The organism is Candidatus Eremiobacterota bacterium (genome assembly GCA_031082125.1).
GTDB lineage: Bacteria > Vulcanimicrobiota > CADAWZ01 > CADAWZ01 > Ess09-12 > Ess09-12.
The window spans coordinates 1-57,671 of the sequence record JAVHLM010000035.1; the positions used below are offsets into that span (position 1 = coordinate 1).

Consider the following 57,671-nt stretch of genomic DNA (forward strand, 5'->3'; position numbering starts at 1 on the left):
AATCAGTGATCGGCTTGCCCTGGAATTGGCGATCGATTATCTCTGGAATACGCAGCTACCTGTTTTTATGGCCTGTTCTGATAGGATTTTCAGAGTGACTTCATTGCGGGATATTTCCTGAGCTTTGTTTCTGGCAGCTCCTTAATAGAATCCAATAATGGCGCTGTTTTGAAAAATATCGTCGGATATGGGGTGAATTTCACGTTTTATGACCTCGATGGAGCAATTATCGGGAATCAGTAAAAAATTGCAAATTTTGGCGATTTCAACGGGGAGCGTATTCGTTATGGTGATTCCAGGGATCGGCTCTTCAGCCCGCTTTTTCCCGGCGCTCTTTCCACTCGTTATAATTTCTCAGTGATTCCTCTCCCAGCTTTGTTCCGAAGGTTCCTATGCCCGATATCTCTACGTTGTACCATGGAGTAAATTCGCCGCTTTTGCTGATGGAAAGCTCATCGGGCTTTATTATGACTATTTTGAGAGGCGATTCAATAGCAAAGAAAACAAACTGGTCGTCCAGCATTCCTTTCCAGAACTTTGAGCCCCCCATCCGTGTCCTCACCGCAGTTTCAAAATGAATTGCATTCTCATCACTGCCGGGACGGAGGCTCTTTGTCTTTCTGACAAGCTCTCTCAGAAGTTCTACCCTGTCCCGGGGAAAGGCCGAAAGATTCCCTGAATCTGAAAAACAAGCTTTTGCCACCAGAAAAAGGCCTCCCAGTGCGGGTATTCCGGCAAGAACCATCAGAGCACCCTGTTTTGCGAGATCTAAACCAGGGTTGCTCAGAAAAAGGGCGGCAAAAGTGGCACATCCCATGCCAAGCAGTACAAGACCCAGAGTGCCCCCCTCATTTCTGCTGTTCATCACCTCGGTGATAGCTTTGAGATCCTCAATTGAAGTTTCCATACCGGAACTGTCCTCTCTTGCCGAACGAGGGCTTTTTTAAGCTATCACCCTGACATGCCAGATGGACAGGCAATGTCGTCAAACATGGAAAAAACTTACCCATATCGGAAAACCATGTTTCTTTCTTTTCTGCTTCACTGTCCATTTGAGCCATCCTGTCAGTGATGCCTGCTGCTTTGAATTCTCCCGTTACTTGTTCTGTTTCACCGGGGAAAGCCTGCGTCGCCTTACGAGGATAAATACCACAATAAAGGCAATGACGGCAAAAAACGCCGTGATAAGCGTATGCTCAAGAGTGAGCACAACCGCAGTGAGAGCCAGCCTCACCGGTACGCGGGCCCATGAGTGCTGGGCAAGGTAATTGGCGACAGGAGGGGAGGTGCGGTAATAGAAGCGTATGAATTGCCTCCCGGGAGCGAATTTCGCCAGTGTCCCGTCGCGGAACTTTCTCATGATGCCGACGTGGGGATCGAGGTATGAACCGTAGGCAGCGGTGGCGATAAAACAGCCCCCGCTGCCGGCGCCGCTGTCCCCGAAAGCTGTGTAGCCGGTGCTATATGACGAAGCCTCGAGAGCGGTAGCTGCCATCGCGGCGTCCATGTAGTGGTGGGTCCCCGGCAAGGAGTTCCCGTAGGTATTGCCGGCAAGCACGCGGTAAGACAGGGTGCCGCTCTTCCCTGCTGCCGTGTCGGTGTACTGGGTCTGGCCTGCATCGACGGTGGCGATGTCCACGTAATTGTTTGCGCTGTTCACGCTCTTCTGGATGACAGTCTTCGCGCTGCCATTGTTTGTATCGAGCCACGTGAGGGTCACCTGGCCTGCGGTGGCGCTCTTGAGCTTCAGGCTGCCGGGGGCAATGAGGGCCGTGCCCCCTCCGGCGGGAACATTCTTCACCTCGAAGGAGTCAAAAAGGATGCGCTGGAAGACGGGAGCGGGGCCTGTAGGGCCTGGAGGCGTATCGCCCGCCTCAAGGTCGGCATTTATGGCTGTTGTCGTATACTGTCCTGTCTGGTTGTTGAGAAGAAATTCCACCTGGTAGCTCCCCGAGCCTGAATACTGGGTGAAGTAGGTGCAATAGATGCCGTCGTTGGCTTTCACATCGCCGTGGTAGATCCTGTTGCCGTCATCATAGAGGGTGATGGTGACCTTGGTGCCGTTCGGATGGGTCACGACAGCCTGGACCTGGCACCCGGTGATGGTTTCGCCATCTCCTACCCGGACTCCAACGAGGGTGGCCTGGGGAAAAGTGGCAGTGACGGCTTCTATCTCTGACTCGCCCATACCGGCACCCTGGCCGCCAAGCTCGAGGATATAGGCATCCTTGTCCGTTCCATCGACGGTGGCAGTCCATGTCCCTGAGGCGGGCTTCTCTATGCGCACCTGCACCTGGTCGTCAGTCTGCTGCACAAGGCAGCCCGATGGAGGGCTGCTGAGGCTTATGACGTTCCCCGAGGGATCCTTGAGCCCCAAGGTGAGGGGCCCGCCGGCGCTGCTGAAATTAATGATGACCTCGCTGTTCAGCGTATCGACGGGAAGAGAGTGGCTTATGGGGCTTCCGGGGTTGAGGGTGCCCGAGAAACGGGTGATCAGGTACCCCCCCAGCGCGTCAAGGGCCATCGTGCCGCCTGATTCCTCGGTGTCGTCGTCGGCTCTTCCTAGAAGCCTTGTCAGCCAGCTTTTGGCAGCAGCGGTGCCCTTGTAGGTGTATTTGCCGCCTGTCTTCTCGCAGAGCTTCTCCATATTCTCCCTGTTGCTGTCTGAAAGGGCAATGACGTTGACTGCCACGTCGTTTACGCGGAGCTTGTTGATAAGGGTGTCGCTCACCGTGCCGGGGCCGTTGGTATAGAGCATGATGGCTTTCAGCGAGAAAGGATGGCCGCTCCCGACAATTGAGGTGATTTCCTGGTCCAGCGCCGATTCCAGGTTCGCCGCATCGGTGGTGGCAGTGATGCCCTCGATTTTTTCCACGGCGGCGTCCACTTCGGCCTGGGTCTTGAGGTCAACCCAGCCATAGAGATCGTGAACTGCGCTGTCGAAGGTCGAGACTCCCACTGAGTCGCCGTCACGGCCGGTGCTCTGGAGGCGGAGGTTTCTCACCGCATCGACGGCAAAGCTCTTGGCTTTTGTGAGATCCGCGGCGGAGAGGCTGTCCTGGATCATTAAGCTGACCCGCGCTTCGGGCTTCAGGTCCTCGAAGGTGAAGGACGGCGGGGTGCCGCTGCCGTCCTGGGTGGAATCGACGGGAAGGCCGAAGAATGTGAAGAACTCGTCAATCACCGCCGAGCAGGACTTCTGGTGATCGCTCTGCTGCGCCGTAATGGCCCATGCCTTTGTGGGCGTCACCGGCAGGTCAGCGAAGTCTGTGATGGTAATCTCTGTAAGGTGCTCTGCCGCGCAGAACATATAATAGATATCCGGGTACTCGTGGGTGTACATGATGCAGGAATGATGAGGATTCACGGTGCTTGTGGCGGGGTCGGCCTCCTGGACGCAGCAATAGGCCTCCTCCTCGTCCTCGTCATCGATGGATGTTTCGACGCCGTTCACAATCCCCCTGATCTCGCTCAGGTACTCGTCCGAGAGGGTGAAGAGATAATGGCCCAGCTCGTGGAGGGTCACCGAGGGGTCATTGCGGTCCCTGTAATAAACCATCATGGTATCGGGGGTGCCCAGGGAGGTGTTTTTGCGGGTGTCCGGCTGTGTCACATGGGCATGGCCGTCATTCCCTATTATGATGTCGGCGCGCTCCTTGATGGTCGACGCGGTGCCCATGCGGATCGTGCCGAAGCGCAGCCTGCCCTTGGTGGCCTGCCAGAGCTTGGCATGGGACTTGGTGAAATTATCCTTCCATGCTGCCTGGTCCGCCGCGGTATCCTCGAAGTAGACGGTGAGGTTCAGCACTGTGCTCTTGCCGCTGGAGTCGGCCGTGGCAATCCCGCTGCCAGCCCTGACGGGCGGCGCCAGGAAAGCCAGTGCCGCCAAAAGCACGATGGCGAGAAGAAGAGCATTCCTTGTTCTGTTCATGGGCATCGGTGTCCTTCCTTCCTTCCAGGTCTCTCTATAACCATTCCTTTTCATTGCTTCAATACTGCAGGGGACGGCGCAAAAATTCCAGGGAGAATCGTGGGGATAGCTCCGGTGAGCCTCCTCTCCCCTACTCCGCGCTTCCTTTTTCACCGTTTCGGGAGAAACTCAGAACTGCTCCTCTTCAGGCTCTTCCCCGGGAAGCGGCTCCAGCGGCTCTTTATGATCTATCACTGCTGGAGCCTCGTTCAGGAAGTCAATTTTTTCGTAGTACTCGATAGTGGGCTTTTTCTGAAGCAGGTGGAAGAACCGCTGGAACTTCTCGTCTCCAATCTTTTCGCGGTATTTCTCCAGAACGTCCTGGGCTACGAACTTGTATTGAAACTCCAGGATCTGAAAAAGTATGGATGGGTTGTTCAGTGATCTCAGGTAGCTGTACGAGACAAAGCCCGGCTGTTCCTTGATGTGGCTGACCCAAAGCTTCATCGCCTCCCGGAACTCATCAAGCCGGTAAGGCTTCACAAGGAATATGACGATCTCCACGATGGTCTGCATGGTACCCTCTCAGAGAACCTATGGTTTCTTAGTAATTTCTCCTCTTTTTGCATATTCCCTCCGGGGGCCCCCGATGAACCAATCAGGAGATTCACTGCGAGGAGATGTGCCTTGAAACCATCTCCTGGTCGTAGGCCCGCTCCAGGGCAAGCTCCGGTTTGATTTTCCCCGCCCTGGCAAGCTCTATCAGGGCATGGTCCATGGTCTGCATGCCTTCCCCCCTGCCTGTCTGGATAAAGGAGGTTATGTTGCTTGCCCTGCCCTCCCTGATAAGGTTGGGAAGGCCTGCGGCGGCGATGAGGATTTCCACGGCGGGGACCCTTCCTTTCCCATCGGCGGTCTTGAGAAGCATCTGGGCGATAACAGCCTTGAGCGACTGGGAGAGCATGGTGCGCACCTGGTCCTGCTCCCTGGGGGGAAAGGCGTCAATCATCCTGTCCACTGCCTTTGATGCATTGTTGGTGTGGAGGGTCCCCATCACAAGGACACCCATCTCGGCGGCCTTGATGGCAAGGGAGATTGTCTCGTAGTCGCGGAGCTCACCGACCAGTATGATGTCGGGGGACTCGCGGAGCGCCGCGCGGATTGCTGAGGCGAAGCTTGTGGCGTGGCGGCCGATCTCACGCTGGTCTATGAGGCAGAGCTCTGACCGGTATACGAACTCCACGGGGTCTTCAATGGTGATGATGTGGGCCCTGCGCCGCTCGTTCACATACTGTATCATTGCGGCAAGCGTTGTGGATTTCCCGCTCCCCGTGGCCCCCGTCATCAGGATGAAGCCCCTCCGGCAGAGGGCGATGTTCCTGATGATACCGGGGAGTCCGAGCTCTTCAAAAGAAGGAATGGCCTGGGGGATCACCCTGAAAACGGCACCAAGGCCATAGTGCTGCATAAGAAAATTTACCCTGTAGCACGCCGCTCCTTTGACAGAATAAGAAAAGTCTGCGTTGCCGGTCTCGGAGAGGAGACTGCTGAGCCTCTCATCCATGAGGGGCATAAGGTATGCCTCCGCCTGCTTCTGCGTGAGGACCGGCATATTCAGCCTTATCATGTCGCCGTTTATGCGTATCCTGGGAACAGAGCCCACTTCCAGGTGCACATCCGAGGCTTTGGAGGCGCAGGCGTGACGAAGAAGTGCCTGGAGCGGTCCCTGCTGATCACTCATATCACGGCCTCCCCTGCTGTTTCAATGCTCACGCCGGCCTTCCTGAGGCACTCAGTCAGGATTTTCCTGTCGAAAGCGTGGTCCATTGCCTCGTCAATGGTGACAATATTTCCCGCTACGAGCTCCGCCAGGTGAAAGTCCATCGTCTGCATTCCCAGGGAGCGCCCGGTCTGGAGCACCGAGATGATCTGGAACGACTTTCCCTCCCTGATAAGGTTTGCCAACGATGCCGTAGTGATGAGCAGCTCGACGGCGGGGACCATCCCATTGCCGTCGGCCCTGTGGATGAGCTGCTGGGAAATGATGCCCCTGAGTGAGTCGGAGACCAGTGACCTGATAAGGGGCTGCTTCTCGGGAGGAAAAGAATCTATGATGCGGTCAATGGTCTGGGAGGCGCTGTTTGTGTTGAGGGTACCCAGCACAAGATGCCCTGTCTCGCTTGCCGTGATGGCCTGCTGGATGGTCTCCTGGTCCCTGAGCTCTCCCACCATGATGACGTCAGGATCCTCTCTCAGGGCGGCCCGCAGCGCGTGGGGAAATGAGACCACATGGGTGCCCACCTGCCGCTGGGTCACAAGGGATTTCTTCTCGGGGTGGATGAACTCGATGGGGTCCTCAATGGTGACGATATGAAGGGGCTCGCTCTCATTTATCAGGTTCACAAGGGCGGCGAGCGTCGTGGTCTTGCCGCTTCCCGAAGGACCGGTGACAAGGACAAGACCCTGGTGGTGGCTCATGATGCGGGATACTGCCTCGGGGAGCCCCAGATCTGCCAGGTGAGGCACCGTGCCCGGGATGAACCTGAAGACTATATTGAGGCCAAGGCTCTGGAGATAGGCGTTGCAGCGGAACCTGAAAAAGCCGCGGTTATCTCGGATCTCGTAGGTAAAGTCCAGGCTCTGCTCCCTTGTGAGCCGGTCAAGGTCGTCCCGGGGGAGAAGCTCGTGGAGATAGCCCTCGACGGCGCTGTGGGCCAGGTCCGGCATCTCCAGGCGGAAGAGCTTGCCGTAAATCCTGTAAACCGGCGGTGATCCCGTGGCAATGAGCAGATCGGAGCCTTTTGATTCCACAAGGTGCAGGAGAAGAGCGTCAACGGATGCCATCGAACCACCTCGAGAGTCATTTCCCGCTTCCCTAAAGAAGTCCTTCCATGACCTTCAGCATGGGGCTCATCGTGGAGATGACCACGAAGCCTACCAGTATGCCCACGATAAGGAGCACTATGGGCTGCATGAGAGCGGCAAACATCTCAAGGGCCGATTCAAGCTTCGTGCGGAAGAGGGTGCCCGCGAACCTGAGCATATCGCTTATATGGCCCGATTCCTCGCCGGCAGCGAGCAGCACAAGGGCCATTCTGGGGAAGAAGCGCGAGCCTTTCAGGGCATCCTGGAGCTTGCAGCCGCTGAAAAGACGCTCGCGGGCCGCGGCTATGGTCTCCTGGAGGATGATGCTATTCGAGCTTTTTTCCGTGTATTCCATGGCTTTCAGGAGCGGTATCCCCGATTCATAAAGAAGAGAAAGTGTCAGGGCGAAGTTTTCCGCCTCTGCAGAGACTATGGCATCGCCCACCGCAGGGATTCTCATAAGAAAAGCCTGTATGGCCTTCCGGGCGTCCCTGGAGCTCCAGATCCGCTGTCCCATGATAACGGCTGCGAATATAAGGATCGCAATGACAATGAAGGTGACAGGTGACCGCAGCGCTTCTGAAGCAAGCATGAGAAACTGCGTGGAAACGGGAAGGCTCACATCGAGCTCCTTCAGGAAGTCAAAGAGGCCTTTCAGGGTGAAGGCAGGGCCGATTATGAGAAGAGCCAGGCAGAGGATCAGGACAAAGATGGGATAGGCCAGGGCCGAGCGTATGTTCATCTGCATCTTGTAGGATTTTTCCGCGTGCTCGGCAATACGGTTAAGCATCTCCTGGAGGCTCCCGGAGTTTTCCGCGGCATGGAGAAGCCTTCCATAGAGAGGCGGAAATACTCTGTTGTTCTGGGAAAATGCAAGGGAGAGGCTCCCGCCCTTCTCAATAATATCCCGGCAGCTTGTGAGCGCTTCATACACGAGCGGATGCTGGGCCTGGACGGCAAGAAGGTTCAGGCCGCGGGCGATGGTGATACCTGAGCCGTACATGGCGGCAAGCTCGCGGTAGCAGGCGACAAGCTCCATGGAAAAGGGCATGTGCCTTGCCAGGAAGCCTCCCTTCTGGGATCCCCGGGGGGCGGCTTTCTCCGGGGCTTCCTCCTTTTCAAGGTGAGCCCTGGTCATTTCTCTATGATGCAGATGGGCAACTTCCTCAAAGTGAGCGCCCCTTCTCTGGTGCTTCTCCGGCTCATAGCCGTGAGTGGCAGCCTTGCGGGGAGGCGTCAAGGGAGGTATGTCTTCCTGGTACGGGTGGGGCTCCTCCTGGTGGGGACGGGGCTCTTCCTTGAACTTGAAGGTCTCTGGTGCCGCCGGCCTCTCCTGGTGCATCCCGAGGGTATCGGCTTTCTTTACTTCATAATGCGCTGCCGGCGCGTCGCTCACGCGGAGCTTCAACGGCTGCGGGGTGTCTTCCTTGCGGGCTGCCGGCGCGTCGCTTACGCGGAGCTTCATCGGCTGCGGAGTGTCAGTCTTCTGGGCTGCCGGTGCGTCGCTTACGCGGAGCTTCATCGGCTGCGGAGTGTCAGTCTTCTGGGCTGCCGGTGCGTCGCTTACGCGGAGCTTCATCGGCTGCTGAGGGGCGCTCTGCGCTTTTGCAGGGTGATGCTCAATCTCGTGATGGTCCGCTCCTGAGACGGCGCTTTCTCTCGGCCCTTCGTGGTGCGGAGGGATTTTTGCCGTTTCCTGGGAGGGAGGACCCTCGACTTCGATAAGCTTCCTTATGGAAAACCCCTTCTCCTCGAGGGATATGCGGGCCTCCTCAAGATCATGGGCCTTGAGGGAGCCTCTCACTTCGCCCCCCTCTTCCTTCTTCGCCACGTAGGAGAAGGTCTTCATTGCGGTGCTCTCTTTCTTGTTTCAGTGCCTGCCTGTTGTGCGGAACATACTGCAGACGTCATCCTCTCCCTCACTTCTTTGATTGTCTTGAAGCGCTGCTCCGGATCTTTTGAGAGCATCTGCATGATGACTTCTTCAAGGGCCTCGGGTATGTCGCGGCGGATGGCTCTGAGGGGCGGAGGAGGCTCAGTGATGTGCTTGAAGATTATGTTGACGGTATTCTCATCATCAAAGGGCCTTTTGCCCGCAAGCATCTCCCAGGCGATGATTCCCATCGAGTACTGGTCGGACCGGGCGTCCTGCTCGCATCCCTTGATCTGCTCGGGAGCCATGTAGGCCGGCGTTCCCAGGGCATTGCCCGACACGGTGATGGTGGAGTACTGCTCGCCTCTTGCCAGGCCGAAGTCCATCACGACGATACGGCCTTTCTCCGTGATCATGATGTTGTCAGGCTTCAGGTCCCTGTGGATGATTCCCTGCCCGTGGGCATATTCGAGAGCTTCGAGCACCGGGAGGTAGAGCTCCCAGAATGTGGCAAGGGGGAGACCTTTTTCCTTGAATCTTGATTTCAGCTCATTGCCCCTGATAAGCTCCATCACCATGTACATCCTCTTTTCCTTTTCCCCGCAGTCAATCACCTTGAGGATGCAGGGGTGAATGAGCCTGCTCGTGATGCTTACCTCTCTTTTGAAGCGCCTTACAAACTCCTCATCCTTAAGGGCCTCCTGCTTGATGACCTTCACGGCTACGCTCTCGTCATCATTGAGTGTGTCGTCGGGTACTGCCCTGTAGACGGAGCCCATGCCGCCCTCGCCCAGTTTCTCAATGAGAAGGTAATCGCCAAGCTTGACTCCCGCAAGGGGATCGCTGCTGTCGATAGCGCTCTTCTTGAGGGATTCCCACTGGGCCGCCCTTATCGTGGCGATCCTGCTCCGCCTGATATAAGGAAAGACCTTGAGATAGAGGACGGCGATTGCTGCAAGCACAAGGACAATAACATAGACGAGGTTGCCTATCAGGAAATAATAGATATCAAATATTACGGGGACCGTGGGAGAGAGGGTAAAGGTGCCCTTCTCGGGGATGCGGGAGGCACTCATCAGGACTGATACAGGGATGCGCTCCTCTTTGGAGTTATAATATTTATGCGTGAAATAGAGAGATACATGGGATATTCCTTTGAAGCGTGCGACATTGAGAGTTATCGGCTCATTGCTCTTTCCTACAGGGCTGCGTTCCAGCCCCACATGCACCTCTGCTCCGGGAGGCCATGTATAAAAGGTGACGGTCCTCAGCTCAGGCTCTGAGGCACCGGAGATACCACCAAGAAGCCCAAAGGCCGCCAGAATAAGAAAAATCACTTTGATGATCCGGATCACTGGTTCCTCACCGTCATAGTCTCTGTGAGCTCATAACGCTCCGGCTCCGTCGAGCCCGTATTGCCTTTTTTCTCCATCTTTATCGTTACCGTGAGGGGCGGGACCACTGCCGTGGCAGTTCCCCCCTGGGTCACCTTGAACTCAGTGACATCGCCTGCGAGGACCCGGCCTGCGAGGGATGGGTCCTCGGCAATGGTGCCCAGGGTGGCCTCATCGGCCCTCAGGGGCTTTACGGAATTAAGACTGAGCTGCGCGCTTATGGACGGCGGGCCGGGAGACTGCCAGACCTTTCTCACCACGGGGCTTTCCGGCGACTTCCAGGAATAGACGATGAGCTTGTCTTCCCACTGCTGCGTCCCGTCCTCGAGGACTGTCTTTATGGGGATCATCCCCACAAGGACAGGATACCCGACGGTGCCGTTGGTGCTCACCGTAAGGCCGCTTGCGGCAGAAAGGGCCAGGTCCCTTTCCAGCGTGTTCATGACGCGGAGGGCCGCCTGCTGCATCTCTACGCGGAGCGTCCCCCTGGTGGTACCGCGGGCCGTGGGAACGAGCATTGCAAAGAGGAGTCCTAAAACGACAAGCATGATGCTTGCCGCGATAAGGATCTCAGCGAGGGTGAATCCCTGTGGGAGGTTTCTTCTTTTCATTTCGGGATATTGCTTATCCAGGTAATCCGCTGCAATGTCTGGGTAAGCTTTCTTTCTTTCCAGGAAACGGTGATCTTGATGCCTTTCAGTTTTGCCGTATTGGTGCCCGCCTGGGTAAGCACCTCATAGCCCACGTCATAAACGGAGCCGTCGGGATCGGTGACCTGGGCGGGAGGGGCCATGTCAATCCCGCTGAAGGGCCCCGCCCTCTTCTCCTCGAGAATTGACCGGGCAATGGCGCCTGCCCTGATTCGGTGCCCCGTTTTCCTCACGCCTGTGAGGGCTCCCGGCAGGATGTTGAGCATCACGATGATGATGAAACCGATAATGCTCACCGTGAATATTGTTTCTACCAGACTGAAGCCTTTCCTGGCTTTCACTGCGGCTGATATTCCTTCCAGAGCGTGACGCGCATATTATCGGCCACGTTGAGGAACTGGTTGATGTCAAACTCGAAGGTGCCCACCTGCCTCCTGTCAGCATCTTCCTCCGCCACCGTGGTAATCTCCTGCGCTTCAGCCTCGGCTTTTTCTTTCGCTTTCTGGATTGCCGCCTGATAGGCGATCTGGAACTGGGCGTTGGCGCTTGCAATGATGGCGTTAGCAGTGGCTGCGGCGGCATTTATTTCCGCTTCCCAGTTCACAGGTCCCATAAACGCATTGTAACAGACCCAGGAAGACCATCCTGTTCCGAATGCGGAGACATAATACCCGGGGCAGAGATGGGCATATTGCGCGAAACCCGTCCCTGTCCAAAAATTGCTCATAGGCGCTATGTAAGTTCCATGAGGTCCGGAAACACTGATCTGCTGGTTGATCCATGGGCCTGCGACCTGGTAAGCACTGACACCATAGGCAGATGCAGAGGTAGTGGTTGTCGCAACAGTGATTTTTGAAACAATGGGTATCTTCACCTTGGTGTACTGGGGCACTTCCACGAGGTCGGCGTTGCTGATTTCCATGCTGCCGTTCTGGGCAGGGGCAGAGGTGGTGCCTACGGCTGCCGTGGTGTTCTCCTCAGGCGCGTTGGTGAGGAAGGAACCCATAAGGGTGATGTTGTTGGCAAGGAAATTGCCCTCGGTGTACACCACGCCCTGGAAGGCTGACTTGTCTTTCCCGTTGCCGCATATGCTCACGTCACCCTTGCCAGCCAGCACTGCCATGTTGTCTGTATCAAGGCTTGAGCCTTTCTCTATTATCGTCTTGCCGGTAACAAAGACCCCACCCTTACCCTTCAGGCCCCCGAAGATGTGGAGGTCGCCGTCCACGTAAAGCTTTGCCCCGTCAAGCTTAAGGTCGCCCGTCACGGTGAGATCGCCCTTGCTTCTGCAATAACCTTCAATGGTCATGCCTTCTATGGAGCCTTTCAGATCTTCAACGTACGGCAGTTCCTCTTTCGAAAAATTGTATTGTGTGATATCTATCTTGGGGAGCGGCACAGGATCGGCATGAGTTCTCGTTTCGCCCTGTATCTCTGTCCCGCCGTCGGCGTCAACTTTTACTCCTCCGGAAGACTGAACGTTTCCCGTCACTTTCGTTTCTTTTCCCAGGGTGATTGCCTTGTCACCGGTGCTGTCAGCAGTGCTGTTGGAGGCCAGGTGGCCGGGAACGACATTGTCAGGCTTGATTTTATCGGCACCGGCCGAGGCATCTTCCATTTTCTTGACTGCCGTTACCAGGAGTCCGCCGCTGGACTGGAACTTGCCTGATGAGGCGATAACGTAGGGGAACTGGGGCACGTGGATGATGGTTTCTATCTGGCGGACCGTGCCGTTGCAGATGCCTGTCCCCACGAGGTGGAGGCCGTTCTTGGGAACCGTGCGGCCGCACCCGTTCGCTGAAGTATCTTTCTTGATGTTGTTCAGGGACCATGGGATGCATACCTTGGTCCCGGTGACAGGGTTCACCACATCTTTCGCCCTGGTATCGCTGAAGGCGAGGAGGCCTACGGCCGAATCGCTGCCTGTTGAGTCCCGGGCCTGCACTATGTCAGTATAGCCCGTGTTTCCAGAAGTGCCGTAATAGACATCTTTCATAACGCTCTCGATGGCGATGGCAATTACTGATTCGGCCATGTTCCGGGCCCTGGCGGCGTTGCCTTCCCGCTGCACGGTGCTCATGTGGAACACACTGGTACCTGCGAGCACAAACGAAATCATCATCATGAGAAAAATCACCATGAGGACTGTGGCAAGCGCCGCTCCGCCTTCATTCCGGGAAGGTCTCTTTCTCTTGAAGAAGAAGGCAGAAAAATGCTTATCCATACCTCTGTACCTCCTGGATTAAGATAAGAGAATACTGGGAATAAGACGAAAATCCAGGTGCGGGTTTTGCTTGGAACGAGCGAGGAACCTTATTCAGCTTCTTACCTGGATCATAGCATAGAATTACCTTGGTTTCAAGTGAAGGCGGTTTCTGTCCGGGACCATTTTCAGGCCGGCGGCGGGGCATCGTCACCGGGGAGCTCGGCGGTTTTCTTCTCTTCCAGCGGTGCAGCCAGCGCTCCATCGGCTTGCGTCGGCTTCTGCCCGAAGCCTGGGTCCTCCCCCTGCTTCTCCTGCCCGGCGGTCTGCTCCCCTGACTCTTCGGGGGCGGCTTCCTCGAGGGTGGCGCCGAAGGGCCCCTCTCTCTCGATTATTCTCCTGTCTACAAGGAAAGAGCTTCCCTCTATCTTCTTCAGGTACTCCTTGATCTCATTGTTGATATGGGCAATCTGGAGCGGGTGGATGAGGGGGCGCTTTCTATTGGTGGCAATCCCTATGGAGAGGCTCACGAAGCTGAACTTGTTGATCTCTCCCAGCCTGTTCTTGCTCAGCACGAAGCCCCTTTTCCTGTCGGCTTCATCGTAGTAAAGGGGGACATGATCGTCAAAATCCCTGATGATGGCCTTGCAGATTTCCTCGACGCTCTCCGAGAAAGTGATGAACACGAAGCGGTCTCCTCCGAGGTGGGCCAGGAAGTCATCCTTCTCCCCTTTCTCCTTCAGGGCGCTCCATATGGTGGTGCTCAGGAAGCGTATGAGAGCGTCGCCCTTCTTGAAGCCGTATCGGTGGTTGAAGGAGCTGAAGTTGTTGATATCGACGGCCCCCACGGCGAACTGCCGCTTGGTGTCAATGGTGTCAAAAAGCATCTTCTCCAGGGTGGCGTTGCCGGGAAGGCTTGTCACCTGATTGAGATCCGAGGCGGTCCTCTCATGGAGCTTTGCCATAAGTGCGCCAAGAGAGAAGAGTATGACCTTCAGGTCGGGATCGCCTGTCACGGGAGGCTTCTCTTCGCTTCCCGCCGAGGCTTTGGCGCTCCAGGCAGCCACCTGTGAGAGCGGTGAAGAGAGAAGACCTGCGGCGCAATAGCTCCATATGAATCCCACAAGGAAAAGAAAGAGCACCACAATCCAGAAGTGAAAGACGTACTTTGACGAGAGGAGATCACCCCTGGGTATCTCCGCCACCATGATGAGGACAAAGTCCGAAGGCTCAATTACGCAGTAATTGATGACCTTGATGGTATTCTTCTGTTCAAGATATTTCTCTCCCGAGGGCAGGTGGGCTTTTACATAAGGGAGGATTGTCTCCTTTTCCTCGATGAGCCTCTGGGGCTCCATGTTCTTCCTGTATTCCGAGAAGGCCACTTCCCTGCCATCCCGGCCCATAAGCCATGCATAAAGGAGGCTGCCCACCTTGTAATACCTTATCTTGTAAGCAAGCTTCGCATCATATTCCTCCTGGTTGGTCACAATGGTCTCGAGCTCGCCCACCAGCCTTGAATACTCATGCTTTATCATGGTCGCGGTAAGTGCCAGCTCGACGCGCTGGAAAGAGAAGGCCATGGCGAGGGAGACAAGGAGAAGGATGAGAAGATAGGGAGCCAGTATGGCGACAAATATTCTAAGTTTCACCTCGTTACCCTCCGCAGTTATTCCCTGCTGAAATTTATAGGCTTGCCCTTCAGGATCTCCTTCTGCTCAAGGGGGGAAAGCTTCACAGAGGCGAGCTTCCACCTGTTCTTCTCACGCTGAAGATCACAGGTGCCCCCGTAGAGGGCATGGTAATATTTTCCCTCATACCGCATATGGATCCGCGCTTTCACTTTCATCTTGGCAAGGTAACAGTCGCTGTCAAAGATCCTGATATCCACGATCTTTGCGCTCTCTATGTCAGCCGCTTTTTCCCTGAACCGCGGGAAGGGAATCTCCTGCTTTACTGCGAGGGAGAAATAGTCATAGGCGGCTTCATATTTTTTCTGCGAGAAGCACTGGAAAAAATTCTTCACGGCCTTCGATATCTCCTGTTCTGAAGCCGCGACGGGTGCCGCAGGAAGGACAAGGAGGGAGCAGAAAATAATGCATCGTAGCAGAACCTGTTCCACTACGATGCATCTGTTTGTTTTCACTAATCCTTCGCCGGGAATCTCAGCGCTTCTTGGGGCCCGGGGCGATATTACCCATCTGGGCACCCATCCCTGAGGACTTCTCAGGGCTCTTCTTCGCCTGGGGAGGCTTCTCCGCCTTGGCTGCCGGCTGCTTTGCCGCTGCAGGGCCTTCGGCCTTGCGCACCACGAGAGGATATTCCAGCGCAAGCTCATCGCTGAGATATATCTGTATCCAGTAGGTGCCGGGCTGGGGGAACATCACGTCCTGGAAAAGATTGATGGCCATGAAGGGCGTTTCCAGCTCCTTGAGATCAAAAGGCTGCTTCCCTGTGCCGATGAGGGCAGACTTCTTATCGGGATTCAGTATTTTCATCTCCTGGGCAAAGTTGCCCTGCCCGTTGCACCAGCCGTTGGCGATAAAAAAGCCTCTCCCGGGGAACTTGAAGGGAAACTCCGGGAAGGGGAGCTCGTAGAATATCCTGCTGAAGCTGGGCGGCCCCTTCTCATCTTCCACAACTTCGAGGCATGGCACTGAGAACTGGAGAGACGGACGTTTCATGCTACACCACCTTATAATAGATATTTTGTGCAGTCTTCAGAGAGCATTTCCAAGCCCAGGAGAAAACTCCCACTTCTCCAATATTCTTCACATGAAGGGCTATTCCTGCCCTTTCACGGCAGTCACTTTCCTGATGAGGGTGTCCATGGCAACTCCCGTTATTGCCAGGAGCTTGTCCTTTGCCCGGGCTCCCCTCACAAGGGAGATATCAGATTTTCTTATCCCGAGGAAAGAGGCAAGGTATTCAATGAGGGCCTCATTGGCCCTGCCCTCCTGCGGAAGGGCCCTCAGCTTCACGTGGATGACTCCGTCCTTGAAGGCCGCTATCTCATCCCTGGCGGAGCGCGGGTGCACCTTGACCGCTATATGAATCCTGTTTTCCGTGAGGGGCCTTTCCCCGCTATTCCTCTTCTTTGACATTCCCGTCGGAGCCTGAGAGCCCGCTGTCAAGGTATGACTTCATGTAATTGAGAGCCATTTCGGCAGCCACCTTTTCCGCCTCCTTCTTGCTTGCGCCGCTCCCCTCCCCGAGGACCTCGCCCCTGAAATTGACCCTCACGAAAAAAGTCTTCTGGTGAGGGGGCCCTTCCTCTTTCACCACCGAGTAGAGAGGAAGGCTCTTGTAGTATTTCTGCGTATGCTCCTGGAGAAGGCTCTTGGAGTTCTTTCTCACGTCCGGCACCTCGTCGAAGGCATCGATAAAGTGCGATGTGATGAGCTTTTCTGCCATTTCCAGGCCCCTGTCGATATACACGGCGCCAAGCAGTGCCTCGTAGGCATCGGTGAGGACCGAGGGGCGCTCCCTTCCCCCGGTGAGCTCCTCGCCGCGGCCAAGGATCACAAAATGTCCCAGACCGAGCTTTTTCGCGATGGAGGAGAGAAACTCGGTGCTCACGAGGTAGGCCTTCATATGGGCCAGGACGCCTTCAGGGGATTCGGGGTACTTGCGGTAAAGCAGGTGGCTTATCACCATTCCAAGCACTGAATCGCCAAGAAACTCAAGGCGCTCGTTACTTCCCCATGGGGGTGACGACTCCCGGTAATAGGAGTCATGAGTGAGCGCCCTCAGGAGCGGGAGAGGGTCGCCGAACTCAATTTCCAGCGCCTCCTGGAGCTCTGTGAGCTTCTCAAGGAATGGAAGTGCATCTTCATCAAGAGACTCATGCATCATACTTCTTATAGATAAGGACTGAGTTCTGCCCTCCGAAGCCGAAGCTGTTGTTGACGGCATAGCTTATCTCCCGCTTCACGGCCACGTTGGGAACATAGTCGAGATCACAGTCAGGGTCAGGGAACTCATAATTGATCGTGGGCGGGAGAATACCAGTCCTGAGCGCCTGGATGCAGACCACCGATTCCAGGGCGCCGGCGGCGCCGAGGGCATGGCCCATCACCGACTTCGATGAGCTTATAGCCACCTTGCGGGCATGGTCGCCAAAAACGCTCTTGATGGCCATGGTCTCTCCCCTGTCTCCTGCCGGCGTTGAAGTGCCGTGGGCATTGATGTACCCTATCTCTTCCGGCTTCACGCCCGCTTTTCTGAGCGCCATCTTTATTGCCCTTGCGGCTCCATTCCCTTCAGGCTCAGGGTTCGTAATATGATGGGCATCGGCAGTCATGCCGAATCCCACGAGCTCGGCATAGATATGGGCACCCCTGGCGCGGGCGTGCTCATACTCCTCAAGGACAAAAACGCCTGCACCCTCGGCCATCACGAAGCCGTTTCTCTTCGCGTCAAAGGGCCTCGATGCCTTTGCCGGCTCGTCGTTCCTCGTGGAAGTGGCTTTCATGTTGGCAAAGCCTGCAAAGGCGAGCTTGGAGATGGTGGCTTCAGAGCCGCCGACTATCATGGCGTTCGCATCGCCCCGCTTTATTATATGCCACGATTCCCCGATGGAATGGGCGGCGGTGGCGCAGGCCGTCACGATGCTCAGGTTGGGCCCTTTTATCCCGTGGCGGATACCCACATGGCCTGATGCCATGTTTGAGATCAGCATGGGGATAAAGAAGGGGCTTACCTTGTCGGGGCCTTTATCCAGCAGGATGGAATGCTGCTCCTCCAGGGTATGCATGCCCCCTATTCCCGAGCCTATACAGACACCAATATCCTCGCGGTTGCCGTCATCGATGATCAGCTTTGAATCATCTATGGCATATTTCGCTGCAAGGACTGCAAACTGGAGATACCGGTCCATCTTGCGGAGATCTTTTCTGCTGATATGCTCTTCCGGGCTGAAATCCCGGACTTCGCCGCCTATTCTCACGTCAAAATTTGTCACGTCGAAGCTTTTTATGATATCGATCCCTGATTTGCCGTTTACTATGGCATCCCAGAACGCGGGGAGAGAGTTTCCCACGCAGGAAAGGAGGCCGATTCCCGTAATCACTACCCTTTTCTCCATTGTTCAACTCCTTCTGAGGATATTTCATATTAAGTGCCCATATTTCGAGAAATCCGGGGACAAAGGGTGACCCATCTCTCGTCATGACGGGTTCCAGGTGATAATCCTGGCAAGCAAAAAGATTTTATCATGATTCTACAGCACTTCTTTTGTTCCTGCAGAGCGACAGGCTATTGCCGCTCGGGATTTCCAGAGCGCCATGAAGGATTTCACCATTGACAAGGATGAATTCTTGGAATATCGGTCTTTCTGCAAGGGTAACAAATGAGGAGCCAGGAGCAGGAAGGGAGGGGGAAATGGTGGGATTCATGCACGGCAGAAGCGGCGGAAGCCGTAATCACCTGGGAAGAGTTCTCCTGCTTTTACTGGTCGCGGTCATTTTTCTCCTCTCTACTGCAGGCGGTGCGGGAGCCATTGAGATAAACAGGGTTACGCCGGCCCCCGGCGCCGTCGTGGAAGAGGAAAAGCCCACGGTGTATATCTATTTCACCCTTGCCAAAAAGGAAGAGCTCAATCCCGGGAAGCTGAAAGTCTTTCTCAACGACAAGGATGTCTCGTGGAAATGCCTCTCCCTTCCCCAGTCGGTCTCATTGGAGCCTTCATTCCGCTTCCCTGAAGGCACCAATACCATCAGGGTTCTCTATGACAGGGGCGAAGGCGATCCCCTCAGGTATGAGTGGTCTTTTACCATAAAGACAAAGGAGACGGTGAAGAGCGGTCTCACTCATAATGCCGCTGACACCCTCTTTGAGGGCGACATGCTCGAGGTGAGCCTGAAGGCCGAGCCCGGGGGTAAGGCCTCTTTCAGCATCGGCTCGCTGAAACAGGGTATTGCCATGGAGGAGGAGTCAACGGGGCTCTACAAAGGAAAATACAGGGTCAGCCGTGACGATACTCTCAAGAACGAGAAAATCACCGCCAGGTTTACCTCCAGGGAGGGGAGCGCCACTGACTATGAGGCTGAGAAGCCTGTGAAAATAGCAGGCTATTTCTTCAAGGTCCGTATAATGAAACCTCTCAATGACTCAAAGGTGGACAGCTATTTTGATATCGAGGGAAAGACGCGGCCGGGGGCCAAGGTTTCCATTGCCCCCCAGACAGGCTTCATGGGGAGCTTCGGCACCAATGTGCCCTCGGGCGCCCAGGGCGCCATCGAGGTGATGGCTGATGAGAACGGCTTCTTCAAGCTCCACTATGGCTTTCCCATCAAGCTCCCCGGCACCCAGCACCGCTTCATCGTGAGCGCCTGGGACAAGGACGGAAACAGGTCCATCCCCTACGTCTTCTCCGTAAAAGTGAAGTAACTGGAGAGAAGGCCAGGGGCAATTCTCCCGGCAAACAGAGATTGTCTGTGTTCCGGTACACCTGTAGAGACAATCTCAAAATGTTTGCTGAAGAGGAGAATTGCCCCTGGCCTCTCTATACAGCGCTATTTCTTATACCAGTCGCTCTCAAGCGCCATTGACGTGAGGGTCTTCTCCTTCTCCGCCGTTCTCTCGAAGGCGAGATTGATGAGCCTGTCAATCAGGTCGGGGTAGCAGACGCCCGATGCCGCCCAGAGCTTGGGGTACATGCTGATGGAGGTGAAGCCGGGGATCGTGTTGAGCTCGTTCAGGCAAATCCTGTGCGAGAGCTTCTCGACCAGAAAGTCCACCCGGGCCATCCCCTCGCACTGCAGGGCCTTGAAGGCCCTCACCGAGAGATCCCTTATCTTCTCTGAGACCTCCGCCGGCAGGTCTGCCGGCGCGAGGGTCTGGGATTTGCCCGCGATATACTTGGCCTCGTAGTCATAGAACTCGTTGCAGGGGATGATCTCGCCGGGGACCGATGCGAGGGGCGATTCGTTCCCGAGGACGCTGCACTCGACCTCGCGGGCCAGGGGGACCGCCTTCTCCACGAGGACCCTGAAATCAAAGGTGCAGGCCTCATCGATGCCCCTGGTGAGTTCCTCCCTGTTGTGGGCCTTCGAGATGCCCACGCTTGAGCCAAGGTTTGCCGGCTTGATGAAGAAGTCATAGCCCAGCTCCTCTTCAAGCCTTACCATGATCTCGATGCCTCTCTCCTTCCACTCGTTTCTGGTGAAGGCCACCCCTTCCGCGACAGGGAGGCCCGCCTCACGGAAGAGCTTTTTCATCACGATCTTGTCCATGCCGCACGATGAGGCAAGCACGCCGGCGCCCACGTAGGGAATGCGCGAGAGCTCGAAGAGGCCCTGGACAGTGCCGTCCTCACCGAAGGGCCCATGGAGCACGGGAAATATCACGTCAACAGGGATGAATCTGTCAAAGGCAAGCTCATTGCCCCCGGCCTCCCTGAGCACTACTATCCCCTTCATTGCGGGATCAGGCGACATGAAGGCCCTTTCAGTGACCCCGTCAGACTCGCCCATTCTCAGGATCTGCAGGGGATCGCCCCCAGTGAACCACCGGCCCTCCTTCGTGATGCCCACCGGCAGTGTCTCGTACTTTTCCTTGCTGAGGGCATCCATTATTGATGCCGCAGAGACCAGGGACACCTCGTGCTCGCCCGATGCGCCGCCAAACAACACTGCCACGCGGATCTTTTCACTCATTCTCACTACCTCTTTTCATGCTTGTCTTCAGGGAGTCCTGAGGCCCCCCGTGCGGTCCATCCACTCAACTATCTTCCCGGCAGCCCTTTTTGCGTCATTATCCGACACGTCAAGCTCGAGAAGAGGCAGAGCAGATTCCGCCACGAGCCTTTTCATAAAGCTCTGCTCATCGAGAAAGGTCTCCAGTTGGTAATACTGCTCAGGCCCCCCCGACTTGATGCTCCGGAGCCTCTTTATCTCCTCGAATGAAGGGGCATCCCTGGTACAGAACACCAGGTGAAACCCGAGGGAGCACAGGCTCTTCTCCAGCCAGGAAAAGTCGTAGTCCCTGCCGTACGTTCTCATCTGGTACATTCTTGTTGAGAGGTGAAAGCGGTCCACTATCCAGGAATAGTAGCGGAGGAGCTCAAAGAGCCTCTCCCAGATATGGTAGGTTTCCAGGGCCCGCTCTTCCTCGTGGGGCTCAAAATTTATCAGGCCTCTGCCGCCGGGGAAATCGGTGAAGGCTGTCCACTCAGCGGAAATGATCGGCGAATGGTAGCGGTACTTGCGCTGCCCCACGAAATGGGAGTTCTCGGAGAGCTCAAAGGCTATTTCGGTCTTGAGGGTAAGGCGGGCCCCCTCGATGATCACCTTGGGGCAGAGCTTCGGAGAAGAGGCAGATTCGCTTTCCTGGAGGTTCATCATTCTCTCCTAATTTTTTTTCAGCACTTCCAGGGCTTTCTGGAGCTGCCGGTCTTCACCGTGGCGGTAACGGACCAAAGGACTCTGACTGACGGTGAAATCAGGCTTTATGCCGTTCGCATTGATGAGCGTCCTGCCCTTGGGCAGGATGTAGTACCCCGTCGTTACCGTGTAGTAGCACCCGTTGGGAAGGGTATGGGTCTCATCGACTGTTTCATGCCACTCGGGCTGAGCTCCCACGATCAGGGCCTTCTGGTAGTCCTGGAGTATGCCCCCGACGAGAATGGAGGGGCTCCCGCTCTTTTCATTCAAAAGAATGGCCATGGGGAAAGTCTTCTGGGGCTCGCCGAGGGATCGGAACACTTCCTTCACCTTCCTGTTCACCTTGCTGTAAAGGATGGTGCCCTTGGGCAGATAGCTCCCTGCCAGTTCCACTGCTCCTTCCATGGTGCCCCCGTTGCTCCTGAGATCAAGGATGACTTTTTTCGCCCCCTTTGCCTCGTGCTGCTTCAGGACCTCTGAAAGCTCGATAGGGAGGTTCTCTCCCAGGAACTTTACCCTTATATACAGTATGGAGCCCTCCATAAGCTCGGTATCAATGGACTTGAAATTCGGCGCAAGCCATTTCCTGCTTATCTTTATGGTCCTCGGCTTTTTTTCGCCCGGCCTTGAGAAGGTGATGCTCACCTCGGTGCCGATGGGCCCGCGGATCAGGTCGGCAATCTGCTTGTACGTGAGGTCTTTCACCGGGTAATAGTCTATCCTCTCAATCCTGTCCCCGGTCTGTACTCCCGATTTTTCGGCAGAAAAGCCTGGAAGGGTTTCGATGACTGGAAAGCGCCCCATTTCATCCTTCTTGTCGTCCAGGAAGAACCCCGCGCCGCCCTTGTCATAGCCCATCTCCTTCAGTGAAATGTAATGGCGCTCGGGGCGCTCGATCTTGGTGCCTTCGTCGCCAAGCGATGAAAGCATGGTGCTCAGCCCATGAATCAATATGTGATTCATGGCCCGGGGGGAGAGCTGCGCGTTCTCAAGAGCAGCCTTTATGGCGCTGACATCATTCTTGATGGTGCCGGTGACGGCAATGCCGGAGAGGAGATCGTCAAATCCCATGTTGACAGCGGCTTCGCGCATCCCCTTCAGAAATGGCGCCACGAGGTCCTTACCGTCAATGGGGCGGTAAAACTCGCTTTTCGTCGTCTCCATCACGGCGAGGACGTCATCAAAGGTGAGATGGTTCTGTCCATAGGCGGGACACAGTGCCATTGTAAGGCAGCATGCCGTAATGAGCAGAACTGTTGCCATATTGTGCAGCCATTTATTCATAGAGTCGCTCCCCCTTTATCTCTGCTGCTTCAGATTCAGAACCACTAGAAATTAGACATCAATGGGAATTCACCTTCTCTGGTTCACCTGCCTGTAAAAAGGAGCTTTGAGAGAAATTCTTTGCCTCCGGGTGCTCCCCCTCCGAAGGGAAGCCCCCCTCCCTTATCCCTTCGTGACGAGGCAAGAAAAAGCCATTCCCTGTCGAATAAGAATAATATGAGCAAAACTTTCGGGGTACCCCGTTCATGAGTCCTGTGGAGCAGGTGCTTTACCATCCCGTCACCTGCGGGATCACCTACCTTGTCCTGCTGGCCTTCGGCGCCGTTTATTTCAAGCGCTATTATGCCGATCACGAGAATGCCTCGCTTCTTATGGGACTTCTCTACATCGCCATATTTGGAGCCTTTATCGCCCAGCTCATGGCATTCATCAAGAACGACCTGATGAACTTTCCCCTCATAGTCATTGCGGCAATGCCGGTGGCATCACTTTTTGCCGTGTTCTGCTCCAATTTCTTCACGCAGATGATGACGGTGAAGGAGTATTTCCAGAAGCACAGGTACAGTGATTCTGCAAGTCATGTCGAGGCTGCCATGCGCCACCTCCACAACCAGAACTACAGGGAGGCCATAGACTCTTACCGAAAGCTTCTCAAGGCCCATCCTGATGATTTCCAGATATACCTTGAAATCGCCGAGATCTATGCCGTCAATCTGCACGAGCATCAAAAAGCCGTTGAGGAGTTTGGCAAGGCTGCAGAGAAGGCGGGAAAGGATCCTATCGCCATAAGCATCTACAACAGGATGGCAGATTTGTATTTCAGCAAGCTTGATCTTCCTGACAGGGCCGTGGAATGCCTCAAAAGCATCGTGAGGAAGTGGCCGGGCTCCGAGGCATCCCAGATTGCCTCGGAGCGGATAACCGGTATTGAAGGCTCATTTTGAGCCGCAGAAGCCTTCAGACATGGAGCTTTTTCAAAAGCCAGGCCATGTTGATACCGAGGATCCTCATGGTCCTCATGCCTTCATCGTCACCCTCCACATCACCTTTATGCATGCCGATGCCCATGTTCCAGTATATGGAGCCCGGGACTACCATCTGGCCGATAAAAAAGAAATGATTTATGGAGTTGAAGACATGGATTGCCCCGCCGCGGCGGACTGCCACCACTGCCGCCCCCACTTTCCTCTGGAGCATGTCATCATTGGCCTTGGCGGTCATCCCTGCCCTGTCGATGAGGGCCTTGATCTCGGTGGATACGTTGGCAAAATAGGTGGGTGACGCGAGGATAATCCCCTCGGCGGCCGTCATCTTCCCTATGCATTCATTGATGATATCATCATCGAGGGCGCACCGCCTGTCTCTCCTCTTGAAGCACTGGTAGCAGGCGATGCAGCCCCTCAGGCGCTCGCCGGCAAGAGGCACGAGCTCCGTCTCAATTCCTTCCTTTTCAAGCTCACTGAATACCTGGCGGATCATGAGGGCCGTATTGCCGTCTTTCCTTGCGCTGCCATTGAAAGCTACTACTTTCATGAAGACACTCCTTTCATCTTTTGGGGCCCGGGTTTCTCCGGGTCTCCACTCTTTCGCTGCGCTTCGGGCCATACCCTTCAGCGGGGATTGACCCGGAGGAGTGGGAGGAGAGGTTCCCGAATTCATTGAGAAAGAAACGGCAATATTTATCCTCGCAGGACGACTAGAGACCGGGAAGCCTTACTATTTTTGCAGGGGGGACTTATATGGAGAACAGTCAGAAAGCTTCGACAAAGCACTCATTTCTCATCGGGATTTTTCTCTTTCTTCTCTTTGTTTTTTTCGGTATCGTCTATGTGACCAACATGGAGAAATTTGCGGGGAACCAGGAGACGCGGATCTTCATGTCCGATGAGATGGTCAGGGGGGGAAGGGGCTCATGCCGACTCATTGTGCTGGGCCATCCCGGGAACAGGCCTGTCGCCAATGCAAAGGTGAAGATCGTCATGGCGCTGGAGGGCAGCAAGACTGTCACCGTCTTCGAGGGAGTCACCGACAGGAACGGCACCATCCAGGCAGACTTCAAGGTGCCTGACGACACGGCTGCCGAAAAGGCGAAGCTCCTTGTCACGGCGACTTCCTCAAAGGGCTCCGACCGCCTGGAGAGCTCCTTCATCATAAAGTCGGCGAACAGGCTCTATCTCTCGAGTGACAAGCCGATTTACAAGCCGGGCGAGACCATGCACATAAGGCTCCTGGCCCTCTCCAACACAAGCCTCAAGCCTGTCACGGGGAAGTTCACCATCGAGGCGTACGACGGCAAGGGGAACAAGGTCTTCAAGAAGACAGGCGACACCTCTCAATACGGCATCGCCTCGGCAGACTTCACCCTGGCAGAGCTCGTCAACGTGGGAAATTATGCCCTCAAGGCCTCCATGGGCCAGGACAAGGCCGAGAGGACCGTAGAGGTGAAGAAGTATGTCCTTCCCAAGTACAAGGTGGCCCTCACCACGGACAGGACCTTCTACAAGCCCTCCGATGTCATCAGGGGCACCGTCTGCGTGCGCTATTTCTTCGGAAAGCCCGCGGCAGGAGCCAAGATATGGGTCGATCTCTCGACGGCTGATGTCGCCAGGGCGAGGATTGCCAAGATAGAGGGCACCGCCGACGCACACGGCACTTACTCCTTCAGCACCAAGCTTCCCCCTTACTTTGCCGGGACTCCTCTCCAGAAAGGAAAGGCCCTGCTCTTCATCGAGGCCACAGCCATCGACAAGGCGCAGCACAAAGACTCCGTCAGCTCGACAGTCACCATTGCCCGCGAGTCCCTGCTTGTCCAGGCTGTTCCCGAGGCCGGTGCCCTTGTGCCGGGCGTCGAGAACACCGTCTACCTCCTCGCCTCTTACCCCGACGGCTCGCCTGCCCGGGCCACCCTCTCCGTGAAGGCCCAGGGGAAGGATTTTTCTTTGAAAACGGGCACTTCGGGATTTGCCTCCTTTGCCTTCGTTCCTTCGGGCAATGACCTGATTGAAGTCAATGCCCGCGACAGCAAGGGCGCCACCGTGGCAGCAACTCTCAAGCCCGATGAGAGGCCGGCGGGAAGCCCCCTTATCAGGACAGAAAAGGCTATTTACCGCATAGGAGAGACACTCGGGATAGAGGTTATCGCTCCTTCGTCGGACAAGACAGTTTATCTTGACATTCTGAAGGGGAAACAGCTCATCCTTACAAGGTCGGGCGAGGTCTCCCAGGGGAAAGCCTTTTTCAAGATTGACACCACGCCTGACATGAGAGGCACCCTCACCATCAACGCCTATTCCTTCCAGTCAGCTTCCCTGCTCCGTGATACGCGGAAAGTCATAGTCCGCGAAAGCAGCGACCTCCTCGTGCGCGTCGCCGCCGGCAAGGGCACTTACCGGCCCGGCGAGGATGCAACGATAGAGATGACGGTATCCGATGCCTCGGGAAGCCCCCAGGCGGCGGCCCTCGGCATCTCCATCGTTGACGAGAGCGTCTTCGCCCTCCAGGAGGCATCAGCAGGGCTGGAAAAGGTGTACTTCTTCCTCGAGGAGCAGCTTGCAAAGCCCCGCTACGAGCTTTGCGAGCATTTCGTAAGCGATCTGAAGGAGAATATCAACGCCGGCAGGCCTCTGGACGATGAGAAAGTAAAGATTGCCTTCGCCGGTGCCGACGTGGGCGAGCTGTACGCCGTAAATGTGAATACCTACCAGAAAAAGCTTGAAGAGCTCCGGATCAAGAAGCAGAAAATCATCGACTCGCTGGGAACAAAGGCCTTCAAGGTCATCTTCCTGGTGCTCCTCCTGGTGCCGTGCCTTGTGCTGATCCTCACGGTGGTCCACACCTTCCGCAAGATGAAGAACAGGGAGCTTTTCGTCAACGCGAAGACCGATCCCCAGGCCCATGGCGATGTCCTTGCAATGGCGCTGACGCCCTGGGTCATGCTTATCATCCCCGTGCTTGCCGTGTTCACCATGAAGATCCTTGACGACATGCTCAACATGAACATTCCTTACCAGGTGGAGCAGAAGCTGCCTCTCTTCATCATCACGGCAGAGCTCCTGGTCTTCATCGCCTATTTCGTGTTCATGATCCAGGCGCTCCGCCACGAGGGCGTGATGCGCCTCCCGGCGCTCAGGCTCACCATAATCGCGATGATGGTTTACCTGGGGGCCCTGTTCCTCCTCTTCCTGATTCTCATGTCCAATGAGCTTTTCCATACGAATTTCCAGCCCTCATTTGACGCCCAGAACCTTTTCATCCTTGATATCATAGGCGTTTTCTCGCTTCTGGTGCTGCTGGTCTTTACCATAGGAGTTTATACAGGCGATCCTGAGAGGAAGACCTCGCCGTTCCTGCGCCTGGTGATGGTGATCCTGCTCCTGGTGGCCTTTGCCGCGGTGGCAGCCTTCATGGTGCCGAATTTCCTCCGTGCGCGGGGAGGGGGCGGCCAGAGAGGAGGTCCGGTGGACATGCCGGCCTCGAGTGTCAATGAATCATTGGGTCCAGCCGGTGGAGGAGGCGGCCTCATTGACGCGGGAGGCTCCTTCAGGGCCCAGTCGCTCTCATCGGTTGAAAAGTCAGTGCTTCCCTCGGCGGCCATGGCTGATAAGGAAAAGGGTGTCTCAGGCGGCAGCGGGAGCGCCGAGCCTTACCTCCGCCAGTATTTCCCCGAGACGCTCTACTTCAATCCCCAGGTCATCACCGACGAGAAGGGCAGGGCCGCCATCAAGGTCACCATGGCGGACTCCATCACCTCATGGCGCCTCTCGGCCTTCGCCTCGTCCCTCAACGGGCTCCTGGGCTCAGCCGATCACCCCATCAGGGTCTTCCAGGATTTCTTTGTCGATCTCGATCTGCCCGTGGCTCTCACGCAGGGTGATGAAGCGTCCCTCCCCGTGGCCATCTACAATTACCTGGGCACCGCCCAGGCAGTATCGCTGAGGCTTGAGTCCGCCGGCAGCGTGGAGCTCCTCTCGGAGCCTGCTCAGATCGTGGAGCCTAAGGCGGGCAGCGTCTCGGTAGCCCATTTCAGGATAAGGGCCCGCTCTCCCGGCATGGCGCAGATAACGGTGACGGCACGGGGCACGAAGCTCTCCGATGCCATCAGGAAAACCCTTGAGATCGTCCCCTCGGGCAAAGAGGTCGTCAAGAGCGACAGCGGGTGGCTCAAGGACGGGGCAAAGTGCAGCATCTCAATCCCGCCCTCTGCCGTGGCCGGGTCGGAAAAAATGTACGTCAAGGTCTATCCCGGCGTGTTCAGCTCAGTCGTGGAAGGGCTCGAGAAGATATTTGTCATGCCCCATGGCTGCTTTGAGCAGACCTCATCAACGGTCTATCCCAACCTTCTAGCCCTTGATTACATGAAAAAGACGGGCAAGATCACTCCCGAGATCGAGGTCAAGGCCAGGGGATGCGTGAGCGCCGGCTACCAGAGGCTTCTCACCTTCGAGGTTCCCGGCGGCGGCTTCTCGCTTTACGGGCAGCCCCCCGCCAGTATCTGGCTCAGCGCTTACGGCCTGATGGAATTCAGCGACATGAGGGCAGTCAACGATGTCGATGAGAAGGTCATTGAGCGGACCACACAGTGGCTCAGCTCCCAGGAAAGCCCCGACGGGTCATACCAGAATGACCTGAGGGTCACTTCCTACGTGGCGATGGCCCTCCTTGAGGCGGGGAACAAGGGCGCTCCGGGCCTTTCCAGGACCATCGCCTACCTCAAGGCCGCGGCAAAAAACACCCAGGACCCTTACCTCATAGCCCTCATTGCCAACGCCCTTGCGCTTTCCGAGCCTGACTGCGGCGAGCTCCAGGAACTGTTCTCAAAGCTTGAATCGATGAAGAAGGCTGACGGTGATGCAGTATGCTGGAGCACGAACTCCCCTACCCTCTCTTACTGCTCGGGGAACATGGCCTCCGTGGAGACGACGGCTCTCGCCGCCAGGGCTATGCTTCTCTCAAAGAGCCATCCAGAGATGGTGAAGGGCGCCCTCACCTACCTTGTGAAAGCAAAGGATCCCAACGGCACATGGTACACCACGCAGCCCACGGTGCAGGCCCTGAGGACACTGTCCCTCGCATCGATGACTCCCCAGGGGAAGGGGTCAGGCGAGGTGGACGTGCTGGTCAACGGGAGCAGGGTGAGCCATCTCTCGATAAGCGAGGAGCAGTCAGATGTGCTCCGCCTCGTCGATCTCACGAAATACGCGAAGCCCGGTGAAAATAAAGTGGAGCTCGTGGCCTCGGGGCAGCTCGCCTCGATGTACCAGGTCGTGGGAAGCCATTTTGTCCCCTGGAAGGCCGGCGAGAAGAGGAATGAGCCCCTCTCCATAAAGCTCTCCTATGACAGGACCACCCTCAGGGCCACCGACACCGTGAAGGCGACGGTGGCCCTGAGGAACAACCTCCCCGCGGTGGCTCCCATGATTATCCTGGACCTGGGCATCCCGCCGGGATTTCTTGTGAACGGCGAGGACCTTGACGTGCTCGTGGAAAAAAAGCTCATAGATCGCTATGAGCTCGCGGGGCGCCAGATCATCATCTACCTCGGGAATCTGAATCCAGGCCAGACTAAGCAGCTCAGCTACACCCTTGTGGCCAAGTATCCCATTAAGGCCCAGAGCCCACCGTCGCGGGCTTATGAATATTACAACCCCGACGTGGAAGGCTTCAGCCAGCCCGTCCCCTTTAATACACAGTAGGAGGAGCGCCGGTGCTCAGAGCAGTGAAGCTCAACGATATTGACGAGGTGAAGAAAGCCCTGGAGAGCTGCCCGTCCCTTGGAGGCTGCGACAGCGAGGGCCTTACGGCGCTCCATATTGCGGCCCTGAACGGCAATACGGAGATTGCTGCGCTTCTCCTGGTGCGGGGAGCCCCTGTGAATGCCGCCGACAGGAGGAAAATGACGCCCCTCATGTACGCAGTCATGGGAGACCACCTCGACGCGGTAAGAGTTCTGCTTGAGGGGGGGGCCTCTCCCGATGAAAAGGACGCCCATGGCTTCACGGCCCTTCATATGGCTTCGCAGGGAGGGCACAGGGATCTTGTGGCCCTTCTCGCCGAATATGGAGCTTCCCTGGAGGAGCAGGATGCACATTACGTCGATCCCCTCAGGGCTGCCGCAGCCAGGGGCCATGCAGAGGCTGAAGGTGAGCTCATATCCCGCGGCGCCCCATGGAAGGGGTGCGAAACGATATTTGAAGCTATTGGGAAGCATGATTACCGGGCTCTGAGGGATCTCTCAGGATATGCAGAGCACCTTGCCTCAAAAGGCCGTGATGGTGCTACGGCCCTCCATGCCGCAGTCATTGAGGATGATGAAGGGATGATCGAGCTTCTGATCGAGAGAGGCGCCGATTTGAATGCCAGGGACTCCCATGGAAGGACGCCTCTTCACCGGGCAGCTTCGAGGGGCTGCCTCTCGTCTGCGGGGGTGCTCCTCAGGAAAGGAGCATCTCTCGATGACAGGGACCTTGACGGCAGGACTGCCCTCCATTATGCCGCTGCCAGGGGGAATGCCCCCATGGCGGAGCAGCTCCTCGCAAGGGGCGCCGACTCCACCATCAAGGACAGTGACGGGAGAAGGCCCCGCCGCCTTGCGGAGAAAGCAGGCCACAGGGAAGTGCTTGCCCTTTTCAAAAAGCATGGCATTGTAAGGTAGGCGGCTAAATTCTCCCCGAGTGCCCTTCAGAGTGGAGGAATATTCAGCAGGCCGGAGAAATTCTAGACCCTGTGGTTACCCTCTGTCTCGAGGTTTCTGCCTGTCGCGTGATGGTAAGATGAACGAAAAGGCTTCGGAGAAATGGGATGAGAAGATGAATGCGGCCGCCGTGTCGGTGGCCTCAAACACTACATTGGTGCTCTCAAAGATCGTCATCGGGTTTGTCACCGGCTCTGTCAGCATCATATCGGAGGCAGCCCACTCGGCCAACGATCTCCTCGCCTCCATCATCGCCTTCTTCTCGGTGCGGGAAGTGAGAAAGCCCGCCGATGACGAGCATCCTTTCGGCCATGGAAAGGTTGAGAACATCTCAGGCGTTATCGAAGCGCTCCTCATATTCTTTGCCGCGGTATTCATCATTCATGAGGCTGTCGGAAAGCTGATCCACGGCGGCGAGATTGAGCAAATAGGCCTCGGCGTCTTTGTGATGGGTTTTTCCACGGTGGTGAATATCGGAGTCTCCCTCTATCTCTTCAGAGTGGCCAGGAAGACAGGATCAATGGCCCTTGAGGCCGACGCTGAGCACCTGCGCACCGATGTCTATACCTCTTTCGGCGTCATGGGAGGCCTGGTGCTTATTCATTTTACAGGAATAACTGTTCTTGACCCCATAGTGGCCATTCTAGTGGCGCTCTATATCGGCTTTATCGCCATCCAGCTCACCAGGAAAACCATCAGGGACCTTGTGGACACCCGCCTCACGGCCGAGGAGGAAAACCACATAGTCGATATAATCGAGGGAGCTCCCGAGCTCATCGGCTACCACCACCTGCGTTCAAGGCGTTCAGGGAAGGACAAGTTCATTGACTTTCACGCCCTTGTGAGCGAGAAGATGGATGTGAAAGACTCCCATGACCTCACCAGGAGGATTGAAAAGTGCATCAATGACAAGCTTCCCGGCTCGAACATCACCATCCATATCGAGCCATGCTCGGGGTCATGCGACGAATGCAGCCAGTCCTGCAGCGAAGCCCAGAGGGAGAAGAAGAAGAGCGCCAAGATCCTTCCCGGGGAGCTCGAGCTCAGGGAGAAAATCAAGGAGATTGTCACCTGCATTCAGGGCGTCGTAGGTCTCCATGAGGTCCATGTGCACCGCCTGAAGGGGAAATGGGAGGTTCACCTCGATCTTATCGTGCCCCGGAGCAGCCTGGTGATCGACGGCCATGAGACCTCGATTAAGGTTGAGGACGCCCTCAGGAAAAGCATGGATGAAGAGTTCGGGAAGATCTCGATCCATATAGAGCACGAGGGGCACGTGGACAGGTTCTGACATGTCCTCCCCCTGACCTGGAAGCCCGGGCAGATTTTATCAGGGTATCCAGGAAACTTGAATGAGGCTGGAGAAACTATCTGTGGCAGGTATTCATTATCCCGGGGACATGGGGGGCAAGGTCCTGGTTCCCTTTCAGGAGGTGTCTCTATGGACTTTAATGTTGAAGACATTTTTGACGCCGTGGAGCAGAACAAGCCCCAGGTCGTCGAGCGCATGGTAAAGAAGAATCCCAAGCTCCTGCAGTTCAAGTCATCGCTCTTCGGAAGGGTGCCCCTCCATGAGGCGGCAAAATTCGGCCACCCTGAGGTCTGCAGGATGCTGCTGGACCTGGGAGCCCCACTGGAGCCTCTTGACAAGGACGGCTGCACCCCCCTTCACATCGCTGCCGTTTCCGGCAAGACCGAGGCGGCGAAGCTTCTTGTGGAGCGCGGCGCCGATAAGAATGCCTTCAATGCGGAGATACTGACGCCCCTGGCCATGGCCCTCTCGAAAGGCTTCAGCGATACAGTGGAATACCTCAGGTCCCAGGGCGCCTTCGGCGATATATTTGATGCCATCTCCCGCGATGATTTTGACACTGTCGAGCTTTACCTCGCCAAGGGGATAGACATCAACAACCCCGATGACCAGGGGAAAAGGCCCCTTCATTACGCGGCATTGAAGGGCCACACTCCCATGGCCCAGTTCCTTCTCTCCAAGGGAGCCGTGCTTGACGTCATCGACAACGAGGGGTATTCGCCTCTTCACAGCGCTGCCCTTGAAGGCCATGCGTCGGTGGCGCAGCTCCTTATCAGCAAGGGAGCCATGACAGATTCCCACGCGTCAGGGGGCATCGGCGACACCCCTCTTATCTCGGCGGTCCAGAGAGGGCACCGCGAGGCAGTCTCAGTCCTCCTTGACAAGGGGGCCGATCCAAACCTGGCGGACAAGCATGGAAAAACACCGCTCCATGAGGCATCAAAGGAAGGCCACCGTGAGATAGCGGAGCTTCTGCTGGAGAAAGGCGCCTCTCCGGCCGCCGCCACTTCTGACGGGAAAACTCCCCAGGACTGGGCGCAGGAACACCACATGCAGGAGATAATCGACCTTTTCAAGGCCAGAGCGGGTGCCGATGGCAAGGGCAAGGAAGGGAAGCCCATCTGGAAGCGCCTCTTCGGCCGCTAGCAGCAACAGAACCACCAATTCATATGAAAGAGGATCACGCCGTGAGCGACGCGAGTGAAGCAACACTTTTTCCTGCGGAACGACAGGAACCATCAGATCCCTCTCCCGCAAGGGAAAGAAGAAAATTCAGACGGAAAGCTATTCTTGTCAAGAGAATGGTCCTCTCTGAGCTTGCCAAGGGGAATGGAAGCGGGCAGAGGCAGTTTTATCTTCATATCAATGATATCAGTGACCACGGCATGAAGATAACGACCGATATTTTCATCCCTGAAGAGAATCTCATCAGGATGAAGCTTCTGCTGGAGCCCCCCCTTGAGATTGATGCCAGGGTCGTCTGGGCAAGAGAGATCGGCAAGGGCAATTACAAGATGGGCCTGGAGTTCCTCGGAGATTCCGGCCATAACTCCGTCGAAGTGCCGCACCTCCTGGAATGGGTCCACACTTACGAGGAAAAGAAGAGGACCTATTCCCTCCAGGCTCCTGTCTATTGTGAAATCCTCACTGAAGGGACCATGAAAAAGTTTTTCCCCTATGTGCTCTCCATAAGCCCCGCCGCGATGGAGTTTACCTGCGATTTCCCCTTCCCGCTCACCGACGAGGCGGTCTTCTCATTCTCCGTCCATGAAAAGCTTTCGCCTGTCACAGTGAAAGGAAAAATACTTTTCCAGAAGGACAGCACACCGCCTGGCGGGCCGGATTTCCTGAAAAAAATATACAGGGTGGTCGTTGAGTTTCTTGAACCCCCTGCCGTGGAAAAGCACCTGATGGAAGCCCTGGATCGAAGGCTTATTCCAAGGGATGAATGAGCCGAGCGGTCAGAACTTCACTTTCACGTCGGCCCGCGGGTGAAATGCGACAGGGTTTTCTATATCGCCTTTCACACCGGGCCCCACACGGACTGTCGTGTCCATCCTGTGCCCGAAGATTTTCATGGGAAATGTCTTTTCCACGCCGGCAAAGACCTCATACTCTGCGTCAAGCTCGCGTTCCTGGATGTGGTAAGCGATTTTCTCCTTCGCCTCTGCAGTCCAGTTATACTTTATGCCGGCAAGCTCTCCATCCTTCCCGGTGAGCTCCTGGCGGAAGGCCACGTAAGGCACCGTGTGGTTTTCCATGATATCATGGCCCACGCCTGCCGTGGCGTCCAGAGTGAGGTGGCGGCTCCCCGATAGGCTCCGCTCCCAGCGCCCGAAGGCAGCCAGGTTCACTGTGGCGTCCAGGTCGTTGATGACCTCGTTCGAGTTGGTGCTCCCCGTATTGTATTCTCCCTGGTAGCCGAGCTTGTAAGTGGCCTGGAGACCGCCACGGAGCCCATGGGTCCTTGTCCATTCGCCGACCTGCTCGGTCTTTGCAAGCTCTGTTTTAAGAATATCAAACTTTGCCTGCCCGTAAAGCCTGGCCTTGACGCCCAGTTCCCCGTCTTCGAGCTTCGGGTTCACCCTGGGCCTCAGGGAGAACTTATAGTCCACATAGCCCACCTTCAGCCTGTAATCGCCCACCTGGCTCTCGTAATCGGCGTTTTTCACCATGCTGAACAGGCTTCCCTCGCGGGAATCCTTCGAAGGGCCGCCCCTGGTATGGGAAAACTCAAGGCCTGTGGCGTTTTCAAAATCAATCTCTTCGAGGCTTTCTCCGCCGATTTTTTCCTCCTGTGAAGCCCCGCGGTGCTCTCTCTTCTCCTGTGGGGCCGGGGCTGTGACGGTTTCCAGGTGCTCCAGCACCGGCCTGCCCTGCTCCCGGTCCTCTTTGAGGGTTTCCGCGGCAATACTTCCAGGGACACCTGCCATGGTAGCCCCGGTAAGCATAGTGTAAGCCGTAAGGGTATAGAGAAGCTTCCTTGCCTTATCCTTGAGATGGGCGGCGAGGGAGGGTCCTGAAGAGAGAGAGGCCTTATTCAGGCAGGACGGCTGCGGCAGTGAAGGCTCCGGGACGCTTCCCGCAAATGAATCCTTCACGCAGGCTTCTTTTTCCGCGGCATGCACTGGCGTTGCAGGCTTCGCTGCGCCATAAAGGGAAGAGCTGGTGGAATTGATGTGATCCATCGGCGACCTCGAAAAATTTTTCATCATTATTATAGCATATCAATTTCCCAAAAAGAAGAGAGGTTTCGATGCCTGTGGCGGCTAATTTTCAAATACAGCGCTGTAGTATGGGGAAGATAAGCCATGAGGGCATTTTTTTCCGCATCGGTTTTCTTTATCGTCTTGTTTATTTCGTCCCCGGTGTTCGCCCAGGAAGCCCGGGCTCTCATCACCGGGGCCGCTGCGGGCCAGATTGACACCTATTCCGCCAGAGGCACTGAAGGTCCTGATTTCCTTGCAGGCGACATCGTGCGAATAACCAGGGCCGGCAAGGCCGTTGCCCGCGCCGTTATTATCTCGGCCAAAGGAAAGCATTATACTGTGACGACTCTTGGCTCCCCTTCCTCAGAGCCCCGGTCTGGCGACTCCGTCGAGTTTGAAAGCCATGGCAGGCGGCACCAGGCCGAGTCCCAGGGCAGTGCAAAAGGGGGAAGCGAGGCCATAAAAAGGGAATACAAGTGGACTTACAAGGGCATCGATTTCACCTGCCAGCTGGAAACCAACAGGGACGGCCTCATGATGTACAAGACAAAACCACGCACTTACGGTGACTATTCAGTCTATGTATCCGACCCCTCTGATGACGACGCGATAAACTACCTTGCGGGAATATTCCAGGGCGCGGCCAGGGACCACAATTTCTCAAGGATGGATATGGTCAACCTCGTCATCGCCTTTGTTCAGAGCCTGAAATATACCTCCGACAAGACCACGACAGGATATGACGAATATCCCCGCTATCCCGTCGAGACCCTGATGGACGAGGGAGGAGACTGCGAGGATACGTCAATCCTTATGTCCTCGCTTCTTATGGCTCTTGGCTGCAACACCGTGATGATCCAGTTCCCCCGGCACATGGGCGTGGGCCTTGCCCTGAAGGATCCCTCGTCATTTTCCGTCCCTTACAAAAGCCGGCTTTTCACCGACGGCAGCATCTCATATGCTTACATAGAAACGACCGGCGAGCATTTCCAGGTGGGACAGATACCTGAAGGCTACGGGTCCGCCGAGGCCCAGGTGGTGCACCTTTCTCCCAAGGCGCTCTTCCGTGTGAAGGATGCACAATACCTGTTCAATGAAAGCCAGTGCATGATAAAGCCCAGGATTACCAATGAAGGCACCACGAGCGGCGAGGTGACCGTTCATGTGGCCATGGAATGCGAGGGGAGCGCCAAGTCTTACTCGGAGATAAGGAGTAATCCCCTTTCGGTGCCCCAGGGCCAGGGAGTGACGGGATCCCTCGTGGTGAACAAGCCGCCTTCAGGCACAAAGTGCAGGATCATAATCACTGTCTATGGGGGGAACCAACGGACCGATATGATGAAAACGGAGTGGTTCAATGTGCCCTGAGCCCCCGCACTTTCTCTCACCCCGAGGGAAAAGAGGGGTCCGCAAAGAATATTCCAGAAGAAAGAAAGTGCCAGGAGACTTCCCGATGTCAGACAGAAGGCTCTTCAAATCCCACCAGGTGACTCCCGAGCTCCCGAGGCTCCAGCCGGGGCCACAGCCCCTTGACAGGAATGTCATAGCCAGTTACATGCTTGAGGAACAGCTTGGCTCAGGGGGAATGGGCCAGGTATGGAAGGCAATCGACAGGGGCCTTGCGAGGCCTGTGGCACTCAAGCTTCTCCCCCACTCCATGGTGGCGGACCAGGATACGCGGGCCCGCTTTCTCAGGGAGGCCAAGGTGGCAAGCGTCTTGAATCATCCGAATATAGTGACGATTTTTGAGACAGGCGAATACGAAAAGCAGCTTTTTATCGCCATGGAACTGATCGAGGGCGTCACCGTGAGGGACCTCATCAACAGGCATGATGTGACCCGTGAAAGAGCCCTTGATATCGTCAAGCAGGCTCTCCTGGGCCTCTCGGCTGCCCACCAGGCAGGCATCATCCACAGGGACATAAAGCCTGAGAACCTTATGGTAAGAAAAGACGGCTATGTGAAGATCCTGGATTTCGGCCTCGCCAAGTTCCAGGTCTCCACAGAAGCCCAGGTGACGCCCCAGTCAGGAATCGTTGGAACACCGCGCTATATGTCGCCCGAGCAGATTAAGAACGATCCTGTTGACGGCCGCTGCGATCTCTTCTCCCTCGGCGCCGTGCTCTACGAGATGCTTGCAGGCGAACCTCCCTTCGGAGGTGAGAACGTGGGCCACATTCTCTCGGCCATCATCTCCCTGAACCCCCCCGCTCTCAAGGGCGTGCCCCCCGAGCTTGCAAAAATCGTCATGAAGGCCCTTCAGAAGGACAGGCAGAAGCGCTACGCCCAGGCCGGCGAGTTCCTTACCGATATCATCGCCTATACGGGAGGGAGCCTCGAGATACCGGGGATTGCCACCGAAACTTCCCTGGTGGTGCTCCCCCTCACCTGCTCGCCTGATGATGAGATCTTCGCTGACGGCATAGTGGACGAGATCATAGCGAATCTTTCCAGAAACAGCAGGCTCAGGATAATCGCGCGCTCAACTTCAAAGCTTTACAGGAACCATTCCATGAGCATCCAGGAGATAGGGCAGGCTCTCAACGTTGACATGGCCCTGGAAGGGAGCCTCCGCCGCAGCGGAGAGAGAGTCCGCGTGGTGGCGCAGCTGGTGAACACCCGCGACGGATTCCAGATGTGGAACGGCCGCTTTGAAGTGAAGGTGAAGGACATCTTTGACATGGAGGACGAGATTTCCGATGCAATCGTAGGGGAGCTCCACAAGCACTTCAAGTCCATGGAGTCCCTTGATGAGAGAGTGGCTCTGCCCATTGTGGATTCCGCCATAAGCGAGCTCTATTTCAAAGGCGTGTCCCTCCAGGGAACACTCCGCATCGATGACATCAGGAAGGCCATCGAGTATCTGCAGAAGGTGATAGAGCTTGCACCGGGCTTTGCCACGGCCCATGCGAAACTCAGCACCTCACTCGCCAATCTTTACCGGCTCCTCCTTCCCCATGCCCCTGCGGAGCTTCTCGGGGAAGCCGAGGAGGAGGCGAAAAAGGCCCTCGCCCTTGACCCGGCAAACCCCGACGCTTACGTGTCGCTGAGCATCGTCGCAAGGATCAGGGGGGATTTTTCCGCCGCCCATGCCAATCTCAGCGAAGCCCTCAGGATCTCGCCAAGCCACGTGACGGCTCTCTCCTGGCTCTCTTACGTGCATATCTTCACGGGAAACTGCGAAGAGGCAGAAAAACTGGCCCGCAAGGCCATTGAGCGTGACCCGGCGGGGAGCTCCCATTACACATTCCTCGGCTATTCCCTTATCTCCCAGGGGAGGTTTATGGAAGCATCCGATGCCCTTGACAGGGCTCTCAGGATCGACCCGAGGAATCATTATTCCTATGCAATACTGCTCTATGCCAAGCTGGCAATGGGGCAGATGGAAGAGGCAAGGATCATGAGGGATTACCTGGTCCACTCTGATAATCTGCCCCTGGCGGTGCAGGCCGTGCTCTCCCTTTACCGGCAGATCACCGAAACGCCTGCAGAGGTCCCCTTCTCCGATGAGCTTCTGCTGAAGATCCCTTATGAGCCTGAAGCGGAGCGTATAGCCGCCGATGTCTTTGCCCTGCGCGGCGAGATGAAGGGAGCCCTCAAATTCATCGAATCGTCGGTTAAGAAGGGCCTTCTCAACCTCCCCTTCCTGGAGCATGATCCCTTCCTCAAGCCTCTTCGCGACGACCCGGCCTTTATCACCCTCAAGGGCCTTGTGGCGGACAGGATAAAAAGGCTTTCCCACAAGCACTGAAATCGGGAGAAGCATTTCATAGAGGAATTTCATCGCTTTCCCTTAATCCATGGGTAAGGTCTTTTAGGGAGATTTCACTGGCAGAGTAACCGGAAGTGTGGCTCATAAATGGATAATTTTGATCTCGTAAAAAGACGCTTCTCGCTTTTCATGTGGCCTTCCCTTGTAATTCTCTGTATCCTTGCCTTTCTGACTCCCCAGGGGCGAGGGAACTGGGTTCTTATTGCCTTTCTGGTGGCTTTCGGCGCAGCGGTCAACAGCACTCTTGCCCTCCCGGCCATCCGCCCCAGGATTGAGCACACCATATTCCTTATCATCACGCTGGTCTCAGTGATTATCATCGCCTTTATCTCAAGCTTCTCGACGGTTTTTCATCCCCAGGGCTATCTTTTTGCGATACTCCTCCTGTTGGCGAATGCCTACTTCAGCACTACCGAGGGAGTCATCATACTGCTGTTCATGATCGCCTCTGACGCGATCCTGGCCCTTATCTATGCGGGCACGATAGAGAAAGCCCTCGATCATGCCCTGATTTCAAGAGTCCTCACGTACACAGTCCTTGGCTTTGTCTCAAGCTTCCTCTTCCAGGAGAGCAGGAGGGAGTTCAGGGAGCTTGACGGCGAGCTGCGAAGGCGGAAGAAGACCACCATGGATCTTGAACAGATGAAAGACGAGTCCATGATGGCAAGGCAGGTGCTGGAGACCGCCAAGGAGTCGCTGGAAAGCAGGAATGCCCAGAAGGACAAGATCCTCAAGATAACGAGGATCCTCACGCAGACCCTTGAGCCGGACCTCATTGCATCGCAGATACTCGATGTCCTCAAGGGAGTGGTGAACTTCAGCTCGGGGAGCGTGTTCCTCGCTGACAGGGAGAAAAACGAGATATACTGCTCAGCCGTTGAAGGCGGCATGGAGCATGAGTGGAAGATCCAGCTTGAAGATCCCTCCCTCAATATCCCGGGAATTATCATCAGCAGAAACCAGCCAATTACCATCGATGACACGGAGCGTGACCCCCGCATCGCAAGGGATGTCTCCGCAGATATGAAGTCGGCCCTTTATTACCCTGTCGCCATTGATAATGACATCTTCGGGTGCATATGCCTGTGGAACAGGGAGAAGAATGCTTACAGGGGCCTGAACCAGGAGTTCATGTCGCAGGTAAGCTATGAAGCGGCGAGGGCCCTCAAGAACGCCGAGCTCTACAAGACTCTGGACACAAGGCTGAATTTCATCGTGGCCCTCTGGAACACTTCAAAGGAGCTCTCCACCTTTATTGATGTCTCTTCCCTCGAGAGAAGCCGCATGCTTGAAAAGGTCCTGGCGAAGATCACGGTGCTTTTCGAAACTGACGGGCTGGTCTTCTACACTTATGCCGATGAGCAGAAATCTCTCCTTCCCGCCGTGGTGCTCGGTGCCGCAGGCGGTGAGCACCCTGTGGAAGCGGCGCTGAAAAAGGATCTTGCAATCAGCGGCATCACCATCTCCGAAGGAATGCTGCTGAAGGAGCCCCTGCAGATTGCCGATGTCTCCATAAGCTCCAGGCGGGCGATTTTCAAGCCTCTCGCCACCCTCACGGGGTCCACTTCGATTTTCTGGTATCCTCTGCTGGGGAGGGACAAGGCAGTGGGAGCCCTCATGCTCTTCTCTCGAAAGATAAGAAAGTGGACCAAGGAGGAATCCCAGTGGGCCGACATTTTCTGCAGCATGTTCTCGCTGAGCCTCGAGAATATGAACCTTGTGCAGAAAATCTGCGACGACAGGGACATGCTGGAGGTTGAGGTGGCAAAGAGGACGGAGCAGCTCCGCGAGGCCCTCAGCAGGCTCAAGCAGTCATCGCTTGAAACCATCTACAAGCTCGCGAAGGCCGCGGAGTTCAAGGACGAGAAGACAGGCTTCCACGTGCTCCGCGTGGGCCACTATTCCCAGATTATCGCCCTTGCGATGGGCACCGACAGGGGCTATGCCGATTCCATCCTCAATGCCTCGCCGATGCACGATGTGGGCAAAATCGGCATCCCTGACGGGATCCTGCTCAAGAAGGGGAAGCTCGATTCCGATGAGATGACGATAATGCAGAAGCATACCGTGATAGGCTCCCAGATCCTCGCAGGCTCTGATTCTGATCTCATCAAGCTTGCCGATATGATTGCCCTTACCCACCATGAGAAATGGGACGGCAGTGGCTACCCCAAGGGCCTCAGGGAAGAGGAGATCCCCCTGGCGGGGCGCATCACGGCCCTTGCCGACGTCTTTGACGCCCTCCTGTCAAAAAGGCCCTACAAGGACTCTTTCACGATGGAAGAGACCCTCAGCATCATCGAGAAGGGCAAGGGCTCCCATTTTGACCCGGCGGTGGTGGAGGCATTTTACAGGTCCCTCGAGGAAATTGAGAAGGTCGCGGAGCATTATAAGGACTGAAGTCAGAGGTGCCAGGGAGTGCCGGATGCATGTGAAAAGAAGAAGAGCCAGGGCTTCGTTGTTTGTTGCGGCGATCCTCATCGGACTTCTCTCCGCGGGATGCGGAGGCGCGGGGACAGACCAGGCCTTGTACCGCCAAGGCGGAGACAGCTCCTTTTTCTCTTTTGCCGTCATCGGTGACAACCAGGTGGGCTACCAGGTGTGGCAGCAGACGATGCTCACGAACCCCAGCTCTGCCAATATCCCGCAGCTCCGCCAGTCTCTCGCCGATATCTCGAGCCTCTCTGCCATACCTTCAATGCTCTTTTTCTCAGGCGACCTGGTCATGAACGAGGCCATGGACAGCGGCGAGACCCTCACGGGGCAGCTCGATGCCTGGCAGAGTTTTTACCGCTCCCAGGAGCTCTCGCGCCTCATCCCCCTGGTCCCTCTCACGGGGAATCACGAGGTGGTCTTCTATGACGGCACCCTGAATGCGGAAGCGCCCAATCCCCCGGCATTTCAAGCCTGGACCGCATGGCTTCAGAAGAACAACTACGCGACATACGGGGGAAACGGGCCTTTACCCCAGGGGGCGAATCCCGACCTTCTCGTGCTCGATGAGAGCCTCCTCACCTACTCCTTTGACAGGGGAGTGCTTCATTTCGTCATCATCAACTCCGACACCATGAACACCACGACGGACCCGGAAACTGGCCTCACCACCCTTGGATGGATCCCCATCACCTGGATCGAGGATGACATAAGGAAAGCTCAGGCGAAGAGCTCCACGATGGCCATACTGGTCTTGAGCCACAAGACCATCGAGCCGCCGCCTGACTATCCCTACGCCTACTCAGATATCATCAACACCCCGGACTATCCCTTCGGTGCAAGGCTTTCCAGGGTGATGAAGGAGAACAGCAAGGTAAGGCTTTTCCTTGCGAGCCACTACCATATGTGGAGCGCCCATAAGCTTGACGGGGGCCTTGGGGTGTGGCAGGTGATGACGGGGAACGGCGGCGCTCCCCTGGAGAATAGCTGGAACCCCCAGGGAGGCACTTACTATGGATTTACCGCCGTGGAGGTCTATGAGAGCGGGAAGCTCATCGTGAAGAACTATGGAAGGCCCCTCCCGCCTGCTCCCCAGAAATTTTATGAAGCCACGCCCGTGGCGCCCCCGCCTGCCACCCTGCGGGAGACCATCGAGATTCCGCCTGCCTGGTGAGCATGACCCCCATCCCTCAGTGAGCCCTGAAGGTTCCCGGAGTCTTTACGTTGAAATACTCTCTATCCTGATGGGGAAGGAGGCTGATCGGTGGAGCACCTGTATGATCTCTTATCCTGTATTTTTTTTGCCTCCGCGATGCTTTCCATCGGCATCACCGTCACAGGCGGGCAGATAATCGCATCTCTTAAGGACTACCGTCTCGGCGCACGGGTGCTCCTGGCGAACCTTGTGCTTGTCCCAGGCCTGGGCCTCCTCCTTGTAAGGCTCTTTCAGCTCTCGGTGGACAACACCCTGGGGATACTCTTCATGGCATGCGCCCCTGGAGGACTCAATGCCATAGAGTTTACAGGCAGGATCAGGTCACATCTTGCGAGCGCCGCCGGCATACTTTTTCTTCTGAACGTGGCCGCCCTTGCTTTCACTCCCCTCCTCATCCATGTCCTCATCTCCTGCCCCATGCTTGTGACCCTCCCTTACCTGCAGATTGTGCTGTTTCTTGTCCTGGGCCTTCTGGTCCCTCTCCTCTGCGGGTGCGTCATTTACCGGCGGTGGCCGTCATTCTCCGACAGGATCAGGAGGCCTCTTGTCCTGACAGCCGACGTCTCCTTCCTGGCAATAATGCTCATCACTCTTGTCATCAAGAAGAAAGCCACCCATCTTGTAGGCGACGCGACCCTCCTGGTCATCGTTCTCTTGACCCTCGGCTCCCTGGCCATAGGGTGGATCCTGGGGGGGCGCGACGGGGAAATGAAGAAGATTCTCGCCGCCACCACCAGCATGCGCAACGCGGCTCTCTCCCTGCTCATTGCCGTTGCAGGCTTCTCCATGAGAGACATGGATGTCGCCATCGTCGCATCGGCAGCAGTGATGTTCACCCTGAATAAGCTCTTCTTCCTTGCTCTCAGACTCAAGGACAGAAAGAAAGGCAAGAACAGTGAACCTTCCTGAGCTTGTCATCTCTGAGAAGACCGCTTCCGGCCTTCTCGCGGAATTCCCCCTCCAGGGAATGCTCCTTGTGGCCGACAGCCACAACGGTCCCCTTGCCGAAGCTTCCGGTTTTACAGTGAAAGTCATCAACAGCCACCATGAGATTCACTTTAATGACGTGGACAGCTCCCGGTTTACAGGCGTGATAGCCCTGGGGGGATGCAGCGCGCTTGATGTGGGGAGGTACATTGCCGGGGGGAGACCCTTTTTCGGCATTCCCACCATACTTTCCACAAGCTGCATCAGCGTGAATATAAGCATCCTCAGGTCTCGCCAGGAAGAGCGCATGGTGAAGACAGTGACGCCTGAAAAAACCATCATCCCCATGGGCACCATATTGAGCACACCCCGCGATGAGCTTGAAAGATACTCGGCGTCGGGGCTCGGCGATCTCCTTGCGAATATGAGTGCTTCCATCAATTACGGCTATTCTCATGGGGACCTCTCCTATGAAAGGCTGAGAGAGAACGCCGCCCTTGCCTTTGATGCCCTCGGGTGGATAAGGGACTCCTTCACCGCTTACGACCGCCCGGCCCTCGTGCGGCTCGCAACGTATCTTCATGATTCATCTCTTGAGGTGATCCGGCGCGGATCACCGGAGCTCTCTGCCGACTTCGAGCACAGGTTCTACGAGACGATAATAAGGCAGCAGCGCTATTCAAGCACCATCCAGACCCATGGCTTCCTCGTAATGCCGGGGACTCTGATGAGCGTCTTTGTCTACGAAAAACACTCTGAGCCCCGGGGCCTCACGGAGCAGCTGAAAAAGGCCTGCTGCAAGGCAGGCATCCCGGCTTCGTACGGAGAATTTGGGAAATACGGCATCGCAAGGGAGCACATTCTGGAAGCCCTTGGGGAGCTGAGGGACGGCCCGTCGCTTGTGGCGCACTCCCTCAGGGAGGAAGGAACAGCCTTCGTTGACGAGCTCCTGTCCTGACCTTATTTTTAAGGGAATCAGGCCTCTCTTATGAAAATATTACGTGAAGAGCAGAATGGCGCCATTCTCTACGATGACAGCACCTTCGGCTACCTGTACACCGCCGATGTTGAAATGGCCCGGAAGGCCGCCGGAAGGGTCATAGACTGCGGGGGGCCTTCTCACGGGCGCAGCGATATTCTCCTTGCCCCCATAAGGATATATTTTGAGCTCACCACAAGGTGCAACCTGGCATGCCTCCATTGCTTTGCCTGTTCTTCACCGTCAGAGCCCGAGGGAATGGAGGGCGCCACGGTCTTACGCCTCCTGGAAGACCTGGCCCGTTCAGGCGTTATAAATGTCAGGTTTACCGGCGGCGAGCCTACAGCCCGCAGTGACTGGCACGAGATTATGGCTTATGCCCGCTCACTGGGCCTTGTGACTTCGCTGAGCACCAACGGCGTCTTTGGTGATCCCGATGACACAGTAAGGAAAATTGCCGGGCTTTCCATCGGGCAGGTCACGGTGAGCCTCGATGGCTCCGAGCGTGAGCATGACGCGCTCAGGGGCGAAGGCACCTTCCGGCAGGTCATCCTCACCCTTCTGAAACTCAGGGAGCGGGGCCTTCAGAATGTGCGGATAACGACGGTGCTGTCAAAAAGGAATCTCCATTCCCTGGCGGGTATCACAGAGATTGCGGCGCGGCATGCAAAGGTCCTCAATTTCGTATGCACGCGGCCCGTAGGAAGGGCATCCCATGACGGCGGCCTGCTTCTCTCCTTCGATGAGCATTACAATACGGCCAGGGAGGTGCTCCGCCTGAGAGAGCGTCACAGCCGCCTCCTTATCATTCATTCTGATCTCCCGCTCCCCACGGAGCTCGCTTCAACGGGAAGCCCGGCATATCAATCCACTTCCCTCTGCGTGGCTGCCGACGGCACCATATGGCCCCACCATTACACCGTGCACCAGACAGGACGCCTTATGCTGGGACGCTTTCCCCAGGACAGGCCCGTTTCCCTGTGGGCTCACTCGGTAAAGCTCGACGGGTTCCGTGCCTGGACGGGTGCTCTCCTCGCGCGGTGCCGCCTCTGCAGCGAGATGAACAGGCGCTGCGCCGGGATACAGTTCGAGATGGAGCTTGCGAAGGTCCTGGGCCATATTGAAGAGAATCCTTATTGCAGAAACAGGGAAAAAGCCCCCCATCCCTGGGACTATATCCCCGCGTGAGAACAGAGCAAAGTGCAGGAGATACTGCCCGATGAAAAGCAAAAAAGAGAGTTCCCTTCTGGCGCTTGCTCTTATAGGGTTCATACTCAGCTTCACCTCCAATTTCTTCATCATTCTGAGCTGCTCCCTTTTTCTGAAGACTGTGGGGCCTTCCTATATCCCCTGGTACTATATATTTTTCAACATGCTCTCGATGGCGCTGGGCTTTTTTCTTCTCTCCAGGGAGATATCAAGCGCCAGGGGCCTCAGGGCAGGCCTTCTGCTCATGGCAGTGATTTTTCTTCTCACTTCCCTTCTCTTTGAGCGTTATCCCTGGCATGCAATTTTTTCCATCTACATCTTTTCCACCCTGAATTTTATTTACTCTGTCATTTTTTACTGGAACTACATCAACACGCTTTTTTCCATAAGGGACCTCAAGCGCTACACGGGCTTCTTCACTGCCGCGCTTTTCACGGGAACCATCTCGTCAGGCCTTCTCATCAACCCCCTTCTCTCCGTGCTGCCCGAGAAGATCTGCTTTCTCCTTGCCGCCCTGGTCTGTGCCTTGCTCCCTGCCTTGCTCCCTGCAGCCATAAAGCTTCATCAGCAGACGGCACCGCCGCCACCCCACCCCGGGGAGAAGCCGCCCCTCCTGCCATCTGGCCTCCTGGCCATAAGGATTTTAAAGCTGATGATCCTCTTCACCCTGCTTTTCGGGTTTATACGTTACCTTGTGGATTACCAGTTCTACCGCATCATTGCCTCAAGCTTTTCTGATACGCGCTCTCTTTCAGGCTTCATCGGGCTTTTCACCTCGGTGGTGAACTCCATTATCTTTCTCTGGCAGGCAGGCTTTCTGCACCGCGCCCTCAGGCATTTTTCCGTCTCTTCCCTCTATGCCTTCATTGCGGCGGTGTTCATGACCATGGCGGCCCTGTGCCTGGCCTGGCCTCAGCTTGCCGCCGTGACCGCTTTCCAGGCCTGCTCCATCATCATGTTCAAGGCTCTCAAGCAGCCGTCGCAGAACATCCTTATAAAGTCAATTGCCGCTCCCATGCGGGCCAGGGCCAATTTTCTCCAGGGCGGCATTGCTGAGTCATCATCGGTAATGGTGAGCGGCGTGATGATAGCGGCCCTCAATGTTTTCCATGCGCCTCCCCAGATCTTTTTCCTGATTGCCCTCACAGGTGCCCTCCTCTCCCTGCTCCTTGTGCCGGGCCTCAACAGGGCATACCTTGAGTCCCTTCTCCGAAACCTCATCCCGGCGAGCGGCAGGCGGAGCGCGGAGAGTCCCGGAGAGCCCATGCTCGTCCTTGGGGGGGAGAGCCCTTCGAGCACCAGGGAAATCGCGGTTCTCATCAGGACCACTACTGATACGGAAAGGCTCCTGAATATCCTGTCTGCTCTCACCCATATAGGCAAGAAGGATGAGATCTCCCAGGAGCTTGCGCAGGTCCTCGCAAGGAACCCCACAAGCCGCGTGGCTGCAGGCATTATTGATATTCTGGCCCGCTGGAGAGCCGATGAACGCTCATGGGATGTCCTTCCCTTCCTGGGCCATGAAGATCCCGTGATAAGGGGGAAGACCGTGCTCTACCTCATCAAGATTTCAAGCCAGGAAGCCCATATCGAGACGGCCGTGAGAATCCTCTATGAGATGAGTGTATCCGGTGAGGCCCCCGTGAGACGCGTGGCCCTGTCCATCCAGGGGGAGCTGGGGCTTGCCTGCTTTGCCCCGTCAATAGGGGCGAGGTTCTTTGACCCCGATATCAGGGTGCGCAGACAGGCCCTCGTGGCAGCCGTGAAGATCGGCGCCCCTCCCCTCCTCGTGCCCTTCCTCTACAGAATGAGGGAATACGAGGAAAACAGGCGCCTTGCCCTTCTCATCAACTCCATCATATGGAGAGTCACCGGCACCTTCAGGAACGAGGTGCTCGCGATGACGGCACCCCTGCTCCTCAAGGACAAGGAGCTCGTGCACCGGAGCATTACCGGGCTGGAGAGCACCATGGACCTTGAGCTTGCGGCGAAAGCCCTCAGGTCGCTCCCCACGGCACCTGCCACGGCATTGATTGAGCTGATAGCCTCGAGCACTCTCCAGGATCCCCTCAGGAAGGCTCTTGAGAGGAGCCTGGAAAAAAAGGAGTTCTCCTTTATCCCCCTTATTAGGTACGTGGTGGCACGGCCCCACCAGGCTGCCCTTGCCCTCTTTTTTGAAAAAGCCCGCACCTCGGGAATAAGGGAAATCCTCTCCTCGGAGTTCTGTGATGAAGCCAGGCCTTATCTTGAAGGCCTGCACCACCGCTGCAGGCGCCAGAAGCTTCTCCACCTCGGCATTATCATTACTGTGGGATATGCTCACACTGATGCTTTCATGGGTCATCTGCTCTCCGGAGACGCCCGCGAGGATCTGGCGGCAGAGATAGTAGAATCATCAGGCGGTGACAGGGAGCTGAGCACCATGGTGATGCGTCTCATAAAGAACACGGGGGAAGAAGGCTCGACAGAGGCTCCCGCCCTCTAACCTGAGCGGGCTCAGCAAAGATTGCCAAATTGTTAAAATTTCGCCAATGGCCTTTTTCCTATTGCGGGAAACGGCACGGTACTATATGATAACGGTAGGTATAGATATCCTTTTTCTGATATACTCCTGGAGCGCAAGGGGGACTGCACATGAAAATACATGGTAATGATCCATCAATTACGCCCCGCTATGATGCGGGCAGCCTCACAGGGCCCGCGGTGCCCTGCGAGGAAGATGCGGCACAGGCCGAAGCGCCCCGTGACGAGATAAAGCTCGAAGGAAAAAGGAGTCTTGACCCCGGCAACGTGCCCCAGGCGCTCAGGGCACAGGCCAAAGGCACCACGGCGGCAGCAGGTGGCGGGTCTTCATCGCAGCTTGAATCGGCAGAAGGAAGCTACTGGGTGGAGGACCCCCTTAAAGATGTCGCAGAGAATCTCCCCCGCCTTTACCGGGTCCCTTCCACACAGTTCACGGGCGACCTCGCCAGGGTCAACGACGCCTTGGCCCAGGAAATCGTAGATGCCATAATGGCGAATTCCAGGAAGTGGCCTACCACCACTTTCGTGTATGATGCCCGCGAGGGCCCCCAGACAAAAAACATAAAGCTCGTAGGCTCTTTCAACCCTGCGACGGGCCAGTACGATCCCCAGTGGAACCAGGGGAAAGGAGTCGCCATGTATGACGACGGCACCCATGGCGATGCCAGGGCAGGCGACGGCCTCTATACAGCCCAGGTGCAGCTTGATCCATCCCAGCCCCGCGAGATTCAATGGGGCGCAAAGGGTGACGTGTTCAGCCGCGACGGGAAGCTTGTCTCGGCTGACCGGTGGCTTGTCATGACGGAAGAGCCGCCACGGTTCTCCCTCCAGGACAAAGAAACCACCCAGACCTATGCCCCCCTCTCCAACCATCTGATGGGCGTCCACAAGACCGGCGATGACGGTGTGACCTTCAGGACCTGGTCCCCCGAGGTGGGAAAAGGCGACCTCAATGATTACAAGCTCCATGTGGAGATTTACAATGACGCCACGGGTCATATGGAGCGCAGCGCCCCCATGGTGAAGGATGAGGCCACGGGAAACTGGAGCCTCGAGCTTCCCACAGGCTGGGATGAGCTTGAGGGAAAATCCTACCAGTACGCCGTGCGGAATGACAAGGGCGAGCCCCTCCTCTCAGGCAAGGAGAAGAAAGCACCCGTCATATACAGCGATCCCTATTCCCGCTACCTCCAGGGCCAGCAGCGCGGTCTTGAGCGGATTTTCGTCGATCCCATCCATGGCGTCGAGACAGGGTGGTATAATGATTCGGGGAGCGGCGGCCCCAATTACACCATCAACCCCCTCTGGGGGCGCTTCACCGTGAACGGCCATGGCGACGCTGACAAGGTGGTGCTGGTCCTCAAGGATGAGCAAGGCCGCCAGCTCTCGAAACAGGAGCTTCTTGAACGCATTGGCTCACCTGATCTCGTTCCCTATGACAAGGCGACGCCTCAGCAGAAGCGCAACGCCGATATCCTTAAGAGCTGGCAGCTCGACCTCTCGGGTAAGGTGACGGCGTACAGGTGGACTGACGGTGCAAAGGATGACGGCACTGTCGAGATGAAAAAGGCGGGCGATGGCAAGGGATCGGCATGGGTGGCCACGATCAATAATTTCCCGAAGCTCGAGGGCCTCCAGTACGAGTTCCAGGTATACAAGGACGGGAAGCTCGTCGGCGACAGGAATACCGACGGGGTCCTCCAGGATGGCGAGAGGCGCATGACGCCCTTCAACGACCCTGTGGGAAATGTCATCTCGGCGAGGCCCGGGGCAGAGCGGCGCTCGGTGATAAGGGAATCCAGCTTCCAGTTCAGGAATGACGGGGTGCCCCGCAAGGAGACCGACTACCGCAAGTTCGTGATATACGAGGCCCACGTGGGCTCCTTCATGAGCGCCAAGGACAACGCGAACCCCTGCAACTTCCAGGATCTCATCAACAACCTGGACTACATCGAGAAGACAGGGTCCAACACCATAGAGCTGATGCCCTTTGCCGAGTTCGGCGGAAGAAGGGACTGGGGCTACACGCCTGACTATTACTTTGCCGGTGCGGAGAGCTACGGCTTCGAGCTCCCCCGCGACAAGGCCGTGGAGCTCGGCGTGTTGAGAAAAGACCAGGACAGGGACAAGGAGAGCGTATGGGTGAGCGGCACCGATGCCATAAAGGTCTTCGTCGATGAAGCCCACCGCCGCGGCCTTAACGTGTTCTCCGACGTGGTCTACAACCATGCCTCGGGCAAGGCCGACGCCGACAACCCCCTCTGGCAGATTGACGGCGACAAGCAGTCATTCTTCAAGTGGTGGGGGCAGGCGGAAAGCAACACGCCCTGGGGGGCCAAGCCTAATTACAGCTCCCAGGCCGTCAAGGATTTCTTCGCCAACAACGCCGCCCAGCAGGTCAGCGAGTTCCATCTTGACGGTATCCGCTTTGACTTCACCCAGGTTCTCCATGACACGGGAAATACTGCTGAAAAGCGCGAGGGCATGAACACGCTGCGCCAGATAAACCGGTCGATACGGTTCATCAGTCCCGACGCTTACACTTATACCACTGCCGAGGACTTCACTCACAACTGGCTTGTGGCTGCCGATCTCGACAAGAGCGAGTGGCAGGGCCAGGGTGACTGGGCGATGGAGAAGAAGGGGATGGGCTTCTCGTCGGTGTGGAACTCATCATTCCATCACGATCTCCTCGGGGCAATCGAAAACACCAAGCCCGAGAAGAACATGGACACCCTCATGGGCTCCGTGCTCGGCCATTACGGCGTCACCGGCTGGGACAAGGGCGTCGTATTCTCCCACAACCACGACGAGGTGGGAAACTCGGGCTCATGGCTGGTGAGGGTCGCTGCCCACAGCAGGGATGACGCCAAGGTGATGGAGCCTTACCCGAGGGCCGTGGCCCGCTCGGCTGCCGCCATTACCCTCACCGCCGCCGGCGTTCCCATGGTCTTCCAGGGCGAGGAGTTCGTGGCGAACAACGACTTCAAGCATGGCGTCACCTCCACGTGGGGAGCCGATTACCGCTGGCTTGACTTTGACATCACCCCCGACAGGCTCGACAATTTCAAGCGGATAGCGGCCCTGCCCGCCGCCGAGAAGAAGAAGGAGAAAGCTCAGCTCTCCCCCGAGGACCGCGGGCATTTTGAGCAGTACGACACGATGACGCCTCAGCAGAGGAGTGACGCCGAAGGCCTCTCGAACAAGGCAGGCCATTACACATGTTACAAGGATCTCATTTCGTTGCGCGGCTCCTCGCCGGCTTTCACGGCCGACTCCGAGATCAAGAGAGTCTACACCCACAACCTGGACAGGGTGATGGCCTATGAGCGCAAGGGCGGCAATGACGATTATATCGTGGTGACCAACTTCGCCGCCACGGATCGCCAGGGCTACAAGATAGATCTCCCGCCGGGGAACTGGAAGGAAGTCTTCAACACCAACGCCCGCGCGTACGGGGGCTCCGGCCTGGGAAACGGAGGTGCGGTTTACGACGCCGCCAAGGGGATGACGCTCCCCCAGGGGAGCACAGTGGTCTTCAAGAAGGTGTAGTCCCCGCGGGGGCCTCTCCTTTCACCCTGCAGCCCCTGTGGTAGACGAGGAAAGGCCTGCTGTCTTCCGAGAGGGAGCCGAAGATGAAGGTGAGGCTGTGGGGTCCCCCCCTGCCCCTGACGGTGAGCGTCCTGAGGCCGTGGAGGATGTGAAGATGGTGGGCTTCACAGAGGGTGACGAGGTTCCACTCGTCATCGGTGCCGCCCTGGGAGCGCCTGATGATATGATGGACATGAAGGTGCCTGCGGCAGCGGCAGCCGGGAGCCTGGCAGCGGAAGCGGTCGCGCTTGAGAATCTTGTGGTGATGGGCAGCTTTCTGGATCTTCCCCTCGGCAGTGAGGTAGTCGGCCAGGAGGGCTGCAAGGAATCTTTCATCAGCGGGAGCCCCTCCCTGGATATCATTGGTTGTGACGGCGGCTTCTGAGTGCTCCTGAGAGGCAAGAAAGGCCAGTGCGGCGGTGTTCCAGAGCCCCCATAGATCTCCGGGAAGAAAGAGTTTTATCGTCATGGTGCCTCTGGCTGCCGGGGAAGAACCGCCTCCCTTGAGGATATCCACGAGGAAAGTCTCTTCGGGATTGGCACCGTGAGGGATGGTGCAGATCTCCCTGACCTCCTCCAGGCTCGCACACAGCACGGAATTTTTTTCAATTTGCCCCAGGTGAGTATGACCTCTTTCACCGGCACACAGAGAAGAAAATTTTTCAACCCTGCCCTCGCGGATGGAGGCCTCAGCAGCCAGCATTTCATCGATATCGCTGAAATGATTCCAGGGCTCATCGAAGCGCCTGTCGCGGACTTCCAGGGACTCTTCGTCATCCTCGGAGAGGGGCCACGCCGGGGCAGTCGAGGGGCCGCCGTACCACGACCCGGTCCTGATGCTGTCCCTCACCTCGAAGGGAAGCTCACGAGAGCGCTCATCCCTGATATAGCGGAAACCGGGGAGGAGGGTATAATTCACCGCCGCGAAGCAGTCGTACTCGATGATCCGGGCGATGCGCCCCGCCTCTTCCCTGAGGTCCGCCGTGGGGACCGCCGCGGCATAGTCTATCCATGCCTCCTCGTTTTTCCCGCTCACCAGGGGAAGAATGAGCATTGCCTGCTCCCTCGTGATGGTGCCGTTCCTGAAGGCCTTTTCAGTGAGGGAGTGACGGCGGAAGCCATTTGCAATGGCAATAGACTGGCGGGCCCGGGCTTTGGAGATGCCGCACCGCACCTCTCCATACTCCTCGACTGATTCAAAGCCGAAGCCTGTAAAAAGCTGCCTTGAGTGCATCGCCCGCAGCAGCATCCCCGTAGCCACGTCAAGCCTCTGGCGCATCGAAGCGGCCCTGATGAGCCTCTCTGCGACGGCCCTGATGGAACTGCTGCCGGGCTCCCCGCCCTGCAGGGGAGCCTCCAGCCACGAAGGGAAATAGATCTCCCAGGGCATCTCCCACGGCGATCTCTCAGACTCCGGGGCGTCAACCCCTGTGCCTTCCGGAAAGGCCTCTCCCTGCGCATCGCCTTTGACGACCCCTGCGCCAGCAGAGCCCTTCCCTTCCCCCTTGCTCCTGTAAAATACCGGGAGGCTTCCCTTCTCATCAAGGGGTGCAGGACTGAAGGCGAATTTTCCAGAGGCTGCCCGGTTGGCGAGGAGGGCCTCGACGAAGCCTGAGACAGGCCCGTCATAGTGCTCTTTGTCCCTGAAGAGGGAGAGGGCGAAATCCCAGGTGAGGGCAAGCGTCGGTGATACGCGGAACTGCATCATCACTCCCTCGTCGCCCTGCGCATCAGCAGCAGAGCCTGTGCCTTCACTCCTTTCATCGCGCTCCCTCTCTGCAAGGATATTCCTCACCTCCCTCTCAAAGCTTCCCACTGAGAGCTTCTGAGCCTTGGCAAGCAATCCAGCCTCATTCTCTGGTGTGACGACCCGCGAGAGGTGCCTCAGGGCGCTCCTGGCGATCCTGCCCTCAAGATAGGCCTCCCTGGTGAGGGGAAGACTCTCGAGAAGCCGGAAGTTGTGCATCAGCTCTGACGCCGTGCGTCCCGACATGGAAAGATGCTCCACGGCAAAAGCTGCCATGGAGCGGTAGCCCAACCGATCAACTCCTTTCGTCTTGAGATTCACAAGAAGGCCGCCCAGGTGGATGTCAAGGGCGAGGCGGCCGCGGACTGCCTTGCAGAGAGTGAAATCTATCCGGGAAGCCCGCTCATCACTGTCGATGAGGGGAGGGCCCCAGGTCAGGTCCTCGGTGAGCTTTTCCGCCTCGAGGAGAAGGCCTTCCCTGGTGATCTTCACCATGGAGGCCGCCCTGTCGCGGGCTTCGGCGGGAAGCTCATAAGGCTCCGGGAGGAGAAGCATGTCTTCACAGTCCTGAGAAAAAGAGGGACCGGCAAGGAAGATGAGCTCTTCCTCATCAGGGAGCAAAACTTCATGAAGTGCAAGAGAATCAGATGTATCCATATATTGATAATAACATATTTAACATGCTAAATCAAATCATTTAGTGACAAGAAAGCTTATTGATATTGGGATTGAAGGTCATCGCAGGATGCCATCCATAGCGTCTGGAAGGCACAAAAAGGTGAAAAATGACCCCAAAGACACTCTGGTGACCTTCAGGTGCCTTTTGCACTGCCGTACGGCCCTGGTGCAGGGCAGGTCAGGCATGAGAGAATACTTTTTGCCCATTTTTATCTTGTCGGCGTTGCGTTCATTTTTGTGAGGAGAGCATTCCGTTTTCCAGGCGGGGAAAATTTCCCGATTTGATACATTCACGGCTGGAGGTAATCTTCACGAGTATTTTTTCACAGCCGGAAGGAGGACAGGGAGTGTGGCTTAATCTTCAAAACACCGCAGGCACCTTCACTTCTCAGACCTTCGACGCCGGCGCCGGAAAATCGGCGGATTTGAAGAGCCTCTACTGGACCGACGCCTCGACGGACCCTGAGCTCAAGTTCCAGGTGGCAGTCAACGAAGACAATGCGACATGGAAATATGTGGGCCCCGACGGCAATGAAGGCAGCTACTTTACTACGCCGGGCCAGGCGATCACCGCGCAGGCGCCGATCAAGGGACGTTACGTGAGGTACAGGGCATACTTCGCCTCTGATACCGACACGCTCACGAAGACGCCGGTCTTGAAGTCCGTCATCATGGGATATACCGTGGTGGATCTTATTTGACGACCGGCGGAGATGCCAGTCAATCAAACCGGGGGCACCTTGCGGCATGGTGAGGTGCCCCCTTCACCGCCCGGCCCTCTTGTGGCGAGCCCTGTCGCTTTTCACCATGTCAAGGCCCTCCTCTTTTCCAAGGGCCTTGAGTCCAAGACCCAAGAAGGCACAAGCCATCTCTTCAACCTGCACTTTGTGAAAAAGGGCATATTACCGGCGGCCTGCGGCAGGCTTCTCTCGAGGCTCCAGAAATAAAGGGAGCTGGACGATTATGATCCCGCATGCGTGTTTACTGTTGAAGATGTGAACATGGAGCTTGAGGAAGTCACCGGTCTCATCGATGGCGTAAAGAAGCACCTCACGCAGACTGGGTTCCTGAAGAGCTTAGTAAAGGGCTGCTCCCCGGACTCCCCTCCCTCATTAGGCGGTGATCTCGGCAAGCACCACGAGCAGGGCTTTCCCCGAATAGCGGCCCTGCCCTGCCCTCTGCTGGAATTGGCGGAACCATTGCGCTGTGGAGGGGATGTGAAGATCAGACGAGTACCCTTCGTCTACCGGACACCCTGTGCACATTGACATGGCAGATGCATAATAAGTGCTCTCGTCAAAGATCCAGCCAAGGTTGGCGCGGAGAAACTCCTCAAACTCTGCAATGGTCGGAAAACGATCCTTGTAGAAGCGTTGAGCCCGGCGTGCATAGAACATCTGGCCTTCTCCGTCCTGCGGGATCGCGAGGGAACGGGGTTTCAGAGAAGTAGAGGGCCCCTCATACCTGGGATTCTCGCGTTGCGCCCGCTCTATGATGTCTTCTACGATGAAATCGAACCAGACGTAGTCATTTGGAATGAAAACGGCGCCCGTGGCCAGATCCAGGGTCACACCTTCATCACTCTTTCTGACCGAGCGGATTTTGGACCACGGGACGCGCTGGATTTTCTTGCCCAGCTTCCAGACGAGCTCGCTCTTTTCGAATTCAATGCAGTCACCGCCGTGTTGAAGTCCCAGTCTTGGATAGTATGCCATGAAGTGCCTCCTGGCTCAATTGACAGGATTATTGATTCTCGCCATATTTTGATTTTAACTACATGGGATCCTTCAGCCCTCCCTGTGACTTGTTTTCACTCAGGCAGAATTCTCCGAGAACCTCCCGGAGCCTCAGAAGCTCCCTAAGCCTGCCTGAATGCCATTTTACACAGTCGCCCGTGGGATTCCCGGGTTTTACTGCCTCATCTCTTCGATGAACTCCTCGCAGATGCCGCAGAGGCGATTTCTCGGCCCCTCCTCCCCTATCCCCAGGCACCTTGTCCTTATTTCTCCGTATAAGGCGGCGCAGTGCCCCCTGAATGCCCTGTCGCGCTCCAGGAGATCCTTCTCACTCTCGCTGCTGCGCGCCACGATGTCCAGCAGATAGTCAAGCTGACCTTCCTTGAGGGCGCTGTTTTTCTCCTTCAGGTATGAGAGCAGCGATGGCTCGAGCTTTCTTTCGTACTCGGCGCCGTTTCTTATCAAGTAGTTGAGCCTGAGGCCGCAGTGCCGGAACAGCTCCGCCGCGGGCCCCGCGACGCGGTGAAGCTTCGCCACGTCAGGATCCTTGAACCGGTAAGAGTATTCCATCAGGTTCTCAGATACGCCTGTGACAAGCCCCGCTTCCATGGCTTTTTCAGCGAGCACCGTGCCCTTCTGGAGCCTCAGCACCTTGAGGGGCGTGTTCACCATGGCGATGATACCGGTGTCTCTGAGGTTCCTGAAATTTTCGGCAAGCTCCGGGACAGTCACGAAGGGATCAAAAGGGATGAAGCCTGCCGAGCATGAAATCGACAGTTCTCTCAGCATGCCCGCTGCCGCCGTTATCTGCGAAACCCTGGAGCCCTTGCGGTAGCGGCGGAGCTGAGTGTCCGAGAGCGATTCGATGCCTATGAACACGTGGGTGAGGCCCTTCTCCACGAGGCTCTCCAGGAGCCAGCGGCGCTCCCTTGCCCTCTCAGGCGGATCTCCCGGTGAGATGATGTCCCTCACGTTGACGTCCACCTCGAACAGGGCGATGAAGGGGAGCTCTCCGAGCCCTGCCAGGAAATCCTTCAGAAAGGTGAAGTCATTATCAAAAAAGTCCTCGTCGCTGAATCGGAAGCGCCTGATGCCGAATTTTTTCTCGATTGACGCCATTCTTTCCAGGGTCCGCTCCAGGGGGAAGCGCCGGCAGCCCCTGTTCCCGCAGTGGGCTTCGCCCTTGGTGCAGAACGAGCAGCGGCGCCGGCATCCCCTCCCCGACTCAAGCCAGAAGTCGCCGTCCGTTGTTATGCAGTGGCCGGTCAGGTCATCGAAGGGCTGGCTGTGGTATGACGGGAGATCGAGAGGCACTGCGGCATTTCTTTGCAGGGCTCCTCCTTCATCAAGGTATGAAAGGGCCGGCACCTCATGGCGCGGAATCTGGCCCGCAATGTGCCTGATAAGTGCCGCAAGGGGAATCTCTCCTTCGCCTCTCACCACAAAAGCCCGGGGATAAAGGGAGAGGAGATCTCCATCAATGATGGATGGGGCGATCCCCCCGAGAACCGCGGGGAAGGGCGGATCGTCTGTGCCAATGGCTTCCATGAGCTTTTTAAGCTCAAGAAGGGAGTCAGTCTTCATCGAGATGCCGAGAAGGTGGGGTGAAAAAGCCCTGAGAGATGCCGCGATTTCGCCTATGGAAGTGATGAAGGTATCAAAGAGCCTGATTTCAGGTGCCAGGGCCTCCTTGACGTAGCCCGCAAGGGTCGTTACGGCGAGGGGATTGAAATAATGGATGGGCTTTCCCCAGAGGCCTTCTCCCTGGAGGGACACAAGGGCCAGCCGGAACGGCCTGGCCGCTCCGCCAGAGGTCATCGGTAAAGGTGCTTCTTCACCGGCCATCGGCAGGGACACTCCTCTCCCCAGCAAGGGCAAGAATCCCGGCGGCGGTGACTTTCTGGCCTTTCTCTATCATGTTGTAAGCCATCTTGACGAGCTCGACGATCTCCCTGTGATTCAGATAAGGGTTTATGTCGCTCCCGGGAACGGTGGAATAGAATGCCACGTGCTTTTCGCCGAAATCATCGGGACCGCTTATGTCGTCTGGGAAATAGCTGTAGATGCCCGAATTGAAGGCTTGAAT

The 57,671-nt window shown here is 56.5% G+C and carries 43 protein-coding genes (1 of these 43 running past the window's edge); 18 read left to right on the forward strand and 25 right to left on the reverse strand.

Annotation, left to right across the window (positions count from 1 at the left end; translation table 11 throughout):
• Positions 1-310 precede the first annotated feature (310 nt).
• The 16 genes from RDV48_26865 to fabF form a co-directional block, all read right to left on the reverse strand.
• Positions 311-907: a hypothetical protein gene (locus RDV48_26865; GenBank protein ID MDQ7826453.1), complete on the reverse strand. Its 597-nt coding sequence runs from the start codon at positions 905-907 to the stop codon at positions 311-313.
• Positions 908-1,096: 189 nt separating this feature from the next.
• Entirely contained in the window at positions 1,097-3,937 is a 2,841-nt protein-coding gene (locus RDV48_26870; protein ID MDQ7826454.1) for a CFI-box-CTERM domain-containing protein, read from the reverse strand.
• 162 nt (positions 3,938-4,099) lie between these two features.
• Entirely contained in the window at positions 4,100-4,486 is a 387-nt protein-coding gene (locus tag RDV48_26875; protein MDQ7826455.1) for a hypothetical protein, read from the reverse strand.
• Positions 4,487-4,577: 91 nt separating this feature from the next.
• Positions 4,578-5,651: a type IV pilus twitching motility protein PilT gene (locus tag RDV48_26880; GenBank protein MDQ7826456.1), complete on the reverse strand. Its 1,074-nt coding sequence runs from the start codon at positions 5,649-5,651 to the stop codon at positions 4,578-4,580.
• Positions 5,648-6,754 carry a PilT/PilU family type 4a pilus ATPase gene (locus RDV48_26885; GenBank protein MDQ7826457.1) on the reverse strand — a complete coding sequence of 369 codons (1,107 nt, stop codon included), beginning with the start codon at positions 6,752-6,754 and terminating at the stop codon, positions 5,648-5,650. Before RDV48_26885 ends, RDV48_26880 begins: the two co-directional genes overlap by 4 nt.
• 31 nt (positions 6,755-6,785) lie before the next feature.
• Entirely contained in the window at positions 6,786-8,624 is a 1,839-nt protein-coding gene (locus tag RDV48_26890; GenBank protein ID MDQ7826458.1) for a type II secretion system F family protein, read from the reverse strand.
• Positions 8,621-9,871, reverse strand: a complete 1,251-nt coding sequence (locus RDV48_26895) for a serine/threonine-protein kinase (GenBank protein ID MDQ7826459.1) — start codon at positions 9,869-9,871, stop codon at positions 8,621-8,623. The genes RDV48_26890 and RDV48_26895 overlap by 4 nt, the downstream gene beginning before the upstream one ends.
• A gap of 128 nt (positions 9,872-9,999) precedes the next feature.
• On the reverse strand, positions 10,000-10,653 hold the full coding sequence (locus tag RDV48_26900) for a prepilin-type N-terminal cleavage/methylation domain-containing protein (protein ID MDQ7826460.1): 654 nt from the start codon (positions 10,651-10,653) through the stop codon (positions 10,000-10,002).
• On the reverse strand, positions 10,650-11,033 hold the full coding sequence (locus tag RDV48_26905; protein ID MDQ7826461.1) for a hypothetical protein: 384 nt from the start codon (positions 11,031-11,033) through the stop codon (positions 10,650-10,652). The genes RDV48_26900 and RDV48_26905 overlap by 4 nt, the downstream gene beginning before the upstream one ends.
• A complete protein-coding gene (locus RDV48_26910; GenBank protein MDQ7826462.1) occupies positions 11,030-12,916 on the reverse strand; it encodes a hypothetical protein in 1,887 nt (628 codons plus the stop codon). The genes RDV48_26905 and RDV48_26910 overlap by 4 nt, the downstream gene beginning before the upstream one ends.
• Positions 12,917-13,083: 167 nt before the next feature.
• Positions 13,084-14,547, reverse strand: a complete 1,464-nt coding sequence (locus tag RDV48_26915) for a diguanylate cyclase (protein MDQ7826463.1) — start codon at positions 14,545-14,547, stop codon at positions 13,084-13,086.
• A gap of 17 nt (positions 14,548-14,564) precedes the next feature.
• Positions 14,565-15,041 carry a hypothetical protein gene (locus RDV48_26920; GenBank protein ID MDQ7826464.1) on the reverse strand — a complete coding sequence of 159 codons (477 nt, stop codon included), beginning with the start codon at positions 15,039-15,041 and terminating at the stop codon, positions 14,565-14,567.
• A 19-nt stretch (positions 15,042-15,060) separates the two neighbouring features.
• On the reverse strand, positions 15,061-15,579 hold the full coding sequence (locus RDV48_26925; GenBank protein MDQ7826465.1) for a hypothetical protein: 519 nt from the start codon (positions 15,577-15,579) through the stop codon (positions 15,061-15,063).
• A 99-nt stretch (positions 15,580-15,678) separates the two neighbouring features.
• On the reverse strand, positions 15,679-15,999 hold the full coding sequence (locus RDV48_26930; GenBank protein MDQ7826466.1) for a DUF167 domain-containing protein: 321 nt from the start codon (positions 15,997-15,999) through the stop codon (positions 15,679-15,681).
• On the reverse strand, positions 15,980-16,750 hold the full coding sequence (gene rnc, locus RDV48_26935; GenBank protein MDQ7826467.1) for a ribonuclease III: 771 nt from the start codon (positions 16,748-16,750) through the stop codon (positions 15,980-15,982). The genes RDV48_26930 and rnc overlap by 20 nt, the downstream gene beginning before the upstream one ends.
• A complete protein-coding gene (fabF, locus tag RDV48_26940) occupies positions 16,740-17,981 on the reverse strand; it encodes a beta-ketoacyl-ACP synthase II (protein MDQ7826468.1) in 1,242 nt (413 codons plus the stop codon). Before fabF ends, rnc begins: the two co-directional genes overlap by 11 nt.
• Before the next feature lie 296 nt (positions 17,982-18,277).
• On the opposite strand from fabF, the gene RDV48_26945 reads away from it, so the two are divergent.
• On the forward strand, positions 18,278-19,285 hold the full coding sequence (locus tag RDV48_26945; GenBank protein MDQ7826469.1) for a hypothetical protein: 1,008 nt from the start codon (positions 18,278-18,280) through the stop codon (positions 19,283-19,285).
• Between the two features lie 125 nt (positions 19,286-19,410).
• Here the strand turns inward: RDV48_26945 and RDV48_26950 are convergent, their stop codons facing one another.
• From RDV48_26950 to RDV48_26960, 3 genes are read right to left on the reverse strand one after another with little or no spacing between them, the layout of a single operon-like run.
• Positions 19,411-20,553: a D-alanine--D-alanine ligase family protein gene (locus tag RDV48_26950; GenBank protein MDQ7826470.1), complete on the reverse strand. Its 1,143-nt coding sequence runs from the start codon at positions 20,551-20,553 to the stop codon at positions 19,411-19,413.
• 27 nt (positions 20,554-20,580) lie between these two features.
• Positions 20,581-21,240, reverse strand: coding sequence for a hypothetical protein (locus tag RDV48_26955; GenBank protein MDQ7826471.1), 660 nt, complete (start codon positions 21,238-21,240; stop codon positions 20,581-20,583).
• A 6-nt stretch (positions 21,241-21,246) separates the two neighbouring features.
• Positions 21,247-22,563, reverse strand: coding sequence for a S41 family peptidase (locus tag RDV48_26960; GenBank protein ID MDQ7826472.1), 1,317 nt, complete (start codon positions 22,561-22,563; stop codon positions 21,247-21,249).
• Between the two features lie 245 nt (positions 22,564-22,808).
• Between RDV48_26960 and RDV48_26965 the strand changes: the two genes are divergently transcribed.
• On the forward strand, positions 22,809-23,507 hold the full coding sequence (locus RDV48_26965; protein MDQ7826473.1) for a tetratricopeptide repeat protein: 699 nt from the start codon (positions 22,809-22,811) through the stop codon (positions 23,505-23,507).
• A gap of 13 nt (positions 23,508-23,520) precedes the next feature.
• Here the strand turns inward: RDV48_26965 and RDV48_26970 are convergent, their stop codons facing one another.
• On the reverse strand, positions 23,521-24,096 hold the full coding sequence (locus tag RDV48_26970; protein ID MDQ7826474.1) for a flavodoxin family protein: 576 nt from the start codon (positions 24,094-24,096) through the stop codon (positions 23,521-23,523).
• Positions 24,097-24,302: 206 nt separating this feature from the next.
• Between RDV48_26970 and RDV48_26975 the strand changes: the two genes are divergently transcribed.
• The 5 genes from RDV48_26975 to RDV48_26995 all read left to right on the forward strand — a co-directional run bounded on the left by RDV48_26975 (position 24,303) and on the right by RDV48_26995 (position 33,517).
• Positions 24,303-29,255 (forward strand): MG2 domain-containing protein, encoded by a 4,953-nt coding sequence (locus RDV48_26975; protein MDQ7826475.1) that lies wholly within the window; start codon positions 24,303-24,305, stop codon positions 29,253-29,255.
• An 11-nt stretch (positions 29,256-29,266) separates the two neighbouring features.
• Entirely contained in the window at positions 29,267-30,214 is a 948-nt protein-coding gene (locus RDV48_26980; GenBank protein MDQ7826476.1) for an ankyrin repeat domain-containing protein, read from the forward strand.
• 118 nt (positions 30,215-30,332) lie between these two features.
• On the forward strand, positions 30,333-31,544 hold the full coding sequence (locus RDV48_26985; GenBank protein ID MDQ7826477.1) for a cation diffusion facilitator family transporter: 1,212 nt from the start codon (positions 30,333-30,335) through the stop codon (positions 31,542-31,544).
• 150 nt (positions 31,545-31,694) lie between these two features.
• Positions 31,695-32,711, forward strand: a complete 1,017-nt coding sequence (locus tag RDV48_26990; GenBank protein MDQ7826478.1) for an ankyrin repeat domain-containing protein — start codon at positions 31,695-31,697, stop codon at positions 32,709-32,711.
• 41 nt (positions 32,712-32,752) lie between these two features.
• On the forward strand, positions 32,753-33,517 hold the full coding sequence (locus tag RDV48_26995) for a PilZ domain-containing protein (GenBank protein MDQ7826479.1): 765 nt from the start codon (positions 32,753-32,755) through the stop codon (positions 33,515-33,517).
• A gap of 9 nt (positions 33,518-33,526) precedes the next feature.
• On the opposite strand, the gene RDV48_27000 is transcribed toward RDV48_26995, so the two are convergent.
• On the reverse strand, positions 33,527-34,780 hold the full coding sequence (locus RDV48_27000; GenBank protein ID MDQ7826480.1) for a hypothetical protein: 1,254 nt from the start codon (positions 34,778-34,780) through the stop codon (positions 33,527-33,529).
• 96 nt (positions 34,781-34,876) lie between these two features.
• Between RDV48_27000 and RDV48_27005 the strand changes: the two genes are divergently transcribed.
• From RDV48_27005 to RDV48_27045, 9 genes are all read left to right on the forward strand, one after another.
• Positions 34,877-36,142: a hypothetical protein gene (locus RDV48_27005; protein ID MDQ7826481.1), complete on the forward strand. Its 1,266-nt coding sequence runs from the start codon at positions 34,877-34,879 to the stop codon at positions 36,140-36,142.
• Positions 36,143-36,227: 85 nt separating this feature from the next.
• A complete protein-coding gene (locus RDV48_27010; protein MDQ7826482.1) occupies positions 36,228-38,525 on the forward strand; it encodes a protein kinase in 2,298 nt (765 codons plus the stop codon).
• A gap of 108 nt (positions 38,526-38,633) precedes the next feature.
• Positions 38,634-40,946 (forward strand): GAF domain-containing protein, encoded by a 2,313-nt coding sequence (locus RDV48_27015; protein ID MDQ7826483.1) that lies wholly within the window; start codon positions 38,634-38,636, stop codon positions 40,944-40,946.
• 31 nt (positions 40,947-40,977) lie between these two features.
• Complete coding sequence (locus tag RDV48_27020; GenBank protein ID MDQ7826484.1) at positions 40,978-42,153, forward strand: metallophosphoesterase; 1,176 nt, start codon at positions 40,978-40,980, stop codon at positions 42,151-42,153.
• 90 nt (positions 42,154-42,243) lie between these two features.
• Positions 42,244-43,104, forward strand: a complete 861-nt coding sequence (locus RDV48_27025; GenBank protein ID MDQ7826485.1) for a bile acid:sodium symporter — start codon at positions 42,244-42,246, stop codon at positions 43,102-43,104.
• A complete protein-coding gene (locus tag RDV48_27030) occupies positions 43,091-44,080 on the forward strand; it encodes an iron-containing alcohol dehydrogenase (protein ID MDQ7826486.1) in 990 nt (329 codons plus the stop codon). The genes RDV48_27025 and RDV48_27030 overlap by 14 nt, the downstream gene beginning before the upstream one ends.
• A 30-nt stretch (positions 44,081-44,110) precedes the next feature.
• Entirely contained in the window at positions 44,111-45,289 is a 1,179-nt protein-coding gene (locus RDV48_27035) for a radical SAM protein (GenBank protein MDQ7826487.1), read from the forward strand.
• A gap of 31 nt (positions 45,290-45,320) precedes the next feature.
• A complete protein-coding gene (locus tag RDV48_27040) occupies positions 45,321-47,795 on the forward strand; it encodes a hypothetical protein (protein MDQ7826488.1) in 2,475 nt (824 codons plus the stop codon).
• 149 nt (positions 47,796-47,944) lie between these two features.
• Positions 47,945-51,385 carry an alpha amylase C-terminal domain-containing protein gene (locus tag RDV48_27045; protein ID MDQ7826489.1) on the forward strand — a complete coding sequence of 1,147 codons (3,441 nt, stop codon included), beginning with the start codon at positions 47,945-47,947 and terminating at the stop codon, positions 51,383-51,385.
• On the opposite strand, the gene RDV48_27050 is transcribed toward RDV48_27045, so the two are convergent.
• Positions 51,372-53,726 (reverse strand): HNH endonuclease signature motif containing protein, encoded by a 2,355-nt coding sequence (locus RDV48_27050; protein MDQ7826490.1) that lies wholly within the window; start codon positions 53,724-53,726, stop codon positions 51,372-51,374. The two genes, RDV48_27045 and RDV48_27050, sit on opposite strands and share 14 nt — an antisense overlap.
• 470 nt (positions 53,727-54,196) lie before the next feature.
• On the opposite strand from RDV48_27050, the gene RDV48_27055 reads away from it, so the two are divergent.
• Together RDV48_27055 and RDV48_27060 are read left to right on the forward strand one after the other, a co-directional pair.
• Positions 54,197-54,550: a hypothetical protein gene (locus RDV48_27055; GenBank protein ID MDQ7826491.1), complete on the forward strand. Its 354-nt coding sequence runs from the start codon at positions 54,197-54,199 to the stop codon at positions 54,548-54,550.
• 12 nt (positions 54,551-54,562) lie between these two features.
• Positions 54,563-54,796 carry a hypothetical protein gene (locus tag RDV48_27060; protein MDQ7826492.1) on the forward strand — a complete coding sequence of 78 codons (234 nt, stop codon included), beginning with the start codon at positions 54,563-54,565 and terminating at the stop codon, positions 54,794-54,796.
• Positions 54,797-54,961: 165 nt separating this feature from the next.
• Here the strand turns inward: RDV48_27060 and RDV48_27065 are convergent, their stop codons facing one another.
• From RDV48_27065 to RDV48_27075, 3 genes are all read right to left on the reverse strand, one after another.
• The gene (locus RDV48_27065; GenBank protein MDQ7826493.1) at positions 54,962-55,564 is read right to left on the reverse strand and encodes a hypothetical protein; all 603 of its coding nucleotides are present in this window, start codon (positions 55,562-55,564) and stop codon (positions 54,962-54,964) included.
• A 195-nt stretch (positions 55,565-55,759) separates the two neighbouring features.
• Entirely contained in the window at positions 55,760-57,403 is a 1,644-nt protein-coding gene (locus RDV48_27070; GenBank protein MDQ7826494.1) for a cobalamin-dependent protein, read from the reverse strand.
• A 16-nt stretch (positions 57,404-57,419) separates the two neighbouring features.
• Positions 57,420-57,671 carry the 3' end of a radical SAM protein gene (locus RDV48_27075; GenBank protein ID MDQ7826495.1) on the reverse strand. 1,164 nt of this gene lie beyond the right edge of the window, so the window shows 252 of its 1,416 coding nt (coding positions 1,165-1,416); the start codon falls outside the window, past its right edge; the stop codon is at positions 57,420-57,422.

What these genes read in the sequence shown, in the direction of transcription:
- RDV48_26965 (MDQ7826473.1), top strand. Translation starts at nt 22,809, where the DNA reads ATGAGTCCTGTGGAGCAGGTGCTTTACCATCCCGTCACCTGCGGGATC.
- RDV48_26900 (MDQ7826460.1), bottom strand. Translation starts at nt 10,653, where the DNA reads ATGAAAAGAAGAAACCTCCCACAGGGATTCACCCTCGCTGAGATCCTT.
- RDV48_26990 (MDQ7826478.1), top strand. Translation starts at nt 31,695, where the DNA reads ATGGACTTTAATGTTGAAGACATTTTTGACGCCGTGGAGCAGAACAAG.
- RDV48_27015 (MDQ7826483.1), top strand. Translation starts at nt 38,634, where the DNA reads ATGGATAATTTTGATCTCGTAAAAAGACGCTTCTCGCTTTTCATGTGG.
- RDV48_27005 (MDQ7826481.1), top strand. Translation starts at nt 34,877, where the DNA reads ATGAGGGCATTTTTTTCCGCATCGGTTTTCTTTATCGTCTTGTTTATT.
- RDV48_27000 (MDQ7826480.1), bottom strand. Translation starts at nt 34,780, where the DNA reads ATGATGAAAAATTTTTCGAGGTCGCCGATGGATCACATCAATTCCACC.
- RDV48_26870 (MDQ7826454.1), bottom strand. Translation starts at nt 3,937, where the DNA reads ATGCCCATGAACAGAACAAGGAATGCTCTTCTTCTCGCCATCGTGCTT.
- RDV48_27060 (MDQ7826492.1), top strand. Translation starts at nt 54,563, where the DNA reads ATGCCAGTCAATCAAACCGGGGGCACCTTGCGGCATGGTGAGGTGCCC.
- RDV48_26910 (MDQ7826462.1), bottom strand. Translation starts at nt 12,916, where the DNA reads ATGGATAAGCATTTTTCTGCCTTCTTCTTCAAGAGAAAGAGACCTTCC.
- RDV48_27045 (MDQ7826489.1), top strand. Translation starts at nt 47,945, where the DNA reads ATGAAAATACATGGTAATGATCCATCAATTACGCCCCGCTATGATGCG.
- RDV48_26875 (MDQ7826455.1), bottom strand. Translation starts at nt 4,486, where the DNA reads ATGCAGACCATCGTGGAGATCGTCATATTCCTTGTGAAGCCTTACCGG.
- RDV48_27035 (MDQ7826487.1), top strand. Translation starts at nt 44,111, where the DNA reads ATGAAAATATTACGTGAAGAGCAGAATGGCGCCATTCTCTACGATGAC.
- RDV48_26960 (MDQ7826472.1), bottom strand. Translation starts at nt 22,563, where the DNA reads ATGAATAAATGGCTGCACAATATGGCAACAGTTCTGCTCATTACGGCA.
- RDV48_26865 (MDQ7826453.1), bottom strand. Translation starts at nt 907, where the DNA reads ATGGAAACTTCAATTGAGGATCTCAAAGCTATCACCGAGGTGATGAAC.
- RDV48_26925 (MDQ7826465.1), bottom strand. Translation starts at nt 15,579, where the DNA reads ATGAAACGTCCGTCTCTCCAGTTCTCAGTGCCATGCCTCGAAGTTGTG.
- RDV48_27065 (MDQ7826493.1), bottom strand. Translation starts at nt 55,564, where the DNA reads ATGGCATACTATCCAAGACTGGGACTTCAACACGGCGGTGACTGCATT.
- RDV48_27010 (MDQ7826482.1), top strand. Translation starts at nt 36,228, where the DNA reads ATGTCAGACAGAAGGCTCTTCAAATCCCACCAGGTGACTCCCGAGCTC.
- RDV48_26885 (MDQ7826457.1), bottom strand. Translation starts at nt 6,754, where the DNA reads ATGGCATCCGTTGACGCTCTTCTCCTGCACCTTGTGGAATCAAAAGGC.
- RDV48_26975 (MDQ7826475.1), top strand. Translation starts at nt 24,303, where the DNA reads ATGGAGAACAGTCAGAAAGCTTCGACAAAGCACTCATTTCTCATCGGG.
- RDV48_26880 (MDQ7826456.1), bottom strand. Translation starts at nt 5,651, where the DNA reads ATGAGTGATCAGCAGGGACCGCTCCAGGCACTTCTTCGTCACGCCTGC.
- RDV48_26955 (MDQ7826471.1), bottom strand. Translation starts at nt 21,240, where the DNA reads ATGATGAACCTCCAGGAAAGCGAATCTGCCTCTTCTCCGAAGCTCTGC.
- RDV48_27040 (MDQ7826488.1), top strand. Translation starts at nt 45,321, where the DNA reads ATGAAAAGCAAAAAAGAGAGTTCCCTTCTGGCGCTTGCTCTTATAGGG.
- RDV48_26985 (MDQ7826477.1), top strand. Translation starts at nt 30,333, where the DNA reads ATGAACGAAAAGGCTTCGGAGAAATGGGATGAGAAGATGAATGCGGCC.
- RDV48_26890 (MDQ7826458.1), bottom strand. Translation starts at nt 8,624, where the DNA reads ATGAAGACCTTCTCCTACGTGGCGAAGAAGGAAGAGGGGGGCGAAGTG.
- fabF (MDQ7826468.1), bottom strand. Translation starts at nt 17,981, where the DNA reads ATGGAGAAAAGGGTAGTGATTACGGGAATCGGCCTCCTTTCCTGCGTG.
- RDV48_26950 (MDQ7826470.1), bottom strand. Translation starts at nt 20,553, where the DNA reads ATGAGTGAAAAGATCCGCGTGGCAGTGTTGTTTGGCGGCGCATCGGGC.
- RDV48_26945 (MDQ7826469.1), top strand. Translation starts at nt 18,278, where the DNA reads ATGGTGGGATTCATGCACGGCAGAAGCGGCGGAAGCCGTAATCACCTG.
- RDV48_27070 (MDQ7826494.1), bottom strand. Translation starts at nt 57,403, where the DNA reads ATGACCTCTGGCGGAGCGGCCAGGCCGTTCCGGCTGGCCCTTGTGTCC.
- RDV48_26970 (MDQ7826474.1), bottom strand. Translation starts at nt 24,096, where the DNA reads ATGAAAGTAGTAGCTTTCAATGGCAGCGCAAGGAAAGACGGCAATACG.
- rnc (MDQ7826467.1), bottom strand. Translation starts at nt 16,750, where the DNA reads ATGATGCATGAGTCTCTTGATGAAGATGCACTTCCATTCCTTGAGAAG.
- RDV48_26930 (MDQ7826466.1), bottom strand. Translation starts at nt 15,999, where the DNA reads ATGTCAAAGAAGAGGAATAGCGGGGAAAGGCCCCTCACGGAAAACAGG.
- RDV48_27050 (MDQ7826490.1), bottom strand. Translation starts at nt 53,726, where the DNA reads ATGCTTCTCCTCCCGGAGCCTTATGAGCTTCCCGCCGAAGCCCGCGAC.